This window comes from Flammeovirga sp. AWQ4_249, from assembly GCF_056161045.1.
In genome coordinates, this window is record NZ_JBSWYJ010000010.1 from 57672 (window position 1) to 115342 (window position 57671).

Below are 57671 nucleotides of genomic sequence, written 5' to 3' on the forward strand. Positions count from 1 at the left end.
TTCTTTTAAACCTAAATCAGAAACTTTCATGTTAGAAATTTCACCACCTTTTTCAGTAACTAAACGACGTAAATCACCGTCAGTAAAGATACCAATTGCAGCACCATTTGCATCAACTACAGTAGCAGCACCAGTTTTGTTGTTAGTCATAACAACTAATGCTTCAGCGATTGTAGAATCAGCAGTGATTGTAGGGTTGTTTTCAGATAAAGCGTCACCTACACGAACAGTCATTAAACGAGTGTCGTTTACGAACTGATCAGTACCGATTTTTGTGAAGTGGTTCTCAGTTAATTGAGACATGATCTTCCAAGGTACAGTAATTGTGTGAACACCTACCTCAACTGCGTCACGTACGTGTTGGATTGTACGTACAGAAGAGAACATGATTTTAGTGTTGTAACCATAGTAGTTAACTGCTTCAACACAGTCTCTTACTAATGATAACGCGTCATGTCCTTGGTCTTGTAAACGACCAACTAGTGGACAAACGTAAGTTGCACCAGCTTGCATAGCCATATATGCTTGTTGTAAAGTGTATACAAGGTGAATATTCACTTTGAAACCTTCTTTTACAAGCATTGAACAAGCTTTAAGACCTACTTTAGAAACAGGAATTTTGTAAACTGTTTTTTCACGATCTAAACCTAAAGCTTCTTGACGTTTTGCTTCAGCAACGATTTCTTCTGCAGTGTCACCTAATGCTTCAATTTGAAGAACAGGAACAATTTTCGACAACTCAACGATAGTACCGTCGATATCAGTGATACCGTGACGAGCCATGAAAGTAGGAGTTGTTGTTAAACCAGTCATGAACGGAAGTTGTTCGAAAGACGATTTGATCTCATTGATCTCCGCAGAATCTAAATATAATTCCATACTAGTAAGTATATATTATTTATTTTTAATCTAAAAAGGGTGAAATAAATTACTTACGGTAACTTACTTCGATATTGTGTAATTCGATTAGAGGTTTCATGAACTCTTCTAATTGATTTACATCTAATTGACTTGCCGCATCACAAAGTGCTTCGTTAGGGCAAGGGTGAGTTTCGATAAATAAACCATCGATACCTGCAGCTACACCAGCTCTAGCTAATGTACTTAAGTATTGACGAGCTCCACCTGTTGGATCCGCTGAAGGAATACCATATTTACGGATAGAGTGAGTTACGTCAAAAACCACTGGGTATCCAGTTTGTCTCATTTCATAGAATGAACGAGGGTCAACAATTAAGTCATTGTAACCAAATGAATAACCTCTTTCTGTTAAAATGATGTTTTTATTTCCTGTTGATTCAACCTTTTGAGCAGGTTTGATCATGTTTTCAGGAGCTAAGAATTGACCGTGTTTGATGTTTACAACTTTACCTGTTTCAGCAGAAGCTACAACAAGGTCAGTTTGCATACATAAGTAAGCTGGAATTTGAAGAATATCTAATACCTCAGCAGCTGGCTTTACTTGGTCTGGGTAATGAATGTCTGATACTAAAGAGAAACCAAACTCATCTTTCACTTTTTGAAGGATACGTAAACCTTCATCGATACCAGGACCTCTATAAAAATCTACAGAAGATCTGTTATCTTTTTGGAAAGAAGCTTTATAGATCATCGGAATGTTTAAACGCTCCGTTACTTCTTTTAATTTCTCTGCCGTTTTCATCATGATGCTCTCATCCTCGATTACGCAAGGACCTGAGATCAAGAATAATTCGTCGGCGCCACAGTTGATGTCACCAACTTTTACAATGTTTTTACTCATCTGTATATATTGCTTTTGTGTCGGGGTAAGACTTAAATAATTGTAGGTCTTCCTCTAACGATGCGCAATTTAGTTTTTTTTTGAAAAAATGCCCAATAATAAAAGTTACGTAATTATAAAATTTACACTAACTCTTGCATTATCTGTCTAACACGCTCTAAATCCTCTTTAGTATCTACAGGAATACTGTCATGTTCTGTGATACCAACTTTGATTTTGTTACCGTGCTCGATCCATCTCAACTGTTCAAGAGATTCTAATTTCTCAAGATTAGTAGGCGCTAGAGATGAAAATTTGGCTAAAGCTTCTCTTGTGTAAGCATATAAACCAATATGTTTATAAAATGTAGTATGCTGCATCCATTCTTTTGGATCAACCCCTCTTACCGTAGGAATAACAGCTCTACTGAAATACAAAGCATCTTTATTGTGATCAAATGTCACAAAAACTTCACTATTATTTGTAAGGTCTTCCTCGTGAACAACTGGCAATACTAAAGTTGCAAATTCAGTTGTGTCATCAAAGCTTTCCATTAACTCTGTCAATTGAACAGGTTCAAGTAGAGGTTCATCTCCTTGAATGTTAACAACTGCATCAAAGTTATTACCTGTTTGCTTGTTTACGATATCTAGTGCTTCAAGACATCTTGAAGTACCATTAGTATGCTCCACTGAAGTCATTACCACGTTTCCGCCAAATGATTCTACGGCTTCAACGATTCGAACGTCATCTGTAGCAATGTAGACATGATCAACAGTTTGTATAGCTCGTTCGTAGACATGTTGTATCATAGGCTTACCGCAGATATCTGCTAATGGCTTACCTTCTAATCTAGATGATCCGTAGCGAGCAGGAATAATTCCTAAAAACTTACGCATATTCTATTAGTTGTATCTTATTTCAAAGTATAAGTGCCTGCAAATGTACAGTTTTGTTTTAGTAGGTGCTACAAAAAAATATTTTGCCCCTGAAATCAAGATAAATTAACAGATTAATTCGGAAGTATTAACGAATTGTAATCTGCCAAGTCTTGTTTCCAAACTGTGAAGTACCTCTTAACAAGTACATTTTACTGCTTAGTTTACTTGGTAGATAGATTGTGTAAGTACCTGCATTTTTACTATGTGATAGTTGACTTCGGATTAACTGTCCATCAATGTCATATAGTTCAAAATTCATAGTGCCAATTGTGGTTGGTAATTTCAAGAATACTTGATGATTCACCACTGGATTTGGATACACAATACTATTTTCCAATAGAGAGACCATTGAACTCGTGAGGTTGTCACGTTTTACATCAATTTCTTTTGAAATAATATAAGTACATCCTGCTCGGTTGGTTGCAAAGAGGCGTAATTGATGATCACCCGCTTCTTCAAATTCTATAGTAATGGAAGCCTCATTATCTTCACCTACCTGTTCTCCATTTAGATACCATTGCCATGCTACAGCACCAGTTCTTGCTTGGAACTCTGCATGTACACTATCACTAACATAAGACAGGGTATCTGATAAATAATAATCTTTAAAGACAGAATCGACTACAATTTCAGAATATACGTATTGGACATTTCCACCTGTTCTATTGGCACAAGAGATATAAAATGAAGTATCTCTTTCAATATCATATAATGTTAGAGAAGGACCTGAATAAAGAAGATCCGTTAATAGTTCATCGCTATAGTAATTAAATATGCCACAGCCATTCGCTTGAACGATGACATTACTATTATCACAAACATACATTGGAGAAGTAATACTTAATTCAGGAATAGCTTCACCTTCCAGTTGAATTGTATCACCATTATAAACATAACGTCCTTGAGATTGTACATAGTAATAATCAATACTATCAATCAAAACACTAAAAATTCTACCTCTTTCTTTTAGTACTTTTGTTCCATTTTCATTTTTAAATAATGCCAATGAGTCAAAATCTGATGTTCTAATTGGTACGTATTCACCTTCGTGAGCAACTTGGTATCCAATATCAGGATTAGGACTTTTTAGCCAGTATTGAGTATAAGGTCTAATACTGTCCACTTGTGAATATAATTGTTCTATCGAATCAGCAGCTATTATTAAAAAGCCAATTCTAACAGTTTCATTAGGAGCAATACTTGGTATTGTCATACTTACAATACTTGACGAATTTGTTCCAGAAGGTATATTTCCAACTACTGTAGTCCCTATTCCAGAAGATACAGCAAGATATTTTTCATGCTCAGAAAATCCATCGGTAATATCAATATCACTATTTGCTCCATTCAAGTTATCAATTGCTTGAATATTAATTTCAGCGTCATTTAATAAAGTGATAGCTCCATATTTCCTGTCATTGAGATGTTTTACATAGGCCATCTTTTTAGCTGGATCATAAGCTGTAATTGAGCTATCAGATGGATAATTTGTTGAGGTACTTGCAGTATAATTCATCATCCAATCCATAAATAATCCCGTATAAAGCGTATCAATATGAGAATTGGAAGTATTGGTAATCTCTAATTCTGTGAAAAACTCACTATTTACGTCAATCTGATTGGTAGAAAAATACGTTTGATGAATTTCTAAGTCAATAGGATCATCACTATTGATGTCCACATATTGCATTTCAAAAGAAATTACAGGATAATTTGTGTCAATTGCATGATCATATATAAATGAAACAGGAGTAATACCTTGGAAATCTTCACTTCTAGTATTTGTATTAATATCAGTATAGACAGCATTTGATACAGTTCCATCATTTGTAGCCAATATGATTCCTGCTTGACGTGTAAATTGATAGTAATTAAATACACCAAAGTTATTAGCAGTGTAATAATTTAATCCATTATCCTTGCCAATTGTACCATCTGGTCTAAATATTCCATTAATCTTATTGAAATTGACATATTGTTCAAGTGTGATATTTAATTCTACATTTTGCCAATCTTTATAATGATAAGTATCTGTACTATCTGTGTAATTTATTCTAAAGCTTATATTTTCATCTAGGTCAGCATTAAGTCCAACTTTAAATAAGAAGGGTCGGATAGCATTGGAGATAGTTTGTCCTTCACTTAATTGACCAATAAAAGTTGTATCTGTGATCGGAATAAAATTATCATCATAGGAAGTTAATACAGCTTTTAAATCACCAGAACTTCCATGTAAAACATTTTTAAAATCGAAGGTGATTTCGATTGTATCGCCAGGCATTACATCTATATCATCTGTACCGTATTTATTGTATGAAAGATTTGATGCCCTCACCACATGAACACTATCGATCAAACGTAAGGCAGCATAAGCATCTACCATACCAAAACCTGATGTATATTTTGTGTTGGCATTGTTGCTAATCGTGAAAATTGTAGTGTCAGAAGTATAACGGATTAATTCTGCTGTTTGAATTGCTGTAAGAGTGGGATCTTGAGAACGTACCAAAGCCGCAATACCTGCTACAGTTGGAGATGCGATAGAAGTACCTGCAGTGGTTGAATATGTATTATTTACGTTGGTTGTTAATGAGTTGTCATTAGCTGATAAATGAATTTTATAACTCTTTGTGTAATTTTGAATATTTTTATTTTGATCAATAGAAGTGACTGAAAGAACGTTATCAAAAGAGGCAGGGTAGTAGTCTGTAAGCACACCTCCATGATTACTATTTCCTGCAGCGGCAATAAAGAGTACATCATAATCAGGATCTTCAGTATAGAAGTTTATTAATTCTTCATAAGACTTTGATTTTGAGTTTGGACTTCCCCAGGACATATTAATAATCTTAACACCATTTTCTGCTAAATAAGAAAGACTACTTAAACTACTTCGGACAGAACAAAGCATTTTGGTATTGAAGCCAATTCCTGCAATACCTACATTATTGTCTGTACTTGCTGAAGCACTACCAGACACTAATACACCGTGATTTGAGCCAGTAAGATCGTTATTATCATTGACGAAATTGTAACCATAAAAATCATCGATATAGCCATTATTATCATCATCAATCCCTGCAGTACCATTGATTTCTATTGTATTTTCTTTCAAGTTTCCTCTTAGATCTTCATGATTTACATCAAAACCACTATCATGAATACCAATACTGATATTGTCACTTCCTTGATTAATGGCCCATGCTTCTTCCATATTATGAAGATCAATAACGTATTGTTCACCTTGTCGAGGATCATTTGGAACATAGGTGCTGAGTATTTCTAAATCTGGATAATATGTTTCTAATTCCACATATTCTACTAGTGGGTGTTCTTTTAGTTCTTCAATTTTACCAGAAACATTCGTTCCAGAAGCAAAATGTATTTCAAGAATATCAGGTCTTTCTTTTTTGAATAGCTCAAATGTTGAGAAAGAGTTTTTTCTTTGTGGTATAACGTGTTGAAAAGATTTTGGAGCCAACATCACAGCAGGTAAATCTCTATCAGATAAAAAACTTGTTGACCAAGGTTGTAATATTGGTGTAGTAGTACTTTTTAATTTTGCATAAATAATTACATCTCTATTTTTTTGAGCAAAAGTTTCTGTAAAAAATAGACTTATGAATACAATTAGTAATAATTTGATATGGGTCAACAGTAGTTTTATACCTCTCATTTTGAAAGTAAATCTTCGTATCTATAGCAGAATACAGTGATGTGAAAATGAATTCACTTATAAATTAGGACAAATATATAATAATCAATAGTTTTAAGATAACGGAAAAATCTAAGGACTGAAAATTTTTAAACTTCTCTATACAATCATTTAGTATGAAAACAGCACAACGAACATTTGATTTTTTATACATCCAAAAAGAAAACTATCCCAAAAATGACTGCATTGCTTATAAAGAAAATAGTCATTGGAAGATGTATTCAACAGATGATGTCATTGAAATTATTAATAACCTTGGTGTAGGGTTGTTAGAGTCTGGATTACAACCTGGTGATAAGGTCGCTATTATTTCTGCTAATCGCCCCGAATGGAATTTCATTGATTTAGCGTGTCAACAAATTGGAGTAATTACTGTTCCAATTTACCCTACAATAACCGTTGAAGATTATACTTACATATTTGATAATTCTGACACTAAATATGTATTTGTTGATACCAATGATTTATATGAAAAAAGTGCTAGAGCAGCATTAGAAGTCAATGTTGTTGAAAAGATTTTCACTTTTGATAAATTGGATGAAATCCCTCATTGGAGTGAAATTGAAGAGTTAGGAAAAGGGAAAAGTCGGGAACAGGTCAATTCAATTAAGGATAAAATTGATACGACAGATTTACTGACGATCATTTACACTTCAGGAACAACAGGAAAACCAAAAGGAGTAATGTTGTCTCATAGAAATGTAGTGTCTAATGCAATGTCAGTTTCAGAAGTATGTCCTGTCGAAAAAGGGAAGGCGAAAGCGTTAAGTTTTTTACCACTTTGTCACATTTTTGAGAGAACAGGCTTCCACTTCTTCCTCATGTTTGGTATCTCAGTTTATTATGCTGAAAGTTTAGAGACAATTGCAGCAGATTTAAAAGAAGTAAAACCGGATATGTTTAATACCGTTCCACGTTTGTTGGAAAAGATTTATGATAAAATTATAGCAAAAGGCTTAGAAGCTTCAACTGCTAAAAAAGCAATCTTTTTCTGGGCATTAAATTTAGGTTTAAGATACGAACCAAATAAGGAGCAAGGTTTTATCTACAATAAACAATTGGAACTCGCTAATAAATTGGTATTCTCAAAATGGAGAGAAGCTTTAGGAGGAAATGTAAAGTCTATCAATGTAGGTGCAGCTGCTCTTCAACCAAGATTAGCTAGAGTATTCTGGTCAGCAGGAATAAAACTTTGTGAAGGATATGGTTTGACAGAAACTTCTCCAGTAATAGCGGTAAATAGACCTGATAAAGAAAATATGATGGTTGGTACTGTGGGGACATTAGTAGATGGTGTAGAGGTGAAAATTGCGGACGATGGAGAAATCTTGGCAAAAGGCCCTAATGTTATGATGGGTTATTATAAAAATCCAGAAAAAACAGCAGAAGTACTAAAAGATGGATGGTTCCATACAGGAGATATCGGTGAAATAATTGATGGTAAATTCTTGAAAATAACGGATCGTAAAAAAGAAATGTTCAAGACTTCTGGTGGAAAGTATGTTGCTCCTCAACTTCTTGAAAATAAAATAAAGGAATCCTATTTTATTGAACAAGCAGCTGTTATCGGTAACAATAGAAAATTCCCATCAGCATTGGTCGTACCAAATTTTGAAGGTTTAAAAGAATGGTGTAACATTCATAAAATAAGTTATTCTTCAGATCAAGATTTGATAAAAAATGAACAAGTGATTGAGAAATTAGATCAAGAGGTTCAAAAAGCAAATAATAACTTTGCCCAATGGGAAAAAGTAAAGAAAATTTCAATTATTGATCATGTATGGTCTATTGATTCGGGTGAAGTGACACCGACTTTAAAGTTGAAACGTAAAGTTATCAATGAAAGGTATGAAGAAGTAATTGAAGGAATGTATTCATAAAAAGAAAGCCCGTTTTTACGGGCTTTTTTATTTTCTATATGATAATGCTCTGTTATATAATGAAGGATCGTCAGCAATCTTTTTTAATAGAATTTCTGCTTTTTTTCGACCATGAATTAAGTATTCATCATCTTTATTCCATTCAAGACGAAATAATCTTCCTTTTGACGTTTTACTGACTCCAATTACTCTAGCGATAGGTGCTTGAATTGGTATATTATAAAAAGAGATTTGTCGATCAAAATCCCTCTGAAGAACTTGTTTTTCAAAAGCCTCACGCATATTCCTCGAAGTTGTTTTTAAATCTAAAACAACTTCTCCCTCAATAAATAAATCTGGTTTTGCTTTACATTCCAATCCTGTTAGAGGATCTTTCCAGAAAATGCATTTTTCTATCATTACATCTTTATGGGCAAGAAGCTCATTTAATAAAGGGTAATTTCTAGCTGTTGCTGCGATTCTACCAATTTTATTTGCTTGTGGGGCAGATAGCTTTTTTTGCATATCAATCCATTTTTCTGGTTCTAATATGGCAGTATGCAAATAAGTACCTTCTCTTAATGCTTTTTTAGGAGTAAAAGGTGATTGACCTAAAAGATGCATTTGAGCATTTTTTAAATCCGTATTTGCTAGGGCAGGGTGAGCTCTATAATCAGCTTCAGCCATGTCCTTTATTTCATATTGTATTGTTGACATATGGATTAATTTATCTTGAAATGTAAAGATGTAAGTTCTTATTGAAGTCACCAATATTTTAGTGATAATACTCCTATTTAATAAAGAAGAATTTCCGTATTTTTACTTATCAACCATTTAACATCAATCAAAAGTTAATTTCTTTTGAAAATAGAAAGAATATAGAAAATGGCATTAATTAGTAAGAAAAAACAGCCTTATCCCGTTACAGAACCGTTAGAGTATTTTTTAGATCAATATGACAGGATATCTCCAGTAAATATAAAATACGAAGATCTATGTAGATATAATAATGCAATACCTTTGTATGATTCTAATGGAGAAGATACTTTATGGATTACAGTTTTCTATCCTCAAGAGGATATGGAAGAGCTTTACAAAACACTCAAAAAACTGTATGCTTCTTTAAGAGCGGATGGTAATCTTACTGTAATGGAACACTTATTTGTCGATCGAGTTGATATGTGTACCTATGGAAATACAAAACCTTTTAGAGTTCGAATTGTCAATAGAATTAATGATAACTTCGATTATTTCTATGTAAAGGTAGCAGATGCCTCTCGTATTTATGGGTTGGAATTGGAGGATATTCTTTCTCCAAATAAGGTCAGTTATCTTGTGACAGATCAAACACTAATCGAGGAACATATTCCAGGTATTCCAGGAGATATGTTTATTAATGAATATCTAGAAGATGGGCATCAAAATAAAACACGTTTAACAAAGGAATTTGTGAAATTTAATGAACGTTGTTTTGTGCAATTATTGGGAGATATGCATTCTTCTAACTGGGTGGTACTGATGGTACCAGATTTCGATGAAATTAACTACAGAATTCGACCTATTGATTTTGATCAACAAAGTTATGAAGGAAGAAGAAATATTTACATGCCTCAATTTTACAGGCAAAATAATGCTATTCTCAAGATTATGATGGGTAAGATCTCATGGGAATCTGTAAGACAATACCAAGCAGAGGAGCGCTTTATGATTGCAAGTAGAGTTATGGGATTTAGACATAGAGCTAAGGATATTTTAAGGACTATGCGAAAAGATATTATTGCTCCTCGAGAAAATGTAATTACGCTTCGAAAAGATTTAGCAGAACATTATAAAAGTTCTCGTTTTATGAAATGTGAAAACATGGGGGAGATCGTTACAGAATCTATTGAGCATGTTCTTCGAAGACAAGATAAATACAAAGATATGTTTGAGGCTTCAAGTCCATATTAAACATAAAAAAGGCTATTTTACAATCGAGTAAAATAGCCTTTTTCTTATTCAGCTCTTTCAAGCCTATAGCCAATTCCTAAGATTCCTTGCAGGTCATCAGGACGCATATAATGCTTTATATTAAAAATATATTCTCCTTTTTTATCAAACATAAAATTCTTTTTGATATAAACAGGATGAGTATATATTGCTCCAGTACTTGAGTTGCCGATAGATTGCTCTACCTTTCCAAAAGGTTCACCTGTTTTCACTTTGAAAAGTTGAACGTCTTTCATTTTCTCAGGGATCAAAGAGTCAATTCCCACTAAAGAATCTTCTTGTATCAAAGAATACTTCAAGTAAATATTTTGATAAGGATAATCACTAGTGTTTCTAACATAAGCAATTAAGTTGTACTTATCAGTTGTATTTTCTATATCAAAATGAAAAACTGCAGTAGAATCTACATTCCAAGCATTATTGTCATAATCAACATATCTTTCATATACCATTTGAGAATCACATGATACCATTGAAAAAGATGTGAAAATACCCCAAAACAGGAATATATATTTTTTGAAATTAATCATTTGAATTGTTAGGTCTTCTTTTTCTTCCTCTAAAATTACCTTTTGAAGGTTTTTTACCTCCTTCTTTTTTAGGTTTTTGTTGGTTAGACTGAGGGTTTTGTTTTTTAGCCTCATTTTGAGGTTGTTCATTATTCCCTTTCTGTCTGTTAGGATAGTTTCCTCTTTTCTTATTTGCTGGATTATTTTGTTTCTTACGAGGTTGATTACGTTGACGCTCATTTTGTTGAGGTCCTTTTCTTGAATCATTACCTTGCTTGTTATTATCCGACTTACGTTTTCCTTTTTGCTTTTTCTGAGGAAGAGGTTGTTTGTCAAGAACAGAACTTAATTTTTGTTCTTGTAAAACTGCAGTTTTATCTATTACATTTTCCTCTAATGTTTCAGGAAACTTGCCACGTTCATTCATTTTTGAAACCTCATGAACACGGTCTGTTGAAATAGCATGCCAAGTTGTTTCACCTTGAAAACTAAACCACATTCTCTTTCTGAAAATATCAACTTTCTGAAGGAATGCTTCACCTTTCTGTGTTTTTAAGTTTTTATCCAATAAAGGGATATCCACTAAAGCATCGATGTATGTTTCTAATTCATAGTTTAGACAACATTTTAATCGACCACACTGCCCAGATAATTTACTAGGGTTTAATGAAAGGTTTTGATAACGTGCTGCTGAAGTAGAAACACTTTTGAATTCTGTTAACCAAGTTGAGCAACATAATTCTCTACCACAAGAACCAATACCGCCTAATCTACTTGCTTCTTGACGTAAACTAATTTGACGCATCTCTACGCGTATTTTAAATTCACTAGCAAGTACTTTGATCAGTTGACGGAAATCGACTCTGTCATCAGCAGAATAATAAAAAGTTGCTTTTGAATTATCCGCCTGGAAATCTACATCAGAAAGTTTCATCTGTAGTTCCATGTCTTGAATAATTTCTCTTGTACGGTAAAGCGTAGGTATTTCTCTATTTTTAACCATTGCTAACTTCTCCAAGTCTTTTGGAGTAGCATGACGAAGAATATTTAATAATTCATCTTCTTCCTCATTAATACCTTTTTTGATCAATTGTAAACGTACAAGATCGCCTTGTAAACTTACATGACCAATATGATGACCATTTCCTGTATCTACTACCACAGGGTCACCAGTATATAATTCAAGTAGAGGTTCGTTACGGAAGTAACCTTTTCTACCACCCTTGAATTTTATTTCTATTATATTAAAACGTTGAGACGAGGGGAGGTCCATATCGCCTAGCCAATCAAATGAATTTAATTTGCTACAGCCACCTGTGCTACAGTTTCCATTACTGCCACATCCAGTTGGTACACCACATGCCCCCGTTGAACACGATTGACATCCCATATTAATCTATATTTATACTATCCCTTCATGGATAGATTTGGCAATTTAGCCTGATGCAAATTTGCATTAAAAAAATTAATATTCCGATTCTAATTCGAATGGAACAAATTTACTTACACTGTGCCCAAATTTATGAAGTTCTCTGATAATAGAAGAACTTAAATGAGAAAATTCTGGAGAAGTATAAATAAATACAGTATCTAAGCCGTTAATATGTCTGTTTGCTTGTGCAATACTGTTTTCATATTCAAAGTCAGTTGTATTTCTGAGACCTCTTAAAAGTACACAAGCGCCTAATTCTTTAGCAACTTTAGCCGTGAGGTCTTGATATAAAATGACTCTAATATTATCATTGTCTTTAAAATACTCTTCAATAAGAGTTTTCATTTTTTCAGCTGGAAAGAATCTCTTCTTTTTTGAGTTATGGCCAATACCAATAACTACTTCGTCAAAAAGTTTAGCACCACGTAGTGCAATATCTTCATGTCCTTTAGTAAAAGGATCAAAAGTACCAGGGAAAAATGCGATTCTTTTCATTTATATAATTTCATGTTGCCTAACACATCAATTGCCGCATGTTGGTGTGGCTCTTGATCAAACTGATAAGCATAAAGAAGGTCTTTAGGTTTGCTACCTGTAGATACTTTACCAATAAATTTACGTAATGTTTTAATTTCATCACGATCAGTAGTTAATTCACCCCAAACAAATAGTTCAGTTTCTTTTGGTGTTAAACCTAACTCATCAATCACAAATAAAACATAGTATAAAAGATCTTGTGAGGTTTTATACTTAAAAATATTGGCAAATTGAAGCGATTTATCTTCGTTTCCTTTTAGAATACAAATAGTATCAGTATCAATGTAACAATGTAATTCATTGGTAGAGGTACTGATTTCATTGTAAAAACTCTGAGTGTAATGATTGAATGAAATGTCAGAATTACTGTACATTTCATTTAACCAATCCTCAAGTTCTGAAGGAAAAGCAAAGATTAGTTTTGTTCCAAATGAGGTGGAAACATTAAAAACTTTATCCTTTTTAGTGTTAAACTTTGAGGATAATTTTAATATGTTCTGATCATACTCATTACTTTCAATTTCTTCAGGAATAAAAGCGAATGAGGATAAGGCAGAGATAATGTTTACTTTTTTCCAAAATGCAGCATTAAGGAAAGAGTGTTTTTGCACGATGTTGTGTAAGTTGACGATGAGAGCTGTAGTATTTTTAGCTTCCTCATACGAATAAGATTCAAGAGCTAAACACTCGTTGTTTTCAGGGTCATATACTCCTATAACAAGACAGCTTTGATGTATTCTCAAATGCAAGCTGTATTCAGCTAGTCGAGCTACATCAAAGCTGTTTGAATGTACTGAGTATCTGACTGATTCTAATAGCAGATCTTCCAATATTATTCCCAGTTACCTGCAGTAGTTGCTTCAGTTAATGAACCAAACTTAAGAAGTCTTTTTGTTGGTGAAGCATTACCTTCGTTACGGTGCTTGTCTAATGGATAGTTATCCACACACAATACGTATGAAACTAAAGCATTACCTTTCTTCTCTTGTGCTACAGAAAGTTCAAATTCTTTACCATTTTTACCAGCGATGTATCTTAATTTCGAAGCATTGAAATTACCATATTCATCAGCAGGGAAAAGTTTTTCTCTTACTTGCTCGGCACCAATTGTATCATATTCAATACGAACAGAGTCAGTACGAGTATAGTACAATGGATCGTTTTTCTTACGAGCCTGGATGATTTCTTTCTTTTGTACGTTGTATAATGTATCTGAATCGATAAACATAGCTAACGTATCCCAAGAAGAAGTATATTTCTTGTATCTCGATAGATAAGCCGTTTCTGCGTCCCTAATCATTTTTAATTGCTTGGTAACACGTGCTTCGGACTTTTTAATCTGCTTACTTAACTCAATAGTGTCAAAAACGCTATGGAATAACGTCCAGCCTAAGAATAAAACTACTGGCACCATTAAAATAGTAAGTATTTTTGTTTTTGTCATTTTTCTACAAAGAGTTTGTTGTAATCTTGCTGCGAACTAATACTAAATGTCAAAACTAAATTATAACTTAAACATGAAGTTAATGCAAAATTTCATGTTTTATTCAATTCCGACTAGGCAAATTTAATTAGTTTTCGGATAAAAAATAATCTCATTAACCTAAATCTTGTTATTGAATCCTTATAATTCGTGTTTTTTTTACATTATCCATTAAATATGGCTTATATCATACTTTTTTTGGATATCCTTTCGCTTTTCTTTAACAACTTTTATGTTTATTTCTGCTCTTTTTAACGGTTGTCCTTCATTGTCTATTTCTAATTCGGCAATTTTTTCAACAACATCCATTCCTTTTAGTACAATGCCAAACACAGTATAGTCTCCATCTAAATGGTGTGCACCTTCTTTTGCTTGAACAATATAGAATTGAGAACCACTTGACGATTTATCGGGATTGATTTCATCATTTTGCCTTGCTGCTCCAACCATTCCATATTCATGTGTTAGAGTGCTGTCAAATTCACTTTTAATAGTATAATCCGGAGAACCAATACCAACTCTTGTGGAATCTCCATCAACTCTCGTATTAGGGTCTCCACCTTGAATGATAAATCCTTTTAATACTCTATGAAAGGTTGTACCATTAAAATAACCATCTTTTGCAAGATGAATAAAGTTTTTTTTGTGATTAGGTGTTTTATCTGAAAGTAAGATGATAATTTCACCATAAGATGAGTTAATATGTACTACTTCATCCTTTCCTTTTATCTTTTGCTTTTTTTGTGCTTGAGCATTTAAAGCTAAAAATAAATTTAAAATAAGGATTACATATAATGATAATGAGATTGATCGCATATTTTTGTGACTATCTAAAAATATAATATTATGGCGAAAATAGAGAAGAAGAATGATAATCTAAAAAAAGTTCTATGGTTACTTCCATCCATTTTTTGGTTTTTAATGACAATCAAACTGTTATTAACAAAAAATCCTGTAGAAGAAGATAGCTTTTTGTTGAATTTACCGTTCGGAGACAAGATTGGGCACTTTGGGATATTTGGAATATTTACTGCTTTATTAATGTTTTCTTTCTGTGGTGGTGAATTTTTTAAAGCTAAGAAAAGACCAATAATTTTCTCTGTATTGTTTATAGTTTTTACTTGGGGAGCGACAACAGAAGTATTGCAAGGTCAATTATTAGAGAGTAGAGAAGGAGATTTTTGGGACTTTGTTGCAGATGCTTCTGCGGGAGTAATTGGGGTCTTTTGTTATGCACTTTTTCATAAAATACTTCCAATTGTACCCATATATAAAAAAGAAAGTGCTTAAACCTTTCGGCTTAAGCACTTATTAATATTTAAAGCAACTAATAAATATTATAGTTGGCAATGATCTCCATCACAGAACTTTTCTGCTTCAACATCTTGCCCTTGTCCTAAATCATTGAAGTTTAGAGGCTTGATATGTTTAGCAAGTTCTTCATATTTATCCTTTGAAACTTCTTCATAAGGCATCTGAGGATAAACTGTATTTCCTAATTCTAATTTCGGTAAGAATGAAATAGATTTTAAATGATATTGGAAATAATTCAAGATTGGTTCAATCTGATTGGCTTCATCTTTCTTGAATGTAACAGTTACCGATACTTGGTTATCTGCCCAATATCTTTGTAAGAATGCCGCTAAATGTACTTGTTCCCAAATACCTACTTGATTTACAGTTCTTACATTGTCAATCTTAACAGGAATCGAGACAACCATAGTATCAGATTCGGATACACTTGGCTCTACATGATAGTTGGCAGCAATACATTTTTCAATCAATGGTGATTTCTTAGAAAGTCGAATTCTACGGATATAGAAATTGCTTTCAGGGTAATGCATACCTGGTGTAACACCTGGAAGTAATGAAACTGTACCTGATGGCTTCACAGATGTTGTTTTAACTGAAGGTGTAACACAAAGCCATTCAGAATAAATTCTATCCCAATTTTTGATTGTATTATAACCGTCATCACACCAATCTCTGAAAGTATCTAAACCTTGGTTTTCTACAAATTGTGCAATACCAGACATTGAAGTACCAATTCTTCTATTTCTTAAAAGAACACGGTTTGTTTCAGGCCAGTGTGTATTTGTAAGCGTTACTGTTTTGGCATATAAGTAAGCAAACTTTAACGTTCTTAAGTAATCTTCTTTACTAGTAGCTCTAGTAGGGAAAGTCTCTACAAGACAGCAAAGTTCATATGACTCTAAAGTTTGTTCAGCACAAGGGTTCGTACCCATTGCTCTGTTGTCCTTATTATCAGGAGCATCCCCCATACGTCCAAATTTACGCATGTTGTCTAACCAAATGTAGCCTGGTTCACCGTTGACAGCAGATTGAGATGCAACTTTTTTGTAATCCATACCTACATGTGAGAATACAGAATTATTTGATGACCATCCATATTCAGATCTATGTGCTGAAGATCCTTCCATTTGTTGTGTTTCAGGATTCCAACGGTAATCTTTTAATTTTAAGTATTCATCATCATCAGCTTCACCAAAAACAATTTCAGCAGATCTACGAACATTTCCAGCAACAACACAGCATCCAATCATGTTCATGATGTCCACAATGTCAGTTACCGTAATAGTAGCGTCCTCAGGTCTTCCTTCAAACATTGCTCTTATTTGGTCATGTAGTTTTAATAATGGACCTGCACCAGATGCAACACCACCAAAACCTTTGATCGGTAAACCTGCTTCTCTGATTTTTGAGTAATCAAATTCTACATTCACTCTACCTTTGTGGAAGAATGAATCTAATAACATTCCAGTACTGTTTACCCAACCTTCACGGCTATCAGGGATGACATATGTAACTTTATCTTCTTTGTTTGGTTGATAAATAGTAACTGTTCCTGCTCCTTTAGTGTCAAAACCAACACCAACTCCTAACATTGACATGTCCATTAAAAACTCAAAAGGTTTTGTAGGATCAGCTGCCATTGTTTCTGTACTTACAAAAGAACAGTTGTTTAGTGCTGCGAATAAATTTCTTTTAGTAGTTAGCTCAGAACCCATTGCCCATAGTCCTCTACCTGGAGGTAAGAACTTCATATTGAACATACGGTCATACATTTCTTGTGCTGATAATTGGGCTTTATTATCGTCCCATCCTAATTGGTATTTTAAGATGTGATTTTTTTGGATTGTGTAAGTTCCTTCGACAACACGTCTTACCGTTTCCCACCATACTTCATTCGTACCGTCATCTTTAAGACGTGAATAAGTACGCATGTAAACTAATTCGCCTAGTCCATTGAAGCCGAATGGTGGTTTAGTGTTTTTGTACTTTTCAAGGAATTCATCGTTTAGAATAAATTTATATGTCATCATTTTATTAGAAAAGTTATAGTGCACTGGAACAGCTTAAAATGCACTTGTAAACTGGAATTATAATCTTTAATATAATTTACGAAATATTATTTATTAATTCACGCATAAATAACATTAATCCAAGTATATATTTGTTAATCAATATATTATGTAATTCTAAAAATATTTAGGTATGTCTTAACTTATAGTAGAATTACTTATAGATTGTCTTGTTAGGCATTGAAAAATAGAATATATATTTCATCCTCATGTCTTACAAATAAAGCAAGTGAATTCATGAAAATCAATGTTGCATTTTTAATATTTTATTTTCATGAGTTAACTATTCACTCTCAAAAAAAAACTTTCTGTAAAGATTATTGTGAATTGACTTTGGGATTATGTAAATTCTACTCAGAAAACCAATGAATTTTATTAGCTAAAAATATTAATTTTGACCCAAATTATCGACTTGCTTAAATTTCTTTTAAATCACCTATTGAAAATAAAATGGGTGACAGTTATTGCGTTTTTATCTTTGAACTTTTGTAATAATCCAACTTTTGCTCAATGGCAGAAGGTGTCTTATAATGAATTGTCAGGATTGCAAAATGCTTTAGTGAAATCAGTATGTAGCGATAGTTTAGGTTTCATGTGGTTGGCAACTGATGATGGTGTGATTCGATTTGATGGGACCAACTTTTTACAACTGAAAGAAGGATTGCCGAGTAAATATGTGAAGTCAGTTTTTACAACTTCCAGTGGGAAAACTATTGCTACAACTGACTTAGGTTTAATACAAATAATGACCAACCCTGATTACCCAACAGTTAAGACATTAATAAAAGGAGATAATTATGCTTCTGATACTTTATTGTGGTACCCAAAATCAATTGTTGAAAGTTTAGACAAAAAGGTTTGGGTTTCAGATAACCACGCTATTTATAAATTAGATTCAAGTCTTGAAGTATTAAATCGGTATCAATTTTCAGAAAGAGATCTACCTACTAATTTCCAAAGATCTTTTGCCATTTTTGAAGATCCTGTATTAGGAATTTATACATTTTCTGAGGCAGGATATTTATACAAATATGATAAAACTAAAGATCAGTTTATTGAGATTCCAATTCTAATGAATAATGAAAGGATCAATGATGCTTTTTTTTACAATGGGAAAATAATTGCCGCAACTCAATCTGGTGTTATTGAATTGATCCTTGATAAAGATGGAATAAAGGTATTATCTCATAAAGTTGTACTTCCATATATATCGGCTTCGACAATTAAACTAATGTCTAATGATTATTGGATTGCTTCGACATGGAGTGATGGTGTGTATAAAATCAATGCTTCAAAGAGAGGATATAAAGCAGAGCCACTTGATATTGTCAAACAGAAAGTTGTTTCATCTGTTTTTATTGATCAATCAAAAAATATATGGTTAGCCTCAGATAATGGCGTGATATACTTAAGAGAACAATATTTTAGTGCACCATTTGCTCAAGAAACGAATGGATATATACAATCTATTCAGCAAGATGATGATAAGGTAATTTTTACGGATGGTAAACGTATTTTTTTCTGTGAAATCAATACTAATAAATTAATTGATAGGTGGATGATCCCAAAACAATATGGAATTGTATTAAGAATAATAAGAGTTGAAGACCGTTATTGGTTTTCTACGAATATTGGGAAGTTTTTAGTGTATACATTAGATGGGAAATTAGATGAAGTAATAGATTGTTCTAATAATGGTGGAGCTATTTATGATGTAGCCTATTCATCGGATTTGGGTTTTTGGTATGTACAAGATCATGGAGGTGTTTATAAATTACATAGAATGAAATACCCTTCTTCTTATGGGAGAGATAAAGGTGTGACGAGTAAGATTAATACCCTGAAAATTATTAATAATAACCTTTACTTAGGAGGAAGCAAGGATAAAGGCTACTTCTATCAATTTAATAAGGAAAGTCAAAGGTTTGAAAACTTAAGTAAACCTGTAGCCTTAACAAGAAATATAGCTATAGGTGTAAATGATCTCTTTTATGATAATGATCAATTTTACTTTGCGACTAATTTTGGTTTAGCCTATTTCTCAGGAGATTCTTTAGTGGAAAAAAAGGTGAAAGGTATTGATGTGGGTGTAGTCAAAGGAATTGTCAAAGATCAAAAGGAAGAAAATGTGTATTGGTTGGCAAATTCTATGGGTTTGATAAGAACCAAAAATTGGAAAAATAATTTAATTTTTGATGAACTGACTGGATTGCCAAGTAAAACAATGGTTTATAGAGGTGTTTTGTTGGATAATAAAGGTGAAGTTTGGGTAGGTACAACGTCAGGAATTGGCGTATCTAATAAAGTAGTGAACATAAAACAGACACCTCAACCTGTATTTACTTCTATAAAAAATGCTGACTTTAATTTTAAAGCTTCAGATGTTCCAGAAATCTCAAAGTCTTCGTTTTTAGAATTTGAATTTTCTAGTTTGTCCTATCCCGGTAATCTGATTAAATATAAGATAAGATATAATGATGGTGATTGGGAAGATCTAGGATGGAAAAACAAATTTATTGTATCGGGATTAAAAAGAGGTAAATATACTTTAGAGTTAAAAGCGAAGCAGACGGGAGAATACCTTTGGAGTGCCCCTTTGAAATTTACTTTTGTAATTACAGAAAGGTGGTATAGAACGTGGTATGGTATTTTAGGAGCACTTTCTATTTTGTTAGGCGTATTTTTCATCATTTTTAAATTGTATGATGAAAAAAATCAACACGACAGAGAAGTATTAGAAAAATTAGTCAGTGAACGAACTGAAGAAGTAAAAACTAAAAATAAGATTTTATCCAATAGAGAGCTTATCCTAAAAAAGCAGGTGTCAAAATTCATGAAGGTGAATACTGTTCTCAAAGAAAAGCAATTAGAGATGCAAGAGCAGCTTAATTATGCAAATTCACTTCAGTCTGTTGTTTTACCTTCAGTAGATCAATTTAAAAATTTCTGTTCAGATGCTTTTATATTATTCAAACCAAAAGAAACTGTATCTGGAGATTTTTATTGGGAAAAATCATTTACACAAAAGAATGAATCCATCTCTTACTATGTTGTAGGAGATTCTATTGGTCATGGTATTCCAGGTGTAATTCAATCCATAATTGGTGTTGATTTATTAAATGAGATCGTAAATGAATCAACCATGAAACCTGATCAAATTCTTGAAAACTTAGATCAAAAACTTTTTGAAAAAGCAGAAAAGGATCCGACAATGATTGGAATGGACCTTGTAGTTTTAAGAGTAATAAGAGATGGAGTTACATTAAAAGTAGAGTTTTCCGGAGCAAAACGACCTCTATTTTACTTAGAAGATAATGTACTTACTGAAATAAAAGGAACACGTAGAGCCATAGGGAATGAACCAAAACATGTTAAGGAAAAAGGTTTTGCTGTTCATCAATTCATTCTCAAAAAGGAGACGATTCTATATCTGACCACAAATGGGTTTTACGATCAGTTTAATATTGATGAAAAAAGGATCGGTATATCGAAGTTTAGAAGTTTGTTAGAAAAATTATCTGATATAAATTCTTTGAGAAACCAGGGTGAATGGTTAGATAATTATTTTAATAATTGGAAAGGGGAAATAGACCAAATTGATGATGTTACAATTATTGGGCTTCGCCTTTAAATAATAAGTAATCTTTAGTAAGGGATTTTATCGTCAGACGTAAAGATATTTTTAAAGAAACTGAAGAACGACTCTTGTTCTTGCTTGTATCTTTTAAGTTCTCTCAACAACGTCTTACCTTTTGATCTTGATGTAATGATCATATCATATGAATCCGCAGGGAATTTTGCATAGCTTCTTAATTTACCTGCATGTTTACCACGCTTGTATGAGACTTGAAGCAAATTTTTTTGCCTATCGTAAATTAAAAAATCTATCAATGTAGATTCTGGAGTATTTATTTTTTCAACGATTATTTCTTTCATAATTCGTACTATTTCAAAAAATATTATCACTTTGAAGAGTTTAGTGATAATAATTACAATATACCATTATTTTCGGTTATCGTCTCCTTCTAACATACTTAAATAACTTAAGTATCTTGATGGAGCTATAACACCTTCTTCTACAAGTTCTTGTACTCTACAATGCGGCTCATGTGTATGAGTACAATTATTGTATTTGCAGTCATGCATCACTTCACGTATTTCGGGGAAAAAATGTCCTATTTCATTCTCCTCGATTCCCATAATCCCCAACTCTTTAATACCAGGGGTATCAATTAAATGTCCATTATGGTCAATCAATTCGAACATCTCGGCAAATGTGGTAGTATGTTTACCTTTGTTTGCATAAAGTGATACCTCATCTGTCTTTTGAAGCACATTTGATGCCAACTTATTCAAAAGGGTTGATTTTCCTACACCTGAGTGTCCAACAAGTAATGATGTTTTGTTTTCTACAATGGATTTAATCTCATCTAAATTACTGTCTTCTAGAGCAGAAATGCGTATGCATTTGTAGCCTAAGGGTTCATAAATATTTTTTAGATCATCTAAATATTCACGGCTTGCATCATCTAATAAATCGTCTTTATTGAAAGCGATATATGTAGGAACATTGTATGATTCCGCAGCAACTAAAAACCTGTCTATAAATCCTAAAGACGTTTTTGGGAGGGCTAAGGTTGCAATAAGTATAGCTTGATCTATATTTGCAGCAATCACATGTCCATGGTATTTCTTTCGAGTAGATTGCCTTAAGATGAAATTTTTACGAGGTAAAATATCATGTATTATAACTGTATTTTCTACCTCATCTTCAATGGAATACTCAACAAAGTCACCAACTGCAATAGGGTTCGTAACTTTCATTCCTTTAAGCTTTAATTTACCTCTTAATCTGCCTTTATAGCTCTTTTCAGTAGTTTCATCCATTACATTGTACCAAAGTCCAGTAGATTTAGTTACTAAACCTGTAAATTTTTCAGTTACAATTTTATCGGTTTGTTTTTTCTTTTTACTACTTTTCTTTTTTGCCATTCTAGTGATTAAAAGTATTATTATAAATTATATATTAATAAGCTCAAAACAGAGATTTTAGTTTACAAAACTACCTTATTTAATTGATTTATCGTAAAGCATCATGGCAAAATTCAATTATTTTGTCGGTACTGCCTAAGTTTTCTTTTACAAAAGCTTTTGTGATTTTGCCTGTAGAAAGTCTAAAAGAGGAATCTGTAGTTAGTTTTTCGACCAATTTGAAACATTCTTCTTCATTTTGAATAGAATAAGCACCCTTTATTTGAGTTAATTGAATAGCTTCGTTGAATTTATAAAATTCTTTGCCAAAAAGTACTGGTATTCCGAAGGTTGCAGGCTCTAAAATGTTATGTAAACCTTCACCAAATGCACCACCTACAAATGCAAAATCTGCAAATTGATAAAGGGAAGATAACATACCAACGTTATCGATAACTAATAAGTCATACTCTTTAATATTTCCTAGTGTAGCTTCTGAAAACTTGATTCCTTTTCTTGATTTGAAAATCTCAAAGATCTGCTCAATTTTTTTTGATGTTATCTCATGAGGGGCTACAATAACTTTGAGTTGTGGTATTTTGTTGATTGCTAATTTTAAAGCATGAATATCTCTAGGCCAACTACTTCCAACCACCATAGTCAGGTGGCCTTCGGAAAATACTTTGGCAATGGGTATGTCAAGTGGGTTTTGACATATTTCGAAAACTCTATCGAATCGTGTGTCTCCAGTAACTTTTTTATTATTAATATTAATTGAAGATAAAAGATCCGCAGAATTCTGATCTTGTGTGAAGAAATAATCAAACTGTTTCAACATATTTTGTTGAAAACCACCATTTTTTTTGAAAAAAGCCTGATTTGCTCTGAAAATGGTAGAGAAAGAGATGATTTTACTATTATTTAGTTTAAGTTGTTTGAGATAGTTATGCCAAAATTCATATTTAACAAAAAAGGCAATTTTAGGTTGTATTGTTTCAACGAAAACTTTAGTGTTTTCTTTGGTATCTAATGGAAGGTAATAAATAAAATCCGCGTACTTATATTCTTTTTGGACTTCATATCCACTTGGTGAAAAGAATGTAAGAACTATCTTGTATTTAGGGAAAGTAGATTTGAATGCTTCGATAACCGGTCTGCCTTGTTCAAACTCTCCTAACGATGCACAGTGAAACCATGCAATTTCAGAAGTATTCTCTTTAAAGTCGACCTTAATCTTATTTATAAGGTTAGTTCTACCTTCTACAAACAATTTTGCTTTGGGGTTTAATTTCGATGCTAATTTCATTAATCCTGAAAAAGCATGAACTCCCATATTATATAAATCCTCTCTCATCATGATGCAAATGTATAAATATTTGTATCAAGAGTAATTCGTTGAGATGTAAATATTTTTTATTCTATCTGAATTTTATAATTCATAAACTTTCAAGGTAGCTTTCAACTCTTTTCTAGCAAGGAAAATACGGTTTTTTACAGTACCAATTGGAATATTTAAACGTTCTGAAATCTCGTGGTATTTAAATCCTCTGAAATACATCACGAAAGGCTCTCTGTAAATTTCTTCTAAATCACCAATAGCAACTTGGATATCATTCATTGTGAAAGCTCCAAAAGCATTGTTCACTTGTTGTGTTGTTGTGCTGTTGATAAAATGTAAATTATCAGTCGTGTCTACAAATGTTTTTCTTCTTGCATTCTTCTGATAATCAGTTAAGAATGTGTTTTTCATTATTGTGAAAACCCATGCTTTTAAGTTCGAGCCAGTAGCAAACTTTTCTTTATTTGAAAACGCCTTTAACATAGTTTCCTGAATTAAGTCTTTAGCATTCGCGTGATCTTTTGTCAACTTCAATGCGAATGGCTCTAAAGATGGTATTAAGAATTGGATGTTTTGATTGAATTCTATAGCTGTCATAATTATTTTGTTTAACTATTTGTAATTATTGATAAACAATTATAAAACATTATATTTTAACTTCAAAATTTTGTTTAATAAAAACATGAAAAAGATAAACAAAATATGATTTTGATGTAAAATTGTGTATTTCAACTCTTAATATTTTAATTTTACATTAGAATTAATGCTTAACGATTTATCTAACTATGCTACTCAAAACAATACTCTTCCCGCTTTGGGGATTTTATGCTCATGTTACTATTAATACAGAAGCTGTATTCCTTCTTCCTAAAGAAATGTTCCCCTTTTTTAAAGAGAATATGTCTGAAATAAAAAAAAGAGCAGTAATGCCTGACCAAAGACGAAATTTATCAGATGAGGAGGCAGGTCGACATTATGTAGATATTGAACTTTACGATGATGAATTCCTTGAGAAGTCTATAAATTATAATGATGCTTTATTAATATATGGAGAAAATCATATTCATGAACATGGTTATTCACCATGGAATTTGATGAATTATTATTATGCTTTGAGGACTGCATTTGAAAAGAAAGATGAAGAAATGATCTTAAAATATGCAGGAGAGATGGGGCACTACTTATCCGACTTACATGTACCACTTCATACTACACACAATTATAATGGTCAGTTAACAGGTCAATATGGTATACATTCTTTTTGGGAAACTACACTTCCTGAAAAGTTTGGAAGCTATTATAATTTCCCTAAACAAAACCCTTATTTTATTGAAAATCCACTAGATACACTATGGGTGATTATGGGAGAATCTCATTCTTTGGTGAAAAAAGTGTTGAATGATGAGTCTACAGTTGTTCAACAATTGTCTTCACCTGCAAAAATGAAGATTTCACGAAGAGGACGAAGTTTAGTGACGCAAGGAAATGATGAATATGTCAAATTATATCATGAAAAATTGGGAGGGATGGTTGAAAAAAGAATGCAATTATCTATTCTTAGACTTGCATCGATTTGGTATTCTTGTTGGATAGATGCTGGACAACCTGATCTTAATAGTTTATTAAAAAATAAAAAGCATAAAAAGAGAAAGGGAAAAAATAGAAAACAATCTTGAAATATCATTAAAAAAGAAAGTCTTCACAGTATAAATCTTATCTTCGTGGTTCTATTAGAGAAAATATACAAAAGCCATGTTTAATAATTATTACTTTTTAACGCAGTTGAGTGCTGCTTTAAAAGGCAAACTTGTGGGAATGAAATTAGGAGCCTGTTTCAGTCAGAGTAAAGACGAAATGATGATTGGTTTCTATAAAGGGGGGAGAGAACAATGGATAAGGGCTTCACTAATTCCTAATTTCAATTTATTGACTTTTCCATTAGACTATCAAAGAAAAAAGGTAAACAGTATAGACCTTTTTAAAGAAGCAGTCGAAGAAGATTTAGAAGTTACAGATGTAATTCAATATAAAAACGAAAGAGCATTCTTAATCAAGATGACAAATGATTGGGGTATTCTTTTTAAGATGTACGGAAATAGATCTAATATTTTATTAATCCACGAAGGTGAAGTATTTTCTATTTTTCAGAAGAGACATATTGAAGATCAGAATATGGATGTCTCTAGTTTAGATAGAGTATTGGATCAGACAAAAGATGGTTTTCTTGAAAATGGATTACAGGTAACTTTTCCAACTTTGGGTAGAGAAGCTCAATCATTTTTAAAAGAACAAGGATGGGAGAATTTATCTTCTGATCAACAATGGGAAAAACTTCAACCTCTACTCACGGAATTGACATCCTCTCATTTTTATATTACCGAAAAAGAAGAACAGGTACATTTTTTACTTTTTAAGGATGGAAATATTTTATTGGAATCAAATGATCCAATAGAAGCAGCCAATGAATTTTATTATCGTTTTTCGAAAAGGTATTTTGTAGAAAGAGAAAGAGTACCTTTAATTAAGGAAATAGATAAAAGATTAAAGCAATCTAAAGCTTACCTAAAAAAGAATTTCAATCGCTATGAGGAACTTACTGTAAGTGCTCGATTTGAAGAAATTGCCAATATTATTATGGCGAACCTTCATGCTATTCCTGCCCGTACCAAGAAAATTAAATTATTTGATTTCTATAAAGAGGAGGAGATTACGATTAAATTGAATGAATTTTTAACGCCTCAAAAAAATGCAGAAACGTATTACAGAAAGGCTAAAAATCAAAAATTAGAAATCAAAAACCTTGAAGCCAATATTGAATTAAAAGAAAAAGAGATGGAAGAAATGCAACTTCATAAAAACGCTCTTTTAGAATTTGAAATGGTAAGGGAAATTAGAAAATATATCAAGGCAAATAATTTACAGAAACTCCAAAAAAATGAGACTATTTTTCCATTTAGAAAATTTGAATATAAAGGTTTTGAAATATGGGTAGGTAAAAATGCTGTAAACAATGATCTTCTAACACAAAGATATGCACATAAAAGAGATTTATGGTTACATGCTAGAGATGTTGCAGGTTCTCATGTTGTGGTAAAATGGAAATCAAAACAGCCTACTTTCCCAGTTGATGTAATAGAAAAAGCGGCTTCAATTGCAGCTTATTATTCACAGCGAAAAACGGATACGCTCTGCCCTGTGATTTATACACCAAAGAAATTTGTGAGAAAACGTAAAGGTGATCCAGCGGGATTAGTTGTGGTCGATAAAGAAAAGGTGGTTTTAATAGAGCCAGCACCGTTTTCAGAATCATTAAACTAAGTAAAAAAGAGAATATAATTATATACTAAACCGGAAATAGTAGATATATTTACCGATCTATTAACTTTGTACAAATACACTTTTATAAAATAATAATGAGCAATAATAAAGAACACTTGGCATTTGGTAAGAAAAACTTCATGTTTATGCTTATCGGAATTGGATTAATCATGTTAGGATTTTTCGTGATGTCTTTAGATTCTGAACCAATGGGAATGGGTGCATTAGGTTTAACAGTTGGCCCAATCATAGTAATGTCAGGTTTTGGTCTTAACTTCTATGCTATCTTATTAAATCCTAAAGCGAAGGATAGTTCAACGAAAGAGTAAATTATTGACCTTTTTATAACTTAATTATCAATGAATATTTTTGAAGCTATCGTTCTTGGTGTTATTCAAGGATTAACAGAGTTTTTACCTGTATCTAGTAGCGGACACTTAGAATTAGTTAAAGCAATTCTTGGAGATACAAGTGTTGCGGAAGAAAGTATGATGATGACAGTAATGCTTCACTTTGCAACTGCATTATCAACTTGTGTAATATTCAGAAAAGAAATTATTGATATTCTGAAAGGATTATTTCAGTTTAAATGGAATGAAGAAACAGAGTTTTCAGTAAAGATTATTTTATCTATGATCCCTGCAGCTTTAGTAGGTGTATTTTTAGATGATCAATTAGAAAAATTGTTTGGTGGTGCTATTTTATTTGTCGGTTGTATGTTGATCGTCACTTCAGTATTGTTAGTACTTGCTGATAAAGCAAAGAACACTGAAAAGAGTGTTGGTTATAAAGAGGCGATCATTATAGGTATCTCTCAAGCAATTGCCATTTTACCAGGTATTTCAAGATCTGGTGCTACAATATCTACCTCTGTCTTATTAGGAATTGACCGTGAAAAGTCTGCTCGCTTTTCATTTTTAATGGTCGTGCCACTTATCTTTGGTAAAATAGCGAAAGATTTATTGGATGGAGCATTTTCTACACATTTTGAAGTAGTCCCAATGACAGTAGGTTTCTTTGCTGCTTTCATTACAGGTATGTTTGCTTGTACATGGATGATTTCATTGGTCAAAAAATCTAAATTAATGTACTTCTCTATTTGGTGCGCAGTAGTTGGTAGTGGTGCAATTATTTATTCTTTAATTAATTAGAATTAAAAAATCAGTATGCAAGATTTTGATTTTGTAGCAGGAGAAACTGTATTAGTTGATAAGCCATTAGAATGGACTTCTTTTGGTGTAGTGAAAAAGTTACGCTGGGAAATGAAGGTGAAGAAAGTAGGGCATGCAGGTACTTTGGACCCTTTAGCTACTGGACTTTTGATATTGTGTACAGGAAAGAAAACCAAAACCATAGATCAAATTCAAGGTAAAATCAAAGAATATGAAGGTGAAATGGTAATTGGTGCAACAACAGCTTCTGTTGATTTAGAAACTGAAGTTGAAAATCAGGTTGATTATAGTCACATCACTGAAGAGGATATTCAAAATTTACTTCCTCAATTTACTGGTAGAATTCAACAAGTACCTCCAATGCATTCTGCTATTAAAGTGGATGGTGTTCGTGTTTATAAACATGCACGAAAAGGGAAAGAAGTAAAGATTGACCCGAGGGAAATTGAGATTAAAGAATTAGAAATTACCAATATTGATTTTCCAAAGGTGCAATTTAGAATGGTATGTTCTAAAGGAACTTATGTACGTAGTTTTGTAAGAGACTTTGGCGAAGCATTGGGAGTAGGAGCATATATGTCGGCTCTTCGAAGAACAAAAATCGGAGAGTATGATGTAAAAGATGCTAAAACGGTTGATGAATGGATCGAAGTCATTAGAGAATGGCGAAATCAACAAGAGTCTCAAGATTAATAAAAAATATAGAAGTACGTTTAGTTTAATTGATTACTAAACGTACTCTTTTTGAATAGCTGAAAAATCAGTCATAATCGAATGAAAGTACATTACGGTATTGAAAATTTCACTCCCTTAAAGAGGGCAACAGTAACTAGTGGTACATTTGATGGTGTTCATTATGGTCATCAGCAAATTTTGACACACTTACGTGAAACTGCAAAGAAAGATAATTCTGAAACAGTAATCATTACGTTTTGGCCTCATCCTAGATTTACAATTCAGCCAGAAATAGCAAACAAAACTCTTAAATTACTCACTAATCTTGAAGAAAAAATAGATAGATTAGAGAAAGAAAATATCGATCATCTCATTGTCATTAAATTTGATAAATCCTTTGCTCAGATGAGTTCAATGGATTTTGTTCAAAAAATTTTAATTGATAAAATAAATACTACAAAATTGGTGATTGGATATGATCATCGATTTGGTAAAAATAGAGAAGGAGGATTTGAATATCTTAAAGCACATCAAGAACAGTTTGGGTTTGAAGTAGAGGAGATAACAAAGCAAGAAATAGAAAATGCTGCCGTTAGCTCAACAGCTATTCGTAAAGCATTACTGGAAGATGGCGATGTTGCCACAGCAAATAAATACTTACGTTACAATTATACGCTTTCAGGAAAAGTTGTAAGTGGTAATAAAATTGGACGTAAAATTGGCTTTCCTACAGCTAATATTCAACTTAATGAACAATTCAAGTTATTACCTAAAACGGGTGTGTATGGCGTTAAAGCAGAAGTGGAAGGTGAATGGTATGGAGGAATGATGAATATTGGTAAGCGTCCAACTGTAACAGAAGGTATTCAACAAACGATAGAAGTAAATATCTTTGATTTTTCAGCCGATATTTATGGAAAAGACATAAAGATAGAGTTCATTAACCATATTCGAGAAGAAATGAAATTTGATGGAGTTGAGTCTTTAATTGAACAACTTCATGAGGATAAAATATCAGCATTGAAAGGTTTAGAGAATAATTAATTTTCTAGCTTTAACCAATTTACCATCTCATTAATAACAACTGGAGAAAGTGTTTCTTCTAATTGTCCATATTCAGTTGGTAAGCCCGTTGAGCAAGTTTGAAAGAGGTGATTAACACCCTCTATTTCCACAATTTTAGCATTAGGATTATGACTTAAAGCATTTTCCATCGCTATTTTATTTTGAACAGGAGCCACTTGAAGGTCTTTTTCACCAAATAATGCCAAAACAGGGCAATTTACATTTTTGAGATAAACAGCAGGATCTAATTTAATAAATTCTGTTATCCACTTAGAGGATAAACTAGCGGCTAGAGCATGAATCTGCTTATCACTAATTTGATGGTTGTATTGATGCTTAAAATATTCACTTAGCTTATCGTATAGTGGCTGTTCATTTCTCAAAATAATCTGATAGGCCTCAGAGAAAATCTTTTGGTTTTTATCAACGACAGATTGTGGAATACTACTTTTTTCTTCAATAATTTTCTTTTGATAAAGCATAACTTCGTTCCCTCTAACTGCAGGTCCACCCATCAATATAATTCTATTGATATTATCATTTTTATCCCCAACAATACTTGCTACAATTGCACCTTCACTGTGCCCTAATAGGCCAATTTTATTAGTATCAATATCTTCTCTTGTTGAAAGGTATTCTACAGCAGATTGAACATCTTCAGCAAAATCATAGGTTGTAGCCTCTTTAAAGTAGCCTGTGGATTTTCCTGTTCCTCTATCATCAAATCTTAGGACAGCAATGCCATTTCTTGAGAATTGATCAGCGATTAATAAAAAAGGCTTATGTCCTAAAATTTCTTGATTACGATCTTGTGGTCCTGAACCTGATATTAATACAATCACTGGATATTTTTTCCCTTCGGTTGGCCTAGTGAATGTGCCACTAAGTGTTATTCCGTCTTTTTTGTTCTCAAAAGTAATATTTTGAGTGATATAAGGGTAAGGAGGTTTAGGCTCTTGTGGTTTTACTTTTTCAATACCTATGTCCAAAGTTTTTACAAGATTCAATGGTAATTTTAAACCATTTTGTTCGAAAGTACCTTCAATATGATCATCATCTAACACATTGCCTACATATTTGATCCCAAGATTAGGGAGATTGATTGTTAAGAATGGTTTATTAAGTTGTATTTCATGAATTGGAATCCCTTTTGCCCCTTGTTCAATGACATCCATTTTACCAGTAAACCTTTCATTTTCATAATTGATATGAAAAACTAAAGTAAGTGTCCCTGTTGGAATTTTTAATTCACCTTTCCATGGTCCAACAATATTTTGTGAATAACTATTGAAGCTCGATATCATTAGAAAAAGTAATGGGATAAATAAGTTTTTATACTTTAAATTCATGAAATTATATAGATCAGTATTGGAATTAGATAAAATGATAGAAAAGAAATAGTATTATTTCATTTATAAATTTAATTTTTTTATTAAAAAGTATTTTCTACATTTGTAAATATATGTAAACCTTTTGATTGTTTTCACTATTATGGTTCATCAAATAAAAAAACTTCTAACAGCCAATAGTAATTTTGGGCTAGGGGTTTTGGTAGGATTATTACTAGGTTATTTTTTAGCCTTTGTTGTTGTTAGTATCTATTTAACTTAGAATAATTTAAGTTGCTCTACGCTATCCTTATCATCCTCTTCATCATTGCTAAAATTACTGATACTAATTCCTAACAATCTAATATTAAAATTTTGTGGTTCTAGATCATCAAGCAAACTCAACGCTTCTTCGATTAATTTTGGTAGTGTTGTTATAGTTTTTGAAAAAGTTTTACTTTTTGTGTGTATTTCAAAATTATGAAGCTTTACTTTTACAGTAAGTGTTTTTCCAAATTTTTTAGATGTTTGAATTCTTTTCCAAAGAATATCCGCTACTTTCAATAGTTGTTTTTTCATAATCGAAACATCAGCAACATCTTTAGAAAATGTTCTTTCGGCTCCAATTGATTTCCTTTCTCTTGTTGGTTTTACTTTTCGATTATCTATTCCTCTAACAATATGAAAATAGAATTTTCCACCCTTTCCAAAAGTGTCATTTAGATGTTCAATAGGCCACTTTTTAAGATCTTCACCTTTATAAATACCAAGCTTTTTCATCTTTCCAGCTGTTACACTCCCAATGCCGTAGAATCGTTCAATAGGTAATTTTTCAAGGAAAGCAATAGCTTCATCAGGTAAAATTACTGCTAAACCATTAGGTTTATTGATATCAGAGGCCGTTTTTGCTAAAAATTTATTGTAAGAAACACCTGCACTTGCCGTTAGGTTTAAAGTAGAATTGATTTTGGCCCTAATTTCTTCAGCAATGTGAATGGCTGATTTGATGTTTTTTTTGTTTTCAGTAACATCAAGATAAGCTTCATCGAGGGATAAAGGTTCAACTAAATCGGTGTATTCGAAGAAGATTTTTTTGATTTGCATAGAAACTTCTCGATATACATGGAAACGTGATTTAGTAAAAATAATCTGGGGGCATTTTCTATATGCTAATGCTGATGGCATGGCAGATTTAACACCAAACTTTCTTGCTTCATAACTTGCTGCAGCGACAACTCCTCTTTCTCTGGAGCCACCAACAGCAACTGGTTTTCCTCTGAGATGAGGGAAATCTCGTTGCTCAATAGAAGCAAAAAACGCGTCCATGTCTATATGTATTATTTTTCTATGCATGCAAGAAATTAATATCTCAAAATCAATCGAAAAATTTTATATCATAACTTTTAGAAACAAATTCAATTGTTTCAACATCGTTCATTTTATTTACATAAACAGACATGACAAAGAAAATGTCAGCCATAGTGTTTAGTAAATCTGTGACTTGTTTTTCAACTTTAATATCTTCAAACTTATTGATTTTATAGGCCCATCTCGTTGAATTTTTACTTTTTGAACGACATAAATTGAGGATGCCTGATAATTCTGTTCCTAATGGTAGACTAAACATTTTTGTTTCTTCTTTAACCATTGCATGGTATTTATCGTGAATAGCAATTGCTCTCTTTACATCTTCGTCAGAGACTGCTAATTTACCTCTGATAGAACCATTTACATGGTATGCCATTTCACATAACCATGTAAGCTCATTTTTCATTTGAGGAAATTGTCCTGCTTTAGAAAATGCATACCCAATATGACTGGCTAAAGAATCTGTTTCAATTTCATAATCACACTTAAAACTAGTTTCCTTTAAGTAAGGGTAACACATTCTTACTTTATTACTCATAATCTTTAACTCATTTTTTTATCAAAAATACTTTAGTTTTCATTCAAATAAAAAGAATGAAACTCAATAGATAGTAGTAAATATGATGATGTTTGTCGGTGAAAATTAAATGTTTCAGTGATTATGCATAAATAATCTTTAAGTTTGGGAATGTTTAGTGAAATTAAAATAAATAGCTGATTTCTTGAGAGCTTTGTGGGTTTAAGTGATTTACTTTGTAAAGTATTAAACTAATAACAAATGAGAAATTTAACACTAATTATTTTTGCCCTAATTTCTTTAGCTTCTTGTTCTAACGATGTGACTCCATTAGAAGGAAACTTTGACAAGGTATTGTTTAATGAAACAAAGGATACTTTATTCATCTATCATTCAGACCTTATTTTTGAAGCTTATATTCCTCATTCTAACCAATATGTAAGAGGAATGTGGAGTTACGGAGATACACCTTCTACAGAAACATCAATTTATTTGTCAGCTTCAGGAACAAAAAGAGATGCTTGTGATGGCATTACTCTATCGGTTCAAATACCTTTTGAAAAAGATATAAATGCTTTAGAACAAGCACCTGATAGTGAATTTATGTTTTGTGATTCACAAGAATAGAAAACAGGAAAATATATAGTAAATCCCATTATTGTTTTACATCAATAATGGGATTTTTTTGTTATCGAATTAGCGCAAATTTACCCACATTCTTTTCTATTCCATCTAAGTCTGTGGCAAAAATGAAATAGACACCAGTTACAGGTTTAGCGCCATTATCTAACCTTAAATTCCAAGAAGTAGAACCACCAAATGATTTTCCTTCCCAAACTAAGTTGCCTGCTGTGTCCGTTACTTTTACACTAGCATCATCCACTAAACCAGTAATAGTCAGTGCACCATTGTAATTTGGTCGAACAGGGCTAGGGAAGACTTTTATTTTTTCAATGGTGGCATTAGGAGCAGTGGCATCCGAGCGATATGAAATAATACCACTATTCGTACCAATAAATACTTCTCCCGTTTTAGGTTGAATACCAATTGTCTTGATTTCATCGGAAAGAAGAGGTGAATTTTCTTGGGTAAAGTATTCGTACAAGAAACCACCATCTTTACTGAATAACCAAAGGCCATTTCCTGTGCCAATCCACTTTCTATTGCCTCCATCAATACCATAAGCAAGTACGCGTTCGCCTCTTAAAAGAGGAAAACCATCATATCTAGGCAAAGCCACAGAGAATTCATTTACTTCAGAAGGAGAAAACCCAAAATACTCTGCACTTCCATCTTCAGTTCCTATCCACATACTACCAACATTATCTAAGGCAATAGTATACACTGTATTTGAAGGTAATCCTCCACTAATATTTTCAGTGCTTAAGAATTTTACAATTCCATTTTTGTAGGTCATCAATCGATTATTATCAAGAACAAACCATACGTCATCTTGTGTAGAATTTTGTGTAACAATTGCTGGAGAACTAATTGAACTTGATCTATCATGTTGCCAATTTCCCTCATTATCTCTTCTATGCACATAGAATTGTGAGCTTGTCCAAATATTTCCGTAAAAATCTATGGATAAACTTTTAAGATTGGCTTCTGTTCTGCCTTCGATTAAAAAAGGACTTTTGATAATCTCAAAGGAATTGTCATTCAAATGAAAAGCCAACAAACCATCTCCGTCACTTGCAAAATATATTGTATTTTCTATTTCGTGGTATGCTGCCCCATATAGAGGTGCGATAACGGGAATTTCAATACTTGAAGTTCTATTTTCAGAAGTATAATTAATCCATTGCCCATCTTCAAAAATAGAAAAACTACCAACTGTCACTTGAGCTTCTTCTGGATCAGGAATCATCACAATTTTGTTTCCAGCATTAATGATCTGTCTAGCAATTGGAAATAATGGACCTGAGGGAGCATAACCTTCAATTTCTTCACTATCAGCAGAAACTCTGATAAGACCATTAATATTATCTGCTATCCAAGCAATACCATCATCATCTTTTAATTGACGAGGAGCAGGAACATTTTCATCTCTCCAGACTTCGACTTGATCATTTTCATCAACAATATAGATTTCATCTTGAGCAACTAATGTTATATCATTTTGCCAAAAATCAAGATTATAAACTTGTTTACCTGAAAAACGGTATACAGTTGAAATTAAACCTTCATCGTATTTTCTGAGCAAGAAATTATTTTCATCAGTATAATATAAAGCTGTACCATCATGTAATATACTTCTTGTAGAACCTAAAGATGCAGGAATTAGTAATTCCCAATTATTGTAATCTTGCTTATTCACATCATCAGCATTAGAAATTCCTTTTATCCCTTCATTTGAAGCTATAAAAATAGAATCATCACTAAAAGTAATGTCGTAAACAGCATTTTCAGATCCATTTTCTCCTATGAAGTCATATGTTTCTTCTATTGTGTAATCTTCTGTGTTAATTTTTGCTACACCAAAACTTGCACAAACATATAAAAATTGGTCTTCTACTCTTAGGTCATAAAATGCTTTATCAGGATAAGATGTATTTAAAAGAGTACGCATATTTACAATCTCATCATCAGTGATAAAGTCCAAGTTACCATTAGCATACAAGACAATAAGTTGATCTGAATAAGAAGTACCAAGGGAGATAATATTGACATCACTTAGACCATCATCTTGAGTGATTGTAGTAATAATACCAGAGTTTTTTTCGTAAGAGAAAAGTGCATTGCTTGACGCACTGTATACATCGTTAGTTGTAATGGTAACAGAATGTGCATTACTATAATTTAGATGTGAACGCCAAGAATTTACAGGTATATTTTGCCCAAAAGAAAATTGAATAGGGGTATAATAAAAAACGAGGACTAAGTTGATGATTATAAAAAATACTCTCATGAAGAATTTGATGTTTAGATATAGCAAGATAACACACTATAAGTTCTTATTATTAAAAAAGTGAATAAAAAAGGTGAAAAAAGTCTTCTGCAAACGGTTGAAGTTTAAATCTATTTTTAAATAATAATTAATCAGAGTATGTTTGTGCTTGACTACCTGTTTATTGCATCATCTATAATCGATAAATAGTTGGTTAATTTAACTAAATAGATTCTGTAAGTATGAAAATTGTAAACACGAGTATTTTTGCCCTTATTATCATGTTAATTGGAGTAGGTTGTACGACTGAAAAAAAAGAGACAACCTTAATCAAGGAAGCAAAAATACCAAACTTAACTGAAGCAAAAGATATTAATCTTGCTACCGTCGAACCTGCGTTTTGGTGGGCGGGTATGAAAAATGAAACAGTTCTACTAGTTATCCATGGAGATAACATTGCTACTTCTACCGTTAAAGTGGAAGGAGAAGGTCTTGGTATTGCATCTATCAATACACAAGACAATCCAAATTACATATTTCTAGATTTAAACATTGCTAAAGCTAAACCAGGAAAATATCCCATTAAGTTTAAAAATGGGTCAAAGGAATTAGTATATGATTTTGAGTTAAAAGCAAGAAATACAAGTACTAAAGCACAAGGTCTTTCTTCTAAAGATGTGATGTATTTGATTATGCCGGACCGTTTTGCCAACGGAAATCCAGCCAATGATACACAAAATCAAATGGCTCAAAAAGCCAACAGAAGTGATAAAGATGGTAGACATGGTGGTGATATTGCTGGTGTGACGTCAAAACTAGATTATATCAATGATCTTGGTGCAACAACAGTATGGCTTACTCCATTTTTAGAAAATGATCAACCTGATTGGTCTTACCATGGATATGCGATCACTAATTTTTATAAAGCTGATGCTCGTCACGGAACAAATGCTGAGTATAAAAATATGGTTGATGAAGCACATAAAAAAGACATGAAAGTCGTAATGGACCTTGTCTTCAACCATATTGGTAATGGTCATGCTTGGATGAAAGATTTACCTTCGAAAGATTGGATTCATGAATGGAAAGAATTTACGAAAACAAACTATAAAGGTGAGGCTTTATCAGATCCCCATGGTTCTGATTATGATAAGAAAATCATGTCAGATGGATGGTTTGATCGCCATATGCCTGATTTAAATCAAGGTAATCCTTATTTAGCTAGATACTTGATGCAAGTATCTGTTTGGTGGATTGAATATGCAGGTATTGATGGTATCAGAATGGATACTTACACTTACAACAAAAAAGAAATGATGTCAGATTGGGTATCGTATGTATTGAGTGAATATCCAGATTTTTATATTGTAGGTGAAACTTGGTTACCGGGAGCAACTTGGGAATCGTATTGGAAAGCAGGAGGCCAAAATAGAGATGGCTTCGTTTCTACTTTAAAATCCATTTCAGATTTCCCTGTGTGGGATGCTATCAATAGAACTTGGAGAAATAATTGGAGTATTACAGAAGTTTATAAGACATTGACAGAAGATTTCTTGTATGATAATGCAAACCAAAATAAAATCTTCCTTGACAACCATGATGTAGATAGAGCTTATGGTGTGTTCAATAAGAACTTACCTAATATGAAATTAGCAACTACATTCTTATTGACAACAAGAGGAATTCCTCAAATATTCTATGGTACAGAGATATTAATGTCTAAAGGTGGACATCATGGAGATCTTCGTCAGGATTTTCCTGGTGGATGGGAAGGTGATAAAAGAGATGCTTTCACAGCGGAAGGTCGTACTAAAGAAGAAAATGATTACTTCAATTATATGCGTACGATTTTACAATGGAGAAGATCTTCTACTGCAATTGCTTCGGGTAATTTAAAGCATTGGGTACCTTTCAATGAAGTTTATGCGTATGCAAGATATACTGATAAAGAAACTGTTTTTGTTGTGATCAATAACAATAATGATGCACAGACTTTTAAAACAGAGCGTTTTGCAGAAGTATTAAAAGGTGCTAACCAAGGAAAAGATATCCTATCAGGTGACTCGATTACGATTGGTGAAGAAATGACTATTCCTGGTAAATCTTCAATGATTATTGAATTGAAATAGGTCATTAAGTATTATATATTCAAGAAAAGGGTAGGTGAAAGTCTAACCCTTTTTTTGTGTTCAAATTTTAATTTTTATCAATAAAATGACTATCTCTTTAAGAAATAATGTATATTATGAATTACCTAAATGCAGCATTATGAGTAAAAGAAGTCAACTAAACAGCAATTGGAAAGATATTTTAAAACAAAAATTATCAGAACCTAAACCTGGAAGAGATGCACATGATAGAATGTCATCTTTAAAACGTCAAGAGGAAACACCATTAGTTATTCCTGAAAATGCTAGAAAAGCAGCCGTATTAATTCTTTTAAAAGAAGAAGAAAACTCATTGGTTTTTCCATTGATCCAAAGACCCTCTTATGATGGTGTACATAGTGGTCAAATGGCTTTTCCTGGTGGGAAATATGATGATACAGATGAAGATTTGATAGAAACTGCTTTACGTGAGTGTTATGAAGAAATAGGTGTTTGTGTGGAAAGAGATAAAGTATTAGGAACCTTATCAGATATCTATATTCCACCTTCTAATATGCATGTGATTCCTGTAGTTGCTAATTATAGTGACGTTTTTAAGTATAATATAGATTATTATGAAGTAGACAAAGTGGTAGAAACATCTATTTGTCATCTTAGAAATGAAGATAATCATAAGGAACATGTAATTAGACTCGATAATGGAGTAAAATTCAAAACGCCAGCTTTTGATGTTTATGGACATACTGTATGGGGTGCTACCGCTATGATGTTAAGCGAGTTATTAATGATTCTAGATAAAATTTAAGTTGACCTAATTTACCATCTTATTGAGCTGAAATTCCAATTTATAGTAGACTTTTTACCCGTACTTTGTTTTATCAAAAAAACATAAACGCTATTACTATTATGAGCAATATATCAAAACAAAGTACTGTATTTATTACTGGAGCAAATGGAGGCATGGGATTAGAAACTACGAAGATCCTTTTTGAGATGGGGATAAAAAACATTCTTATGGCTTGTAGAACTTTAGCTAAGGCTAAAGAGGCGAAAGATAAGGTGTTACTAACTTCAAAAAGTAATAACGGAGTTGACAGTTTAGAAATTTTTGGTGGATTCGATATGAATGACCCAAAAGCAATTGAAGAGGGTGTTAATAAAATACCATCTAATACTAAAATTGATGTTGTTTTTCTTCAGTCCGGAGGTGTAATATTTGGGAAGGAATTTGAATACATTAATTATAATGGGAAAAAGATTGAAAAAACTATTTTCCAGAATGTTATTGGAGGTTACATTGTGCTACAAAACCTTAAGAAAAATAATTTATTAGCTGAAAATTATAAAGTAATCTATGCTGGAGGAGAAGGGGCGAGAGGTATTCCAGGAATGATGGAAAAGCCATCTTTTAAATCTCCTGAAGAATTAAGAAAATATATTCAAGGTGATAGTAAAGGAAAGAAATACCATGATATGAACGCAATGGGTATTTCCAAATTAATGAGTGCGTTATTGGTTGCTAAATTATCTCAAGACGATGCTGAAAGAGGTGAATACATTTGGTTTACTCCAGGTTTAACATATGGGACAAATGGTTTAGCTTCTAAACCTGCACTAGAGAGATGGTTTCTAGAAAATATTGGCTTTACAATGATGAAATGGCTAGGTATGGCACAATCTCCAATTCAAGCAGCTGAAAAGTATGTGAAAGCCATTAAAGGAAATATAGGAAGTAATGGAGATATTTTAGGTTCACCTGAAGGGAAAACTTTAGGAACTACTGTTAACCAAAAACCAATGAATAAAGCTTTTACTGATCAGGCTTTAATCGATGAATTTTATGCTATTGTAAATGAAGTTTATTCAGTGGAAAAAGTTGCATAAGTATACTGAACAATAGATATAAAAGGGTTATCATTTATGTATTAGATGATAACCCTTTTACTTGTTAATTGTTGTAAGCCACAACAATTAGTTCTCTGACTACAGAATTAATGTTGTCATCATCTTCAAAATGCGTCCAAGCACATTTATTGCCCATTTGTATGTAAGCAAGTGAATCTCCAGACATTTTAAAGATTTGTACATCTACACCACCAAAGTTCATTTCACCTTCCTTAGGCAATCCTTCAAACTCTGTGATCGTTTCCGTACTAGGATTAACTGCAATCACAATTTCTTGGTCATTGTATTGACTGTTTACTCTTTTATAGATTTCTGGTTTGTTGTTGTTTGCCCAAAGTGGAATCGATAAAAAGGTAAAGACGATTAGGGTAAATAATCCTCTCATTATAAATTGTATAGATAAAATTAAGTTTCCCCAATTTTACGCAATAAGAGTTTTAAATACACTAGTATTAATTTTTATTCACTACATGAAAGTTATAAATAGGTAACAATGTACCTTTTATGGTAAATAATCACTTTTTTTGTCAATTAAATGTAAAGTAAATTAAACTTTTAAGTCTTTCTTATTAAAGATCTCCATTCTAATATCACATCTTTCATAGGGTGTGTCTTTAGGAACAGGAATTTCAGTAAACCCTAATTTTTCATAAAGATGAAGAGCAGGCTTTAATTTTCGATTAGAATCCAAAAATACCCTATTTAGGCCTTTGGACCATGAAAAATCTAATGCATGTTGAAGAAGCTTTTCACCAATTTTTAGTCCTTGATACTTTTCAGTAACCCCCATTTTCGATAATTCATAGCCTTCATCATTTCTATCTATTAAAGCTACAGTTCCCACAACTTCATCTTCTCGTAAAGCAAAGAATATATATCCATTTTTATCTAAAATGTATTCCTTTGGATTATTGAGTACTTTTTTGTCATACTCTTCTACATAGAAATATTTTTCAAGCCATTCAAAGTTTAGTTGACCAAAATGGGAAGCATATTGATCTTCAAAATCTATAATTTTAATTGTCATTTTTCACTTTATTATTACCACTTTATTTTTTCTTTATTCAAAAAAGCTGCAATGCCTTTTTTACAATCTTCATTACTTCTTGCTTTAGCATTCGCTTCTACTGCAACATTTAAAGCGTCTTCGATTGGTAATTGCCAAGTTGAATTAATTAATTTTTTAGTATCTGTTTTAGCTTGCAATGAAGTTTCATGAATTATTTTAAAGGTGAATTCTAAAACTTCTTGATCTAAGTTCGAAGCGGAAGTGATACCATTAATTAATCCATATTCTAATGCTTTTTGTGCTTTAAGAATCTGTCCTGAAAGAAGTAATTGCTTAGCTCTACCTTCTCCAATTTTTCGGACTAAAAATATACTGACTATGGCAGGGATAAAACCAATTTTTACTTCTGAATAGCTAAATTTAGTATCATATTCAGCAAATGCATAATCACAAACTGTAGCCAAGCCACAGCCTCCGGCAATAGCCGCTCCATGTACACTAGCTATAATGATTTTTGGGAAGTTATAGATCTTTAAAAATAGGTCTTTCAAATGATTAGAATCTTCTAAATTCTCTTCGTAAGTGAAATTTTGAAGGTCTTGAATATAAGCTAAGTCTGCACCTGCACAAAATGCTTTTCCTTCTCCTTTTAAAACGACAGCCTTTACCTCATTATCATTTTCGATTTGATCTAATATTTGCTTTAGTTCAGAAACTAATTGATGGTTTAATGCATTTCGTTTGTCAGGTCGGTTTAAGGAAACAAAACCAATTTGATGTTCCTTTTTGTAGTTGATTAATTCTAATGACATAGTATGTGTTTTTTGGCTAATGGTGATTTTGAACACCTTATTTACTTTAAATATAGATTAATTTGTCAATACATTAAAGTAACCATATCAAACATATATAAAATAATTAACGGATCGCTATGAAAACAGACATTGAAATAGCAAGAGAAACGGTATTACGTCGTATCTATGAAATAGGGAAAAATATAGGTATTCCCGAAGATGAATTGATCCCCTATGGACATCATATGGCGAAAGTACCTTATGAATTATTGAGTAAAAAAAATAATAATAAAGGCAAGCTTATTCTAGTCACTGCCATTACCCCAACGAGAGCAGGAATTGGAAAAACAACGACTTCAGTAGGGTTGGCTTTAGGACTTCAAAAAATAGGAAAAAATGCAATTCCAGCATTACGAGAACCATCATTAGGTGTTTGTTTTGGAATGAAAGGTGGAGCTGCCGGTGGTGGACATGCACAAGTATTGCCAATGGAAGATATCAACTTACATTTTACAGGAGACTTTCATGCTATTACTTCTGCCAATAATATGATTTCAGCATTAGTGGATAATCATCAGCATTTTGAAAGAGCATCTGGAAAACAATTAAAGTCAATCAATTGGAGGCGTGTATTGGATGTGAATGACAGAACACTTCGACAAATTATCACTGGACTTGGAGGAATTGGTAATGGAGATGTGGCAGAGGCAGGGTTTGATATTACACCAGCATCTGAATTGATGGCAATTCTTTGTTTGGCTGAAAGTAGAGAGGATCTTCAGAAAATGATTGGAAATATCTACCTAGGATATGATCATCATAATGCCCCTGTTTATGTAAGAGATTTAGGCATTGAAGGTGCTATGACGGTATTACTGAAGGAGGCGATTCATCCTAACTTGGTGCAAACAACAGAAAATACACCAGCGTTTATTCATGGAGGACCATTTGCGAATATTGCTCATGGCTGTAATTCTGTATTGGCAACAAAAATGGCAATGAATTATGCAGATTATACTATTACTGAAGCGGGTTTTGGAGCTGATCTAGGTGCAGAAAAATTCTTTAATATAAAATGTAGAAAAGCTGGACTAAATCCAGATTTAACCGTAATAGTAGCGACATCACAAGCTTTGAAACTTCATGGAGGTGTATCTTTAGATGAAATCAAGAAACCAAATTTAGCAGGTTTAGAAAAAGGAATGCAGAACTTGGAACGTCATATTGAAAATATGAAAGGTTTCGGTCAGACTGTATTAGTTACTTTTAATCAATATGCTTTTGATACAGAAAAAGAAATGGATTTTGTACGTGCTTGGTGTAAAGAAAGAAAAGTGGAATTTGCAATCAATGATAGCTTTTCAAAAGGCGGAGAAGGAGCGGTGGATTTAGCAAATAAAGTGGTCGAATTAATAGAAAGTAATCCTTCTAAAAAATTAGAATTCACTTATGATTTGGAAGATTCTATTTATGATAAATTGGATAAAATCGCTCGAAAAATTTATCGAGCTGATGGAATAAAAATGGATGCTAAAGCTTTGAAGAAATTGAAGCGTATAGAAAAATATGGTATGACAAACTTACCTGTTTGTATTGCTAAAACTCAAAGTTCATTTACAGATAATCCTAAAATATTGGGAGCACCTGATGGAGGTTTTCATATTCACTTCGAAGATCTATTAATCAATAATGGAGCTGGATTTATTGTAGCTAGAGCGGGTAGTATTATGAGGATGCCAGGATTACCAAAAGAACCACAAGCCAATAAAATCAAATTTAAAAATGGTTTAATTGAAGGTTTAAGTTAAAGAAAAAGCGATATCAGATGAAAAGTGCTGATATCGCTTTTTTCTATTGTAACCACTCCAATTTTTGAAGTAGCTCATCTTTTTTACTCCTACTTATTGAAAGAGGGGTGTCATCAATATAAATCAGATTATCCTGTAAATCTAGAGACGTGATTCGGTTGATATTAATGCTGTATTTTCGATGAATTCTAAAGAATAAATCTTCAGGCATTCTGTCTTGAACATCATTCATGCTCATTCGAAGGACATATTTTTTTCCATCATTTGTGTGAATAGTACTGTAACGATCTTCTACTTCAAGATAATTAATATCAGAGATCTCAATCTTAGTCAAAGTATTTCTATTTTTTACAAAAAGACTATTTCCTAATGCAATTTTCTCTTCTTTGTAAGTGTTTGAAGCATTTAATGCCAATTCTATATTCCTTTCTAAGCTTTTTTCGTTAAAAGGCTTTTCTAAGTAGGCATGAGGACCTACTTTCTTTGCTCTATTGTAAGTTTCATCATCTTGAAATGAAGTAATGAATATACAGGGGATTTTTGTATCCAGAGATGTCATTAATTCAATGCCATCCATTGTTCCATTGATATTTACGTCCACCAATAATAAATCAGGTTTAAACTTTTGAATCTCAACTTTAGCAGTATCACTATTATCAGAAATACCCGCTAAATCATATTCTAATTTATCGACCAACATTTCTAGTTGGCTAGCATACAACTCCTCATCTTCTATGATATATATACTCAGCTTACGCATAGGCTAATTTATTAACTGAAGGAATTAAAAACATAAAACTAGATCCTTTTCCTTCTTTACTTTCTACAAAAATAGAACCCTTATTCAATTCAACTAATTCTTTACAAAGTAATAAACCTAGACCCGTTCCTTTTTCACCAACGGTACCCTTTTTACTCTTCATGTTTAACTTAAATAAATTAGGGATGGCTTGGGCTGAAATTCCTGTTCCTGTATCATTGATTGTAATCATACACTTTTCATTGGCTAACGAGACATCTACAGTTACTTTACCATCTTTTGGCGTATATTTAATTGCATTGGAAATAATATTTCTAACGATTGTATGAATCGCTTTTTCATCTGCATGTACCAATGTTTCTTCTTCTATAGTATTTAAAAGTTCAATTTGCTTTAAGTCCGCATGAGGTTGTAATAGACTGATTACGTCTTCAATGATTTCTTTAACATCAATAGTATCAGGATTGTAAGGGATCATACCATTTTGTATTAAAGCCCAATTCAATAAGTTATCTAATAACCCTGTTAACTTTTTCGTTGTTTTATCAATGTTTAGTGAAAGTGTTTCCAACTTATCAAACTTCCCTTTTTTGAGATAATACCCCATCTGATCACCAACACTTTGTAAACCTAATAGAGGACTTCTCAGGTCATGAGCAATGATACCGAAGAATTTATCTTTTGTTGAATTGAGTTGCTGTAATTCAATATTTTGAGAATTAAGTAGCTCTTTTGCTTTTCGAAGTTTTAAATACATGAATACGAATACCAGAACCATTGAAATCAATATAATTCCAATGAAAAGATAGAGTCTGTTTAATTCTGATAATTGATTTGCATTTTCTTCAGCAAGAACTTTAGCTTTTTGATAATTCAATACATCTTGTCTTACTGTTTCCTCTTTTAATAACGCCTGTGCATTATCTCCATAGATATCTTCAATGTATTGGATATAATTTTCAATATTTAGATAAGCTTCTTTATAGTCACCTTTCAACTGATACAGTTCACTCAGTAGTTTGTAAGTATCTCTACTGATATCTATATTTTTTTGTTTGCCTTGATAGTCTAAAGCTACTTTAGCATGATAAATAGCAGAATCATATTCTCCTTTATCTTGAAATACCTTTGCTAAATAAAAATTACCATTTACTTTCGTTTTTATGTTATTACTTCTTGATAGCTCTACAAACTCATTCTTAGCTCTAGCGTAATTTTTTTCCTCAAGTGCAATTAATCCCGATAGTCGAGTTAAACCTGTTTCTAACACTTGTTTATCAAGGTTATCATTAATTTTTTGAGCAATTTTAAAGAGTTTTTTTGCCTCTTCTATCTCATCAGTTCTGATTTTAATCTCTATTAATTGAGTGTATGTTTTGACTAATTCTACTTTATGGTTTACTTCTTTATAATATGCTAAATTTTTTAAGGCTAATTTTTCAGCATTCTCAAAATCTTTCATTTTAAGATAAATGACAGCCATTAAGCCATTATTTAAAGCATTATCTCTTTTTAGATCAAAGGCTTCAAAAGTTTTTCTACTTTTTTGTAAAACTTCTAAAGCTTGAGCATAATTTCCTAGACTTGAATAAACAACTCCTTGCTTTCCATACATCGAAGCTAAATCGATCTCTAATCCAGATTTTGCCATAGCTTGAACAGCTTTTTCTATATTTTCAAGAGCTAAAATGGTATTGCCTTCCTTTAAATTCAAATCACATAAAGAGTAATAAGTGTAGGCTAAAAGTTGATAAGGAGTCCCAATTTGTGAACTAACTCTACCAATTTTAGGATCTATTGGTAATTCTTTAGTTAATCCCTTGAATATATTTATGGATTTATCATAATAATAATGACTTAACTCCAAGCTGTCCATTTGTTCATAAAAGTAACCTAGGTTTTTGTAGATAACTCCTTTATTTTTTAAAGAAACCGTCTCATCAAGTTCATTTAATAAATCAACGAGGATGTTTTTACCTTTTAATAGTTCTCCCTTTTCATAAACATAATTTTCTGCTAATTGATAAGTAGCATAGACATACGCATCTTTATTATTGACTTCTTTGGCAATTTTAGCAGCTTCGATACAAGAAGCAATAGCTTTATCAGCATCATTCAATATTAAATAAGCTTCCAAGTTCTCAATAACTAAAGCGTAACTCTTAGCATCTTGAATATTATATTTATCAGCTAAAAAATAGAGTTTCTCAATTTGTTCTCTTCCTTCTTTTCCTTTTCCATTCCCCATATAAAGTCTACCTAATCCAATAGCATGATCGATCTGATCCCAAGGATTATCTGGGTTTGGTGTATATTTTTCAAGACTATCTATTGTAATTTGAGCTGATGTTGAAAGTATTCCAAAAAATAAAAAAAAGAATAGGTTAGTAAGTATCTTTTTCATAGAATAAAAGCTTGGTCAATTAGCAGATTTATACTGAAATATAGTCAATACATCCTTTACTTCCTAGATTTTACCATTCATGTAAGCGTTTGAACCGTTCATGTACAAAAACTAATTTACAACAAAGTATCATGTTACTTTTATGATAAGAAATTAATCACAAAGCTAAATGTACTATGATGAATATTTTTAATAAACTACTTTTTATATTTATCTCTATAGCAATTTATTCATGTAATATAGAGACTATAGAAGATTCCGATCTTACAGCCCCATCTATTATAGGTGTAACTCCAGAATTTGGAGCAACAGGTGTTTCTATTAATACTAATATAGTTATTGAATTTGATGAAAGAGTATCTTCAGCTACAATTGAAGAAGCATTACTATTAACCATAAATAATAGTAATTCATTTATAGGAGGCAATGTTTCTTATGGACAAAATACAGTTACTTTTACTCCTTCTGAACCTCTAGAATACGAAACAGAATATTCATTGAGAGTATCAGGTATATCAGATATTGAAGGAAATGTGATGAGTACGACAACACCAATTTTATTTACTACTGAAGTAGAACCTGATTTAATAGCTCCATTTGCAGTAGATTTTTCAATTTCACCATCTTCTATTGATGTACCTGTTAATTCAACAATTGAAGTAACTTTTTCAGAAGAATTAGATTTAAGTTCTCTTGAGAATAATGTATCATTTGTTCATGAAAGAACCTCAGATGAGGTGGCTATAGATATAGTTTTTCAAAACAATATATTAAAAGTGACACCTAGAAGTACGCTTTTCGGAAGTTCTTCATATACTTTAATAATTGAACCTAATGTTAGTGATTTGGCAGGGAATCAATTAGAAGATCAAGTTATTTTAAATTTTACAACTGAATTGATTCCAATTTCAATTGTTTCACATGTTCCATCAAATGAAGCAACTAATGTTGAAATTATTGATAAAGAAGCAATTATTACTTTTAACAAAGAAATTGATAGAGCTACTGTAAATGAAAATACATTTAAATTTCGAAGAGGAGCTAATTTGATTGAGGGAAGTTATTCCGTTGATGGAAAGGTGGTGACATTTACAGCAGATGAAGATTTAAGAGAAACTGAAACAGAGTATAATGTATATCTATCACAAGATGGGGTGAAAGATATCAATGGTAATGGATTAAGTGGAGATTATACTTTTACATTTAAAACTGTTCCTGTAAGTGAACATTATGTTTATTTTATAACTAATTATGATAGATTAAACCTTGGAGATAATAGATCATTAACTTCTAAAATAGAAGACCGAAATATATTTGTTTTATTTCCTGAAACTCAAAATCCACAAAAAAAATGGGTTTTCCATAAACAGGGAGATAGATATGCAATTTCTAACTTTTATCACGGAACAGATTATTATTTAGAAGCAACAGAACCTGGTGATGGAAATAGAATTACTCTGAATGAAAAAGTTCCTGATGGATCTTTCTGGGGTGGTCAACTTTGGACCTTGATCAAAGCACCAAATGATCCTATTTATTCATTAGGTACTGAAAATAATGGAGGAGACGCTTATTTGGATGGAAGTACTTTAGATACAGAATATGGAAGATTTGGAGAGTCAGATAGATATTGGTACTTAGTAAGAAGCCAAAAACTCTAAAATTATAAATTGTAATATTTTGGGAATAAATGTAATGTTTATTCCCTTTCTATTTTGTTAATTTTCATATGTTTAGAATTCTATTCCGTTATTTGATTTAATCTGTTGTTTAAGTTTTGAATTTATGTTATAATTCAGTTAAAAATACTGTTTGAAATATCTCATGAATCATATTTTTAAATTTCAAAAAATAAGTGAATATTTAATTCTGTATGAATTGCCTATTAATTAAATATTAATTTTAGTAAAATGGTAATAAAGTGGTGTTTTTATTGATATAATTGTAATGACTTGTATGTTTTTTCGCAGGTTAATCTATGGTAAAAAGATTGAATAACCTTGTTTAAATACATAATTTAGAAAAAACAAAACCTTTAACTTTGAAGTATCGTATTATAAAAAAGATTAGAAAATTATCAGACTTTAAATTTTATAGTACTTCGAGTTGAACTTGTGGTACAATTCTGATAATCTTTTTAATACGGTAAAAAAGTTTTATAACTTTATTACATCAAAGAAGAGACAAGTAAAAAAAGATATATAAATAATAATTCATTTCATTTCATACTAAGTTGGAGAGGTTATCATGATAATGGTAACCTCTTTTTATATCTTTATACTTTATTAGAATTAAATAGTTAGATAATGAAATATAAACTTCTTGTATTCGATATCGATGGAACACTAACAGACAGTGTTCATATTCATATATCTTCTTTTTTAAAGGTATTAAAACAGCTAGGTGTTGAAAGACAAGATTTTAATTTTAAAACCTTTAAACATCATACAGATTCATTTGTAGCAAAAGCTATCTATGAAAGTGAGTTAGATAAAAAGTTTACTGCTGATGTATTTGAAGTATTTAAATCTATGATCACTGAAGAAATTAAAAAGTCTACAATTCAAGAAATTAATGGTGTAAACAATCTGTTTCAATGGATTAATTCTCAGGAAAATATATTTGTATGTTTTGCTACTGGTTCAATACGTGAAGCCGCAATTTATAAGTTGAATCAAATCGGAATTGATTTCTTACCCAAACAACTAGTAACTTCTGATGAGTATTATAGTAGAGAGGAGATTGTAGGAAATGCAATCAAGCAAGCTGAACAATTATTTGGAGTGCAAAATTTTGATGAAATAATTGCAGTGGGAGATGGCCTTTGGGATTTGCTTACGGCTAAAAATTTAGAATTAGACTTTATTGGAGTAGGAAAAGATAATGAACAAATAATGAGAGATAATGGAATGGAAAATTTTGTATTAGATCTTCGGGAAATCTCAGAAATAATATAAATAAGAAGAGGTTGTTCAAAATAAATCGAACAACCTCTTCTTATTTATAGCGACAAACTGAATTACTTCAATTTGATTTTACGCATACGAATATTCTCAGGAGTAACCTCTACTAATTCGTCTTCTCTAATGTATTCCATACATTCTTCTAATGAGAATTGACGCTTAGGAGCAATCTTAGAATTGTCATCAGAACCTGCAGCACGCATGTTCGTTAATTTCTTACCCTTGATTACATTTACTCTTAAGTCCATTGGTCTGTTGAATTCACCAATTACTTGACCTTCGTAAATTTCCTCTGTTGGATCAACGAAGAATACACCTCTATCTTGTAACTTATCTAATGAGTAAGCGGTAGGTGTACCAGTTTGGTCAGAGATAATTGCACCGTTTGTTTTCGTAGACATTTCACCTTTGAAAGGAGCGTATTCTTTGAAACGGTGAGTCATGATTGCTTCACCTGCAGTGGCAGTTAAGATATTATTTCTTAAACCAATGATACCACGTGAAGGAATCTGGAATTCTAAGTGTTGCATGTCACCTTTAGGCTCCATGATTAATAACTCACCTTTACGTTGAGTTGCTAATTCGATAGCTTTACCAGAAACTTCCTCAGGAACATCAATAACTAATGTTTCAATTGGTTCGTGCTTCACGCCATCAATCTCTTTGTATAATACTTGAGGTTGACCTACTTGAAGTTCGTAACCTTCACGACGCATTGTTTCAATCAATACCGCTAAGTGAAGAATACCACGACCATAAACAATAAATCTATCTTCTGAATCTGTAGCTTCAATTCTTAAGGCTAAGTTCTTTTCAGTTTCTTTGTATAAACGATCACGTAAGTGACGAGAAGTTACAAATTTACCTTCTTTACCGAAGAAAGGAGAGTTGTTAATCATAAATAACATACTCATTGTAGGCTCTTCGATTGCCATACGTGGAAGTGGATCAGGATTTTCAACTGTTGTAACTGTATCTCCGATTTCGAAATCATCGATACCTACAATTGCACAAAGATCACCTGCATGTACTTCTTCAACTTTTTTACGGCCTAAACCTTCGAAAGTTTGAAGTTCTTTAATATGTACTTTTTTGATAGAACCGTCAGCTTTTGCTAAACCAACGAAAGTTCTTTCTTTTAAAGTACCTCTTGTTAAACGACCGATAGCGATACGTCCAACGAAGTTAGAGAAGTCTAAAGAAGTTATTTGTAACTGAGGATCTCCCTCTGGAGATGGAGCTTCAGGAACAAGGTCAATGATACCATCTAATAATGGAACGATAGAGTCTGTCTCATTTTTCCAGTCAGTACTCATCCAACCATTTTTAGAAGAACCATAGAATGTAGGGAATTCTAATTGCTCTTCCGTAGCATCTAAGTTGAAGAATAAATCAAACACTTGGTCATGCACTTCGTCAGGACGACAGTTTGGCTTATCAACTTTGTTGATTACTACGATTGGTTTTAAACCTAATGATAGGGCTTTACCTAAAACGAAACGAGTTTGAGGCATTGGACCTTCAAAGGCATCAACTAATAGTAATACACTATCAGCCATTTTTAATACACGTTCTACCTCACCACCAAAGTCGGCGTGACCAGGAGTATCAATGATGTTGACTTTTACTCCTTTGTATTCGATAGCAACGTTCTTAGAAAGGATCGTGATTCCTCTTTCACGTTCAAGGTCGTTGTTATCGAGAATCAACTCACCTGTCTCTTGGTTTTCGCGGAATAATTGTGCCGCGTGTAGCATTTTATCTACTAATGTGGTCTTGCCATGATCGACGTGGGCGATGATAGCGATATTACGGATACTACTCATGATAATTTTTTATGAACGTGCAAAGATAATAGAATGATTAAACTATTATAACTTTAATACCTTCTATTTAGAATCAATTGCTAATAATTTCTAATTAATTGTAATTCATACTCTTATACGTTTACAAATAATTAACAAGAAAAGTTTGCGAAATCGGTTTAGAACATTGATTTTTGTGTCATAATAACTGCTAACAACGACATTTATATAGTGTTAACAGCCTAAGTATTAACTGAGTAAATTTAATAACCTGATCGAAATTATGTCTAGCGAAGCTAAGTATTCTAAATTCCTAATGGGGATGTGTATCAACAGCGGGAAGTCTCTACAAGCGATTGCCAAAAGTTTTGGAATCAACACAAATAGAGAAGAGTTAAATAACCTTGTTTCTGATTTAGAAACTGATGGTTTTATTTCAAGAATTGAACGTTCTACAAAAGAAACATTTGCATACCTTTCACCTAAAGGAACAAAATATGCAATGACCTTAATCAATGGGAATGTGTAATTGCTCTTATTGATTTTGTAATATAAAATGCATCAGTATTTGAAAATGATACTGATGTATTTTTTTTGTCATTCGAAATATATTGGTGTTTTATTTAAATACTTTAAAAGTGTCCTATGTTAAGATAAATGATGTTAAGAACAACATCTTCCTATATTCTTGTGACGTAATAGTAAATAGAACACTTAACAAATACCTGTTAAACCTCAATTAAATAAATATTATGTCAAAACAAGCAAAAATTTCAAAACTGTTAGTGGGAATGCTCATTAATACGGGAGACTCATTAGGAGAAGTAGCAAGACATTTGGGTATATCTGTAACTGATGATGAATCACATGCTTATTTAAGTATTATGGAAACGGATGGACTAATTATCGAAAATGAATCACATAGTAAACACACATGTCCAGAACTGACACATAAAGGAATTAGTGAAGCTAAAATATTAATGGATTCGAATTCATTCTAGTCAATAAAAAAGATTAATGCTAGAAAATGGGCAGACCAAATTAGTGATTGGTCTGCCCATTTTATTTATTGAATAAAAGAAGAATTTCCTTCAGTATAAATTATTACTCCTTGATCATACTTTTGAGAGGATTGTATAAAATGCTCTGTAATTATTTCCCCTTTTTTATTTGTTATTTTACCTAACTGTTTGATCGTGAAAGTATATTTTCCATTTTCATGACTTCTTACTGTGTGGAAAATGATATTATTTAAGGGTTGTCCATCTAATCCTATCATTCTCCATTCTCCATCCTTTACTTTTTCAAAAACAATATCTTGTGTGACATCACCGGTTAAAGAGACCACTTTACGATGATTACCATATTTATTAAGGTAAATCTCTTTTTCTACTTTTGTAAATGACTTGGTGATTTCAGTATCATTAATTTTTCTTTTTAAAATCCACATTTCTCCATTTTTGACAAACGCGATTCCTGAATCATTGTATTCAGTAACTTCATCAAATTCCTTATCATAAAGTTTTACTCCATTTAAAGATAAATGTCTTTCGTAACCTATTCCCTTTACTATAATGTGATGTGCTGAAACTTTTTTAATAAATTCTCCTTTTGCTAAATGCCCTAAAACCTTACCTTCTTTATTTATTAAGGAATGATGATCAACAACAGCTATATTATTTTCAAAGGCAGAAACAGCAATATATTTTGTCGGAATAATTAACGTATTATTTGAGTCAATATATCCCCATTTTTTCTTTAATTCTACTGCTGCAAGACCATCATTAAATGATAAAGCATTATTATAAGTAGGCGGAATTACCCATTTTCCTTTCTTGTCAATAAAACCATATTTCCTGTCTTTTGCAGACTTTCCATTTTGTTGTGCTACAGCTAAACCGTTAGCAAAAGGTTTAATTTTCTTAAAGCTTAATTTTACAATTACTTTATGATTGTAATCAATGATTCCTTGAAGTTTAGATTTGCCTTTTTTAGAGACAATCGCATAATCATCACCAACGTAATGATAGATATAATCACTTTTTTGTTGTAATGAAGGGGTAATGATACTAGCCTCAACTTGCTCTTTGATCACATTTTTGGACCAAATACCATTATTATCTAATTGGTAATTAACAGTTGTATCTTGGATAAATTGAGCGAATTTATTGGATAAAGGTAATGCATTAGAATATTTGAAATCAACTAGCGTATCACCTTCTTGATTGATTAAACCCCAATTGTTCTCAGCGTTTGTACCTACAAATAAAGATGAATTAAAAGGAAATAAGCGAGTGTATACAAAAGTTGATTTCCTTTCACCCTTATAATTAATCAACCCATATTTTCCTTTTAATGCTGCAGTTGTAACACCATTGCTATCATTCCAAACCCTAGAAAATTGTGAGTTGATATCGTTAAATTCATAAGGAAGTACTTCATTTCCATTGGAATCCACAAAACTAACGAAGCCATCCTTGTCCATTACTTTAGCAACACCTTTATGTAAAGTCCATACAGATGTAAAATCTCCTGTACTTCTAAAATTAGCCTCCAAGACAATATCTCCTTGATAATTTACAAAACCTCTTAAGTTACCTTTAAGAATAATTGCTAAACCTTCACCTTTATTCCAAGCTTCATCAAAGCCTATGATTTCAGTGTAAATAGGAGGGATAATAACTTTTCCATTCTCTTTAACATACCCTTTATATTTGTAGCCAATGAGTGTTTTTCGATCAATTGGATCATATTCTGGACCTCTTTCAATCATTGCTATTCCATTTTTAAAAGCACTGATTTTAGGGACATTTATAGATGGTGGAAATGCCCATTTATTCGTTTTTAAATAGCGTCCCCATTTTCCATTGAGCTTTACATTTGCTCCCTTTTCATCCAGTTTAATTTCTTGATATTTAAAATCTAGAACAACTTTTCCCTGCGTATTTAGAATACCCCACTTACCTAAACTTCCAGAACCTTTTTTGACCCTAAACCATCCTTTTTCAGCAAGTGAAATACCATCATAAGTGATAGGGATAATTGCTTTTCCATTTTTATTGATCGCACCGTATAAACCATCATTTTTTACAATAGAAATACCTTCTTTGAAATCGGAAGCTAAAGTGTAGGTAGGAGGAATAGAAGTTTTAGCATTGATATCAATAAAACCATAACGGTTATCTTTTGTCTTAAAGTAAGCATTGCCTTCATAAAAATTGCCGAGATCTTGAATTCCATATTCTTTTCCATCAGCTTGAATCGTTCTTTTGATTGTCCCTTGTTTATCAATTAAACCATCCCAAAGAGTATCTACACTTATTCTAGCCCAATTACTTTCACCAAAATCTGCAAAAACAATATCTTTAAAATCTTGTTTGAATAATATTTTTCCTTTTTGATGATCTATCAGATAATAATTCAACACACCATCTCTTTCTTCTCTTCGAGCAATAGTAAGTTTTGTTTTCTCATTGTATTGAATATAAAAGAAATCTCTACCTTCTAATAATTCTTTACCATTTGGAGCGATTAAAAAATAATTACCCATTACTTCAATCCACTCTGGCGATGTGGGCTTACTTGCAACAAATCCTTTTTTGATGGCGTTGAGATAAAATTTCTTTTGAAAAACTTTGAAGTCCTCTATTTTATTGAAATCTTTTTTAGTCTTTAAGTTTCCTTTTTCATCAATTAATATAAAAGATACCAAAGGTGTATTTTCATAGGAAACTAATACTTGTTGATGGGCAATGTTTTGTATTGATTTATAATCAATTTCACCTTGTTGATTTCCTTCTAAGCTATAAAAGCCTTCTTTTGTTCCACTTTTTACAATGAATATTGGGTTTTCTTCGTTGTAAACCACTTCATCATATGCAGTTGGAATTAATTCATTTCCTTGCATATCAATTATCCCTACTTTTCCATTATTTGTAACTTTAAGGTAAGGTAAAATAGGAGAGATATGCTGATAATAATTATGTGAAATAGTTTGAGCACTTCCATCTACAATTGAAGCTCCATTTTCATCCCAGACCACAAAAAGATTAGCGTGTATAATCTCTACTCTGGAATATTTACAAGAAAGTATTTCCTTTCCATCTTTATCTAAAAGGCCGACTTTGAAATTTTGTCCAACCTTGAAAAGTTGATATTCTTTGATTGGAGTGATGAATTGATAATTATAACTTATTTCTTGCTCAGAATTAGGTTTTGATAATCCCCATTTTCCTTCTTTAGAAAGAGGGATAAGTGATTGAGCTGTAATCGTTAAGGGGATGAATAGTAAAAGAAAAAATAATATTCTCATTATAATAAAATAGGAACGTTTAATAATTTAGATAGTAGTCGAAAGTCATGCCAAAAAAAATGGAGATATTAAAAAAGTAACATCTCCATTTTTGTGTATTTGATAGAAATTTATTCTGCTATGACTTTAAAGTATTTTTTTACTTTTGCTACTTTTTCAAGCAACTCGTCTGTTTCATCAGCGATAATAGTAATATGTCCCATTTTTCGCTCAGGTTTTGTAAATTTCTTCTCATAAAGGTGAATATAAACACCAGGTATTTCTAAAATTTTATCAACTCCAACATACTTTGCTTCTCCTGTGTACCCTTTTTCACCAAGTACATTTACCATTGCAGATGGGCATCTACGACTAGTATCACCTAAAGGTAAATCAAGAATAGAACGAATATGTTGGTCAAATTGTGAAGTTACATTCCCTTCAATAGTTTGATGGCCACTATTATGCGTTCTAGGAGCGATTTCATTGACAATGACATTTCCTTCTTTGTCTACAAAGAACTCAATGGCTAATAGTCCAACATAATCTAGTTTTTCAAGAAGATCATAAGCGATAACTTTTGCTTTTTCTTCAATTTCAGCAGGAATATTAGCTGGAGAAAGAAGATAATCGACAAGGTTACTTTCATGATATACAATTTCTACTGCTGGAAAAGTAGAAATATCTCCACTCGGATTTCTTGCAGCAATGATTGAGATTTCTTTATCAATATCAACCATTTTCTCAAAAACTGAAGGAGCATCGAATCCTTTTTCGAAATCAGCTTCCGTTTTCATTACCTGTACACCACGACCATCATAGCCACCTTTTCCAATTTTCATTACAGCAGGAAGAAAATCCTTATGTTGTTCTAATTCATCTTTAGAATCAACAAGAATAAATGGAGAAGTTGGGATACCATTATCAAGATAAAATTGTTTTTGTACTCTCTTATCTTGAATCATCTGAATATGTTTAGGCTTTGGATATACAACAATCCCTTGTCTTTCAATATCGATGAGTGCCTGAGCATTTACATTTTCGATTTCAATGGTCACTACATCGACATCTTTTCCGAACTCTACGACAGTGAAATATTCATTAATTGAGCCTTCAACAAATTGGTGTGCCATTGCTCTACAGGGAGCGTTGGGATCAGGATCTAAGGTTTTGACTTGAATGTTTAAATTCATTGCCGATTGAATCATCATTCGTCCTAATTGACCACCTCCTAAAACACCTATCTTTTTCATGGTATAATTGAAATGAATAAAATACTATTATGATTAATAGTAAATATAGTTTGAGTAAAATTATGAGAAAAGGTATGCTTTCTAATAGAAAACATACCTTATATATTAAAGATCAAATCCGATATCTTTTCGGAAATATTTTTGATCAAATTGTACCGTTTCTGCAGCAGCAAATGATCTGTTTAATGCTTCTTGCATTGTATCTCCTTTTGCTGTCATTGCGATCACACGACCACCACTAGTCACTACATCTCCTAAATCATTGAAAGATGTACCTGCGTGAAATGGAAGTACATTTTCAATATTTTTAATTGCTGTAATTTCTTTTCCTTTTTCATA

The 57671-nt window shown here is 32.1% G+C and carries 48 protein-coding genes (2 of these 48 cut by a window edge); 19 read left to right on the plus strand and 29 right to left on the minus strand.

The window, feature by feature from the left end; genetic code table 11:
* From ACXAHM_RS09990 to ACXAHM_RS10005, 4 genes are all read right to left on the minus strand, one after another.
* A protein-coding gene (locus ACXAHM_RS09990) for a transaldolase family protein (RefSeq protein WP_474960294.1) crosses the window boundary here: on the minus strand, positions 1–879 show its 5' portion. The gene continues 138 nt to the left of window position 1, outside the view; 879 of the gene's 1017 nt are visible here — the first part of the coding sequence; it begins with the start codon at positions 877–879; its stop codon lies off the left edge, out of view.
* Positions 880–928: 49 nt separating this feature from the next.
* Positions 929–1762, minus strand: a complete 834-nt coding sequence (gene kdsA / locus ACXAHM_RS09995) for a 3-deoxy-8-phosphooctulonate synthase (protein WP_474960295.1) — start codon at positions 1760–1762, stop codon at positions 929–931.
* A gap of 122 nt (positions 1763–1884) precedes the next feature.
* A complete protein-coding gene (gene kdsB / locus ACXAHM_RS10000; protein WP_474960296.1) occupies positions 1885–2640 on the minus strand; it encodes a 3-deoxy-manno-octulosonate cytidylyltransferase in 756 nt (251 codons plus the stop codon).
* Between the two features lie 127 nt (positions 2641–2767).
* Positions 2768–6358 (minus strand): S8 family peptidase, encoded by a 3591-nt coding sequence (locus ACXAHM_RS10005; RefSeq protein ID WP_474960297.1) that lies wholly within the window; start codon positions 6356–6358, stop codon positions 2768–2770.
* 155 nt (positions 6359–6513) lie between these two features.
* Here ACXAHM_RS10005 and ACXAHM_RS10010 point away from each other — a divergent pair, with 155 nt between their 5' ends.
* Entirely contained in the window at positions 6514–8277 is a 1764-nt protein-coding gene (locus ACXAHM_RS10010) for an AMP-dependent synthetase/ligase (RefSeq protein ID WP_474960298.1), read from the plus strand.
* Positions 8278–8304: 27 nt separating this feature from the next.
* On the opposite strand, the gene ACXAHM_RS10015 is transcribed toward ACXAHM_RS10010, so the two are convergent.
* Positions 8305–8973 carry a PD-(D/E)XK nuclease-like domain-containing protein gene (locus ACXAHM_RS10015; RefSeq protein ID WP_474960299.1) on the minus strand — a complete coding sequence of 223 codons (669 nt, stop codon included), beginning with the start codon at positions 8971–8973 and terminating at the stop codon, positions 8305–8307.
* 168 nt (positions 8974–9141) lie between these two features.
* On the opposite strand from ACXAHM_RS10015, the gene ACXAHM_RS10020 reads away from it, so the two are divergent.
* Positions 9142–10206 (plus strand): hypothetical protein, encoded by a 1065-nt coding sequence (locus ACXAHM_RS10020; RefSeq protein WP_474960300.1) that lies wholly within the window; start codon positions 9142–9144, stop codon positions 10204–10206.
* A gap of 44 nt (positions 10207–10250) precedes the next feature.
* Here ACXAHM_RS10020 and ACXAHM_RS10025 read toward each other — a convergent pair whose 3' ends face one another.
* The 6 genes from ACXAHM_RS10025 to ACXAHM_RS10050 form a co-directional block, all read right to left on the minus strand.
* Entirely contained in the window at positions 10251–10775 is a 525-nt protein-coding gene (locus ACXAHM_RS10025; protein WP_474960301.1) for a gliding motility lipoprotein GldH, read from the minus strand.
* Complete coding sequence (locus ACXAHM_RS10030) at positions 10768–12144, minus strand: PSP1 domain-containing protein (RefSeq protein ID WP_474960302.1); 1377 nt, start codon at positions 12142–12144, stop codon at positions 10768–10770. The genes ACXAHM_RS10025 and ACXAHM_RS10030 overlap by 8 nt, the downstream gene beginning before the upstream one ends.
* Positions 12145–12219: 75 nt before the next feature.
* A complete protein-coding gene (coaD, locus tag ACXAHM_RS10035) occupies positions 12220–12681 on the minus strand; it encodes a pantetheine-phosphate adenylyltransferase (RefSeq protein ID WP_474960303.1) in 462 nt (153 codons plus the stop codon).
* The gene (locus ACXAHM_RS10040; RefSeq protein WP_474960304.1) at positions 12678–13553 is read right to left on the minus strand and encodes a DUF3822 family protein; all 876 of its coding nucleotides are present in this window, start codon (positions 13551–13553) and stop codon (positions 12678–12680) included. The genes coaD and ACXAHM_RS10040 overlap by 4 nt, the downstream gene beginning before the upstream one ends.
* A gap of 2 nt (positions 13554–13555) precedes the next feature.
* Positions 13556–14167 carry a hypothetical protein gene (locus tag ACXAHM_RS10045; protein WP_474960305.1) on the minus strand — a complete coding sequence of 204 codons (612 nt, stop codon included), beginning with the start codon at positions 14165–14167 and terminating at the stop codon, positions 13556–13558.
* Between the two features lie 210 nt (positions 14168–14377).
* Positions 14378–15022, minus strand: a complete 645-nt coding sequence (locus ACXAHM_RS10050) for a peptidylprolyl isomerase (protein WP_474960306.1) — start codon at positions 15020–15022, stop codon at positions 14378–14380.
* Positions 15023–15052: 30 nt separating this feature from the next.
* On the opposite strand from ACXAHM_RS10050, the gene ACXAHM_RS10055 reads away from it, so the two are divergent.
* Positions 15053–15496 carry a VanZ family protein gene (locus ACXAHM_RS10055; protein WP_474960307.1) on the plus strand — a complete coding sequence of 148 codons (444 nt, stop codon included), beginning with the start codon at positions 15053–15055 and terminating at the stop codon, positions 15494–15496.
* Between the two features lie 47 nt (positions 15497–15543).
* On the opposite strand, the gene ACXAHM_RS10060 is transcribed toward ACXAHM_RS10055, so the two are convergent.
* Positions 15544–17550: a glycyl radical enzyme family protein gene (locus tag ACXAHM_RS10060; RefSeq protein ID WP_474960308.1), complete on the minus strand. Its 2007-nt coding sequence runs from the start codon at positions 17548–17550 to the stop codon at positions 15544–15546.
* Between the two features lie 493 nt (positions 17551–18043).
* On the opposite strand from ACXAHM_RS10060, the gene ACXAHM_RS10065 reads away from it, so the two are divergent.
* On the plus strand, positions 18044–21220 hold the full coding sequence (locus tag ACXAHM_RS10065) for a SpoIIE family protein phosphatase (RefSeq protein ID WP_474960309.1): 3177 nt from the start codon (positions 18044–18046) through the stop codon (positions 21218–21220).
* A 14-nt stretch (positions 21221–21234) separates the two neighbouring features.
* Here the strand turns inward: ACXAHM_RS10065 and ACXAHM_RS10070 are convergent, their stop codons facing one another.
* From ACXAHM_RS10070 to ACXAHM_RS10085, 4 genes are all read right to left on the minus strand, one after another.
* Positions 21235–21525 (minus strand): hypothetical protein, encoded by a 291-nt coding sequence (locus ACXAHM_RS10070; protein ID WP_474960310.1) that lies wholly within the window; start codon positions 21523–21525, stop codon positions 21235–21237.
* Between the two features lie 66 nt (positions 21526–21591).
* Positions 21592–22581: a ribosome small subunit-dependent GTPase A gene (gene rsgA / locus ACXAHM_RS10075; RefSeq protein ID WP_474960311.1), complete on the minus strand. Its 990-nt coding sequence runs from the start codon at positions 22579–22581 to the stop codon at positions 21592–21594.
* Positions 22582–22669: 88 nt separating this feature from the next.
* Positions 22670–23917, minus strand: coding sequence for a 3-deoxy-D-manno-octulosonic acid transferase (locus ACXAHM_RS10080; protein ID WP_474960312.1), 1248 nt, complete (start codon positions 23915–23917; stop codon positions 22670–22672).
* A 72-nt stretch (positions 23918–23989) separates the two neighbouring features.
* Positions 23990–24496 carry an RNA polymerase sigma factor gene (locus tag ACXAHM_RS10085; protein ID WP_474960313.1) on the minus strand — a complete coding sequence of 169 codons (507 nt, stop codon included), beginning with the start codon at positions 24494–24496 and terminating at the stop codon, positions 23990–23992.
* Positions 24497–24684: 188 nt separating this feature from the next.
* On the opposite strand from ACXAHM_RS10085, the gene ACXAHM_RS10090 reads away from it, so the two are divergent.
* From ACXAHM_RS10090 to ACXAHM_RS10115, 6 genes are all read left to right on the plus strand, one after another.
* Positions 24685–25575, plus strand: a complete 891-nt coding sequence (locus ACXAHM_RS10090) for a zinc dependent phospholipase C family protein (protein ID WP_474960314.1) — start codon at positions 24685–24687, stop codon at positions 25573–25575.
* Between the two features lie 76 nt (positions 25576–25651).
* Positions 25652–27217, plus strand: coding sequence for an NFACT RNA binding domain-containing protein (locus ACXAHM_RS10095; RefSeq protein WP_474960315.1), 1566 nt, complete (start codon positions 25652–25654; stop codon positions 27215–27217).
* Positions 27218–27312: 95 nt separating this feature from the next.
* Positions 27313–27546 carry a DUF3098 domain-containing protein gene (locus tag ACXAHM_RS10100; protein ID WP_474960316.1) on the plus strand — a complete coding sequence of 78 codons (234 nt, stop codon included), beginning with the start codon at positions 27313–27315 and terminating at the stop codon, positions 27544–27546.
* Between the two features lie 30 nt (positions 27547–27576).
* Positions 27577–28368, plus strand: coding sequence for an undecaprenyl-diphosphate phosphatase (locus ACXAHM_RS10105; protein WP_474960317.1), 792 nt, complete (start codon positions 27577–27579; stop codon positions 28366–28368).
* A 15-nt stretch (positions 28369–28383) separates the two neighbouring features.
* Positions 28384–29082 carry a tRNA pseudouridine(55) synthase TruB gene (truB, locus tag ACXAHM_RS10110; RefSeq protein ID WP_474960318.1) on the plus strand — a complete coding sequence of 233 codons (699 nt, stop codon included), beginning with the start codon at positions 28384–28386 and terminating at the stop codon, positions 29080–29082.
* A gap of 81 nt (positions 29083–29163) precedes the next feature.
* Positions 29164–30108 (plus strand): bifunctional riboflavin kinase/FAD synthetase, encoded by a 945-nt coding sequence (locus tag ACXAHM_RS10115; protein WP_474960319.1) that lies wholly within the window; start codon positions 29164–29166, stop codon positions 30106–30108.
* On the opposite strand, the gene ACXAHM_RS10120 is transcribed toward ACXAHM_RS10115, so the two are convergent.
* The 3 genes from ACXAHM_RS10120 to ACXAHM_RS10130 form a co-directional block, all read right to left on the minus strand.
* A complete protein-coding gene (locus tag ACXAHM_RS10120; RefSeq protein WP_474960320.1) occupies positions 30105–31478 on the minus strand; it encodes an alpha/beta hydrolase family protein in 1374 nt (457 codons plus the stop codon). The genes ACXAHM_RS10115 and ACXAHM_RS10120 overlap by 4 nt on opposite strands.
* Positions 31479–31736: 258 nt before the next feature.
* Complete coding sequence (gene dinB / locus ACXAHM_RS10125; RefSeq protein WP_474960321.1) at positions 31737–32810, minus strand: DNA polymerase IV; 1074 nt, start codon at positions 32808–32810, stop codon at positions 31737–31739.
* A gap of 22 nt (positions 32811–32832) precedes the next feature.
* Positions 32833–33363: a hypothetical protein gene (locus ACXAHM_RS10130; RefSeq protein WP_474960322.1), complete on the minus strand. Its 531-nt coding sequence runs from the start codon at positions 33361–33363 to the stop codon at positions 32833–32835.
* Positions 33364–33603: 240 nt separating this feature from the next.
* Here ACXAHM_RS10130 and ACXAHM_RS10135 point away from each other — a divergent pair, with 240 nt between their 5' ends.
* A complete protein-coding gene (locus ACXAHM_RS10135) occupies positions 33604–33969 on the plus strand; it encodes a hypothetical protein (RefSeq protein WP_474960323.1) in 366 nt (121 codons plus the stop codon).
* Positions 33970–34030: 61 nt separating this feature from the next.
* Here ACXAHM_RS10135 and porZ read toward each other — a convergent pair whose 3' ends face one another.
* Positions 34031–36253, minus strand: coding sequence for a type IX secretion system anionic LPS delivery protein PorZ (gene porZ, locus ACXAHM_RS10140; RefSeq protein ID WP_474960324.1), 2223 nt, complete (start codon positions 36251–36253; stop codon positions 34031–34033).
* Between the two features lie 221 nt (positions 36254–36474).
* Between porZ and ACXAHM_RS10145 the strand changes: the two genes are divergently transcribed.
* The 3 genes from ACXAHM_RS10145 to ACXAHM_RS10155 all read left to right on the plus strand — a co-directional run bounded on the left by ACXAHM_RS10145 (position 36475) and on the right by ACXAHM_RS10155 (position 40224).
* Positions 36475–38361 carry a glycoside hydrolase family 13 protein gene (locus ACXAHM_RS10145; RefSeq protein WP_474960325.1) on the plus strand — a complete coding sequence of 629 codons (1887 nt, stop codon included), beginning with the start codon at positions 36475–36477 and terminating at the stop codon, positions 38359–38361.
* A 139-nt stretch (positions 38362–38500) separates the two neighbouring features.
* Positions 38501–39145 carry an NUDIX hydrolase gene (locus ACXAHM_RS10150; RefSeq protein WP_474960326.1) on the plus strand — a complete coding sequence of 215 codons (645 nt, stop codon included), beginning with the start codon at positions 38501–38503 and terminating at the stop codon, positions 39143–39145.
* A 101-nt stretch (positions 39146–39246) separates the two neighbouring features.
* A complete protein-coding gene (locus tag ACXAHM_RS10155) occupies positions 39247–40224 on the plus strand; it encodes an SDR family NAD(P)-dependent oxidoreductase (RefSeq protein WP_474960327.1) in 978 nt (325 codons plus the stop codon).
* A 64-nt stretch (positions 40225–40288) separates the two neighbouring features.
* On the opposite strand, the gene ACXAHM_RS10160 is transcribed toward ACXAHM_RS10155, so the two are convergent.
* The 3 genes from ACXAHM_RS10160 to ACXAHM_RS10170 all read right to left on the minus strand — a co-directional run bounded on the left by ACXAHM_RS10160 (position 40289) and on the right by ACXAHM_RS10170 (position 42066).
* Positions 40289–40630 carry a hypothetical protein gene (locus ACXAHM_RS10160; RefSeq protein ID WP_474960328.1) on the minus strand — a complete coding sequence of 114 codons (342 nt, stop codon included), beginning with the start codon at positions 40628–40630 and terminating at the stop codon, positions 40289–40291.
* Positions 40631–40792: 162 nt separating this feature from the next.
* Positions 40793–41272 (minus strand): GNAT family N-acetyltransferase, encoded by a 480-nt coding sequence (locus ACXAHM_RS10165; protein WP_474960329.1) that lies wholly within the window; start codon positions 41270–41272, stop codon positions 40793–40795.
* Between the two features lie 14 nt (positions 41273–41286).
* Positions 41287–42066, minus strand: a complete 780-nt coding sequence (locus tag ACXAHM_RS10170) for an enoyl-CoA hydratase/isomerase family protein (protein ID WP_474960330.1) — start codon at positions 42064–42066, stop codon at positions 41287–41289.
* Positions 42067–42185: 119 nt separating this feature from the next.
* On the opposite strand from ACXAHM_RS10170, the gene ACXAHM_RS10175 reads away from it, so the two are divergent.
* Complete coding sequence (locus ACXAHM_RS10175) at positions 42186–43856, plus strand: formate--tetrahydrofolate ligase (protein WP_474960331.1); 1671 nt, start codon at positions 42186–42188, stop codon at positions 43854–43856.
* Between the two features lie 43 nt (positions 43857–43899).
* Here the strand turns inward: ACXAHM_RS10175 and ACXAHM_RS10180 are convergent, their stop codons facing one another.
* Both ACXAHM_RS10180 and ACXAHM_RS10185 read right to left on the minus strand, forming a co-directional pair.
* Positions 43900–44616, minus strand: coding sequence for a LytR/AlgR family response regulator transcription factor (locus tag ACXAHM_RS10180; RefSeq protein ID WP_474960332.1), 717 nt, complete (start codon positions 44614–44616; stop codon positions 43900–43902).
* Complete coding sequence (locus ACXAHM_RS10185) at positions 44609–47020, minus strand: ATP-binding protein (RefSeq protein WP_474960333.1); 2412 nt, start codon at positions 47018–47020, stop codon at positions 44609–44611. The genes ACXAHM_RS10180 and ACXAHM_RS10185 overlap by 8 nt, the downstream gene beginning before the upstream one ends.
* Positions 47021–47196: 176 nt before the next feature.
* On the opposite strand from ACXAHM_RS10185, the gene ACXAHM_RS10190 reads away from it, so the two are divergent.
* Complete coding sequence (locus ACXAHM_RS10190; RefSeq protein ID WP_474960334.1) at positions 47197–48681, plus strand: Ig-like domain-containing domain; 1485 nt, start codon at positions 47197–47199, stop codon at positions 48679–48681.
* 645 nt (positions 48682–49326) lie between these two features.
* Complete coding sequence (locus ACXAHM_RS10195; protein WP_474960335.1) at positions 49327–49977, plus strand: HAD family hydrolase; 651 nt, start codon at positions 49327–49329, stop codon at positions 49975–49977.
* 62 nt (positions 49978–50039) lie between these two features.
* On the opposite strand, the gene typA is transcribed toward ACXAHM_RS10195, so the two are convergent.
* On the minus strand, positions 50040–51809 hold the full coding sequence (typA, locus tag ACXAHM_RS10200; protein ID WP_474960336.1) for a translational GTPase TypA: 1770 nt from the start codon (positions 51807–51809) through the stop codon (positions 50040–50042).
* Between the two features lie 262 nt (positions 51810–52071).
* On the opposite strand from typA, the gene ACXAHM_RS10205 reads away from it, so the two are divergent.
* Entirely contained in the window at positions 52072–52317 is a 246-nt protein-coding gene (locus ACXAHM_RS10205; protein ID WP_474960337.1) for a hypothetical protein, read from the plus strand.
* 223 nt (positions 52318–52540) lie between these two features.
* The gene (locus ACXAHM_RS10210) at positions 52541–52789 is read left to right on the plus strand and encodes a hypothetical protein (RefSeq protein WP_474960338.1); all 249 of its coding nucleotides are present in this window, start codon (positions 52541–52543) and stop codon (positions 52787–52789) included.
* A 65-nt stretch (positions 52790–52854) separates the two neighbouring features.
* Here the strand turns inward: ACXAHM_RS10210 and ACXAHM_RS10215 are convergent, their stop codons facing one another.
* From ACXAHM_RS10215 to purD, 3 genes are all read right to left on the minus strand, one after another.
* Positions 52855–56100 (minus strand): WG repeat-containing protein, encoded by a 3246-nt coding sequence (locus tag ACXAHM_RS10215; RefSeq protein WP_474960339.1) that lies wholly within the window; start codon positions 56098–56100, stop codon positions 52855–52857.
* Between the two features lie 110 nt (positions 56101–56210).
* On the minus strand, positions 56211–57332 hold the full coding sequence (locus ACXAHM_RS10220) for a 5-(carboxyamino)imidazole ribonucleotide synthase (RefSeq protein ID WP_474960340.1): 1122 nt from the start codon (positions 57330–57332) through the stop codon (positions 56211–56213).
* A 105-nt stretch (positions 57333–57437) separates the two neighbouring features.
* On the minus strand, positions 57438–57671 hold the end of the coding sequence (gene purD / locus ACXAHM_RS10225) for a phosphoribosylamine--glycine ligase (RefSeq protein WP_474960341.1). Its footprint extends 1038 nt past the window's final position; 234 of the gene's 1272 nt are visible here — the last part of the coding sequence; its start codon lies beyond the right edge, outside the window; it ends in the stop codon at positions 57438–57440.

What these genes read in the sequence shown, in the direction of transcription:
- kdsA (WP_474960295.1), bottom strand. Translation starts at nt 1,762, where the DNA reads ATGAGTAAAAACATTGTAAAAGTTGGTGACATCAACTGTGGCGCCGAC.
- kdsB (WP_474960296.1), bottom strand. Translation starts at nt 2,640, where the DNA reads ATGCGTAAGTTTTTAGGAATTATTCCTGCTCGCTACGGATCATCTAGA.
- ACXAHM_RS10005 (WP_474960297.1), bottom strand. Translation starts at nt 6,358, where the DNA reads ATGAGAGGTATAAAACTACTGTTGACCCATATCAAATTATTACTAATT.
- ACXAHM_RS10010 (WP_474960298.1), top strand. Translation starts at nt 6,514, where the DNA reads ATGAAAACAGCACAACGAACATTTGATTTTTTATACATCCAAAAAGAA.
- ACXAHM_RS10015 (WP_474960299.1), bottom strand. Translation starts at nt 8,973, where the DNA reads ATGTCAACAATACAATATGAAATAAAGGACATGGCTGAAGCTGATTAT.
- ACXAHM_RS10020 (WP_474960300.1), top strand. Translation starts at nt 9,142, where the DNA reads ATGGCATTAATTAGTAAGAAAAAACAGCCTTATCCCGTTACAGAACCG.
- ACXAHM_RS10025 (WP_474960301.1), bottom strand. Translation starts at nt 10,775, where the DNA reads ATGATTAATTTCAAAAAATATATATTCCTGTTTTGGGGTATTTTCACA.
- ACXAHM_RS10030 (WP_474960302.1), bottom strand. Translation starts at nt 12,144, where the DNA reads ATGGGATGTCAATCGTGTTCAACGGGGGCATGTGGTGTACCAACTGGA.
- coaD (WP_474960303.1), bottom strand. Translation starts at nt 12,681, where the DNA reads ATGAAAAGAATCGCATTTTTCCCTGGTACTTTTGATCCTTTTACTAAA.
- ACXAHM_RS10045 (WP_474960305.1), bottom strand. Translation starts at nt 14,167, where the DNA reads ATGACAAAAACAAAAATACTTACTATTTTAATGGTGCCAGTAGTTTTA.
- ACXAHM_RS10050 (WP_474960306.1), bottom strand. Translation starts at nt 15,022, where the DNA reads ATGCGATCAATCTCATTATCATTATATGTAATCCTTATTTTAAATTTA.
- ACXAHM_RS10055 (WP_474960307.1), top strand. Translation starts at nt 15,053, where the DNA reads ATGGCGAAAATAGAGAAGAAGAATGATAATCTAAAAAAAGTTCTATGG.
- ACXAHM_RS10060 (WP_474960308.1), bottom strand. Translation starts at nt 17,550, where the DNA reads ATGATGACATATAAATTTATTCTAAACGATGAATTCCTTGAAAAGTAC.
- ACXAHM_RS10070 (WP_474960310.1), bottom strand. Translation starts at nt 21,525, where the DNA reads ATGAAAGAAATAATCGTTGAAAAAATAAATACTCCAGAATCTACATTG.
- rsgA (WP_474960311.1), bottom strand. Translation starts at nt 22,581, where the DNA reads ATGGCAAAAAAGAAAAGTAGTAAAAAGAAAAAACAAACCGATAAAATT.
- ACXAHM_RS10080 (WP_474960312.1), bottom strand. Translation starts at nt 23,917, where the DNA reads ATGATGAGAGAGGATTTATATAATATGGGAGTTCATGCTTTTTCAGGA.
- ACXAHM_RS10085 (WP_474960313.1), bottom strand. Translation starts at nt 24,496, where the DNA reads ATGACAGCTATAGAATTCAATCAAAACATCCAATTCTTAATACCATCT.
- ACXAHM_RS10090 (WP_474960314.1), top strand. Translation starts at nt 24,685, where the DNA reads ATGCTACTCAAAACAATACTCTTCCCGCTTTGGGGATTTTATGCTCAT.
- ACXAHM_RS10095 (WP_474960315.1), top strand. Translation starts at nt 25,652, where the DNA reads ATGTTTAATAATTATTACTTTTTAACGCAGTTGAGTGCTGCTTTAAAA.
- ACXAHM_RS10100 (WP_474960316.1), top strand. Translation starts at nt 27,313, where the DNA reads ATGAGCAATAATAAAGAACACTTGGCATTTGGTAAGAAAAACTTCATG.
- ACXAHM_RS10105 (WP_474960317.1), top strand. Translation starts at nt 27,577, where the DNA reads ATGAATATTTTTGAAGCTATCGTTCTTGGTGTTATTCAAGGATTAACA.
- truB (WP_474960318.1), top strand. Translation starts at nt 28,384, where the DNA reads ATGCAAGATTTTGATTTTGTAGCAGGAGAAACTGTATTAGTTGATAAG.
- ACXAHM_RS10115 (WP_474960319.1), top strand. Translation starts at nt 29,164, where the DNA reads ATGAAAGTACATTACGGTATTGAAAATTTCACTCCCTTAAAGAGGGCA.
- ACXAHM_RS10120 (WP_474960320.1), bottom strand. Translation starts at nt 31,478, where the DNA reads ATGAATTTAAAGTATAAAAACTTATTTATCCCATTACTTTTTCTAATG.
- dinB (WP_474960321.1), bottom strand. Translation starts at nt 32,810, where the DNA reads ATGCATAGAAAAATAATACATATAGACATGGACGCGTTTTTTGCTTCT.
- ACXAHM_RS10130 (WP_474960322.1), bottom strand. Translation starts at nt 33,363, where the DNA reads ATGAGTAATAAAGTAAGAATGTGTTACCCTTACTTAAAGGAAACTAGT.
- ACXAHM_RS10135 (WP_474960323.1), top strand. Translation starts at nt 33,604, where the DNA reads ATGAGAAATTTAACACTAATTATTTTTGCCCTAATTTCTTTAGCTTCT.
- porZ (WP_474960324.1), bottom strand. Translation starts at nt 36,253, where the DNA reads ATGAGAGTATTTTTTATAATCATCAACTTAGTCCTCGTTTTTTATTAT.
- ACXAHM_RS10145 (WP_474960325.1), top strand. Translation starts at nt 36,475, where the DNA reads ATGAAAATTGTAAACACGAGTATTTTTGCCCTTATTATCATGTTAATT.
- ACXAHM_RS10150 (WP_474960326.1), top strand. Translation starts at nt 38,501, where the DNA reads ATGAGTAAAAGAAGTCAACTAAACAGCAATTGGAAAGATATTTTAAAA.
- ACXAHM_RS10155 (WP_474960327.1), top strand. Translation starts at nt 39,247, where the DNA reads ATGAGCAATATATCAAAACAAAGTACTGTATTTATTACTGGAGCAAAT.
- ACXAHM_RS10160 (WP_474960328.1), bottom strand. Translation starts at nt 40,630, where the DNA reads ATGAGAGGATTATTTACCCTAATCGTCTTTACCTTTTTATCGATTCCA.
- ACXAHM_RS10165 (WP_474960329.1), bottom strand. Translation starts at nt 41,272, where the DNA reads ATGACAATTAAAATTATAGATTTTGAAGATCAATATGCTTCCCATTTT.
- ACXAHM_RS10170 (WP_474960330.1), bottom strand. Translation starts at nt 42,066, where the DNA reads ATGTCATTAGAATTAATCAACTACAAAAAGGAACATCAAATTGGTTTT.
- ACXAHM_RS10175 (WP_474960331.1), top strand. Translation starts at nt 42,186, where the DNA reads ATGAAAACAGACATTGAAATAGCAAGAGAAACGGTATTACGTCGTATC.
- ACXAHM_RS10180 (WP_474960332.1), bottom strand. Translation starts at nt 44,616, where the DNA reads ATGCGTAAGCTGAGTATATATATCATAGAAGATGAGGAGTTGTATGCT.
- ACXAHM_RS10185 (WP_474960333.1), bottom strand. Translation starts at nt 47,020, where the DNA reads ATGAAAAAGATACTTACTAACCTATTCTTTTTTTTATTTTTTGGAATA.
- ACXAHM_RS10190 (WP_474960334.1), top strand. Translation starts at nt 47,197, where the DNA reads ATGATGAATATTTTTAATAAACTACTTTTTATATTTATCTCTATAGCA.
- ACXAHM_RS10195 (WP_474960335.1), top strand. Translation starts at nt 49,327, where the DNA reads ATGAAATATAAACTTCTTGTATTCGATATCGATGGAACACTAACAGAC.
- typA (WP_474960336.1), bottom strand. Translation starts at nt 51,809, where the DNA reads ATGAGTAGTATCCGTAATATCGCTATCATCGCCCACGTCGATCATGGC.
- ACXAHM_RS10205 (WP_474960337.1), top strand. Translation starts at nt 52,072, where the DNA reads ATGTCTAGCGAAGCTAAGTATTCTAAATTCCTAATGGGGATGTGTATC.
- ACXAHM_RS10210 (WP_474960338.1), top strand. Translation starts at nt 52,541, where the DNA reads ATGTCAAAACAAGCAAAAATTTCAAAACTGTTAGTGGGAATGCTCATT.
- ACXAHM_RS10215 (WP_474960339.1), bottom strand. Translation starts at nt 56,100, where the DNA reads ATGAGAATATTATTTTTTCTTTTACTATTCATCCCCTTAACGATTACA.
- ACXAHM_RS10220 (WP_474960340.1), bottom strand. Translation starts at nt 57,332, where the DNA reads ATGAAAAAGATAGGTGTTTTAGGAGGTGGTCAATTAGGACGAATGATG.